Source organism: Streptomyces sp. NPDC038135, from assembly GCF_055601245.1.
Genome location: NZ_JBVJXS010000008.1, coordinates 110762 through 164134, shown reverse-complemented (window position 1 = coordinate 164134; position 53373 = coordinate 110762). Strand labels below are relative to the sequence as shown.

55 protein-coding genes and 3 pseudogenes (2 of these 58 only partly in view) are annotated in these 53373 nt (G+C 74.4%); 21 read left to right on the top strand and 37 right to left on the bottom strand.

Translation table 11 applies throughout. From position 1 onward, the window contains the following. The 5 genes and pseudogenes from ACZ7JA_RS23565 to ACZ7JA_RS23545 all read right to left on the bottom strand — a co-directional run. A protein-coding gene (locus ACZ7JA_RS23565) for a carbohydrate ABC transporter permease (RefSeq protein ID WP_470810217.1) crosses the window boundary here: on the bottom strand, nt 1-559 show its 5' portion. It extends 407 nt beyond the left edge of the window; 559 of the gene's 966 nt are visible here — the first part of the coding sequence; the start codon lies at nt 557-559; its stop codon lies beyond the left edge, outside the window. Then, on the bottom strand, nt 553-1902 hold the full coding sequence (locus ACZ7JA_RS23560; RefSeq protein WP_470810215.1) for an ABC transporter substrate-binding protein: 1350 nt from the start codon (nt 1900-1902) through the stop codon (nt 553-555). Before ACZ7JA_RS23560 ends, ACZ7JA_RS23565 begins: the two co-directional genes overlap by 7 nt. Then, complete coding sequence (locus ACZ7JA_RS23555; RefSeq protein WP_404027423.1) at nt 1899-2879, bottom strand: GNAT family N-acetyltransferase; 981 nt, start codon at nt 2877-2879, stop codon at nt 1899-1901. The genes ACZ7JA_RS23560 and ACZ7JA_RS23555 overlap by 4 nt, the downstream gene beginning before the upstream one ends. A gap of 41 nt (nt 2880-2920) precedes the next feature. Then, nucleotides 2921-4117: an exo-beta-N-acetylmuramidase NamZ family protein gene (locus ACZ7JA_RS23550; protein ID WP_470810212.1), complete on the bottom strand. Its 1197-nt coding sequence runs from the start codon at nt 4115-4117 to the stop codon at nt 2921-2923. A gap of 131 nt (nt 4118-4248) precedes the next feature. Further along, a pseudogene (locus ACZ7JA_RS23545) lies at nt 4249-4476 on the bottom strand (pyridoxamine 5'-phosphate oxidase family protein); the annotation flags it as partial. Nucleotides 4477-4516: 40 nt separating this feature from the next. Between ACZ7JA_RS23545 and ACZ7JA_RS23540 the strand changes: the two are divergent. Further along, nucleotides 4517-4882 (top strand): CBS domain-containing protein, encoded by a 366-nt coding sequence (locus ACZ7JA_RS23540; RefSeq protein WP_351673624.1) that lies wholly within the window; start codon nt 4517-4519, stop codon nt 4880-4882. 222 nt (nt 4883-5104) lie between these two features. Here the strand turns inward: ACZ7JA_RS23540 and ACZ7JA_RS23535 are convergent, their stop codons facing one another. From ACZ7JA_RS23535 to ACZ7JA_RS23520, 4 genes are all read right to left on the bottom strand, one after another. After that, nucleotides 5105-6142: a C40 family peptidase gene (locus ACZ7JA_RS23535; protein WP_389301629.1), complete on the bottom strand. Its 1038-nt coding sequence runs from the start codon at nt 6140-6142 to the stop codon at nt 5105-5107. A 267-nt stretch (nt 6143-6409) separates the two neighbouring features. Further along, on the bottom strand, nt 6410-7774 hold the full coding sequence (locus tag ACZ7JA_RS23530; RefSeq protein WP_470810208.1) for an alkaline phosphatase: 1365 nt from the start codon (nt 7772-7774) through the stop codon (nt 6410-6412). Between the two features lie 108 nt (nt 7775-7882). Then, on the bottom strand, nt 7883-8689 hold the full coding sequence (locus ACZ7JA_RS23525; RefSeq protein WP_470810206.1) for a hypothetical protein: 807 nt from the start codon (nt 8687-8689) through the stop codon (nt 7883-7885). Between the two features lie 283 nt (nt 8690-8972). Next, nucleotides 8973-9419 carry a CBS domain-containing protein gene (locus tag ACZ7JA_RS23520; RefSeq protein ID WP_351671188.1) on the bottom strand — a complete coding sequence of 149 codons (447 nt, stop codon included), beginning with the start codon at nt 9417-9419 and terminating at the stop codon, nt 8973-8975. Nucleotides 9420-9675: 256 nt separating this feature from the next. Here ACZ7JA_RS23520 and ACZ7JA_RS23515 point away from each other — a divergent pair, with 256 nt between their 5' ends. Beyond that, nucleotides 9676-10581, top strand: coding sequence for a universal stress protein (locus ACZ7JA_RS23515; RefSeq protein WP_351671191.1), 906 nt, complete (start codon nt 9676-9678; stop codon nt 10579-10581). A gap of 105 nt (nt 10582-10686) precedes the next feature. Here ACZ7JA_RS23515 and ACZ7JA_RS23510 read toward each other — a convergent pair whose 3' ends face one another. Further along, complete coding sequence (locus ACZ7JA_RS23510) at nt 10687-11475, bottom strand: SpoIIAA family protein (protein WP_470810203.1); 789 nt, start codon at nt 11473-11475, stop codon at nt 10687-10689. Nucleotides 11476-11579: 104 nt separating this feature from the next. Next, entirely contained in the window at nt 11580-11981 is a 402-nt protein-coding gene (locus tag ACZ7JA_RS23505) for an ArsR/SmtB family transcription factor (protein ID WP_470810201.1), read from the bottom strand. A gap of 104 nt (nt 11982-12085) precedes the next feature. On the opposite strand from ACZ7JA_RS23505, the gene ACZ7JA_RS23500 reads away from it, so the two are divergent. Continuing rightward, a complete protein-coding gene (locus ACZ7JA_RS23500) occupies nt 12086-14062 on the top strand; it encodes a heavy metal translocating P-type ATPase (RefSeq protein WP_470810199.1) in 1977 nt (658 codons plus the stop codon). Nucleotides 14063-14205: 143 nt separating this feature from the next. Here the strand turns inward: ACZ7JA_RS23500 and ACZ7JA_RS23495 are convergent, their stop codons facing one another. The 5 genes from ACZ7JA_RS23495 to ACZ7JA_RS23475 all read right to left on the bottom strand — a co-directional run bounded on the left by ACZ7JA_RS23495 (nt 14206) and on the right by ACZ7JA_RS23475 (nt 17720). Next, the gene (locus ACZ7JA_RS23495; protein ID WP_470810197.1) at nt 14206-14667 is read right to left on the bottom strand and encodes an ATP-binding protein; all 462 of its coding nucleotides are present in this window, start codon (nt 14665-14667) and stop codon (nt 14206-14208) included. A 437-nt stretch (nt 14668-15104) separates the two neighbouring features. Beyond that, nucleotides 15105-16070, bottom strand: a complete 966-nt coding sequence (locus tag ACZ7JA_RS23490; RefSeq protein ID WP_470810195.1) for a pirin family protein — start codon at nt 16068-16070, stop codon at nt 15105-15107. A gap of 75 nt (nt 16071-16145) precedes the next feature. Beyond that, on the bottom strand, nt 16146-16499 hold the full coding sequence (locus ACZ7JA_RS23485) for a hypothetical protein (RefSeq protein WP_389452441.1): 354 nt from the start codon (nt 16497-16499) through the stop codon (nt 16146-16148). Further along, the gene (locus ACZ7JA_RS23480; protein WP_389452444.1) at nt 16496-17185 is read right to left on the bottom strand and encodes an RNA polymerase sigma factor; all 690 of its coding nucleotides are present in this window, start codon (nt 17183-17185) and stop codon (nt 16496-16498) included. Before ACZ7JA_RS23480 ends, ACZ7JA_RS23485 begins: the two co-directional genes overlap by 4 nt. Before the next feature lie 61 nt (nt 17186-17246). Beyond that, nucleotides 17247-17720 carry a hypothetical protein gene (locus ACZ7JA_RS23475; RefSeq protein WP_470810192.1) on the bottom strand — a complete coding sequence of 158 codons (474 nt, stop codon included), beginning with the start codon at nt 17718-17720 and terminating at the stop codon, nt 17247-17249. 319 nt (nt 17721-18039) lie between these two features. Between ACZ7JA_RS23475 and ACZ7JA_RS23470 the strand changes: the two genes are divergently transcribed. Beyond that, nucleotides 18040-18396, top strand: coding sequence for a cupin domain-containing protein (locus ACZ7JA_RS23470; RefSeq protein ID WP_351671219.1), 357 nt, complete (start codon nt 18040-18042; stop codon nt 18394-18396). A gap of 58 nt (nt 18397-18454) precedes the next feature. Here ACZ7JA_RS23470 and ACZ7JA_RS23465 read toward each other — a convergent pair whose 3' ends face one another. From ACZ7JA_RS23465 to ACZ7JA_RS23420, 10 genes and pseudogenes are all read right to left on the bottom strand, one after another. Further along, nucleotides 18455-19804 (bottom strand): VWA domain-containing protein, encoded by a 1350-nt coding sequence (locus ACZ7JA_RS23465; protein ID WP_470810189.1) that lies wholly within the window; start codon nt 19802-19804, stop codon nt 18455-18457. Next, nucleotides 19801-20658 carry an AAA family ATPase gene (locus ACZ7JA_RS23460; RefSeq protein WP_351671225.1) on the bottom strand — a complete coding sequence of 286 codons (858 nt, stop codon included), beginning with the start codon at nt 20656-20658 and terminating at the stop codon, nt 19801-19803. Before ACZ7JA_RS23460 ends, ACZ7JA_RS23465 begins: the two co-directional genes overlap by 4 nt. Before the next feature lie 98 nt (nt 20659-20756). Further along, nucleotides 20757-21374, bottom strand: a complete 618-nt coding sequence (locus ACZ7JA_RS23455) for an SUKH-4 family immunity protein (RefSeq protein WP_351671228.1) — start codon at nt 21372-21374, stop codon at nt 20757-20759. Nucleotides 21375-21434: 60 nt separating this feature from the next. Further along, nucleotides 21435-23120 (bottom strand): WXG100-like domain-containing protein, encoded by a 1686-nt coding sequence (locus tag ACZ7JA_RS23450; RefSeq protein WP_351671231.1) that lies wholly within the window; start codon nt 23118-23120, stop codon nt 21435-21437. Between the two features lie 203 nt (nt 23121-23323). Continuing rightward, entirely contained in the window at nt 23324-25012 is a 1689-nt protein-coding gene (locus tag ACZ7JA_RS23445) for a hypothetical protein (RefSeq protein ID WP_470810186.1), read from the bottom strand. Between the two features lie 37 nt (nt 25013-25049). After that, nucleotides 25050-25919: a nucleic acid/nucleotide deaminase domain-containing protein gene (locus ACZ7JA_RS23440; protein ID WP_351671237.1), complete on the bottom strand. Its 870-nt coding sequence runs from the start codon at nt 25917-25919 to the stop codon at nt 25050-25052. A 136-nt stretch (nt 25920-26055) separates the two neighbouring features. Beyond that, nucleotides 26056-26703, bottom strand: coding sequence for a LutC/YkgG family protein (locus ACZ7JA_RS23435; protein ID WP_470810184.1), 648 nt, complete (start codon nt 26701-26703; stop codon nt 26056-26058). Continuing rightward, nucleotides 26700-28178: a LutB/LldF family L-lactate oxidation iron-sulfur protein gene (locus ACZ7JA_RS23430; RefSeq protein ID WP_470810182.1), complete on the bottom strand. Its 1479-nt coding sequence runs from the start codon at nt 28176-28178 to the stop codon at nt 26700-26702. The genes ACZ7JA_RS23435 and ACZ7JA_RS23430 overlap by 4 nt, the downstream gene beginning before the upstream one ends. Continuing rightward, nucleotides 28175-28930 carry a (Fe-S)-binding protein gene (locus tag ACZ7JA_RS23425; protein ID WP_351671246.1) on the bottom strand — a complete coding sequence of 252 codons (756 nt, stop codon included), beginning with the start codon at nt 28928-28930 and terminating at the stop codon, nt 28175-28177. The genes ACZ7JA_RS23430 and ACZ7JA_RS23425 overlap by 4 nt, the downstream gene beginning before the upstream one ends. A gap of 265 nt (nt 28931-29195) precedes the next feature. Continuing rightward, nucleotides 29196-29357 (bottom strand): annotated as a pseudogene (locus ACZ7JA_RS23420) (FGGY-family carbohydrate kinase); the annotation flags it as partial. 51 nt (nt 29358-29408) lie between these two features. Between ACZ7JA_RS23420 and ACZ7JA_RS23415 the strand changes: the two are divergent. From ACZ7JA_RS23415 to ACZ7JA_RS23395, 5 genes and pseudogenes are all read left to right on the top strand, one after another. Continuing rightward, a pseudogene (locus ACZ7JA_RS23415) lies at nt 29409-29513 on the top strand (L-rhamnose mutarotase); the annotation flags it as partial. Nucleotides 29514-29742: 229 nt separating this feature from the next. Further along, entirely contained in the window at nt 29743-30774 is a 1032-nt protein-coding gene (locus ACZ7JA_RS23410; protein WP_470810180.1) for a LacI family DNA-binding transcriptional regulator, read from the top strand. Between the two features lie 98 nt (nt 30775-30872). Then, a complete protein-coding gene (locus tag ACZ7JA_RS23405) occupies nt 30873-32174 on the top strand; it encodes an alpha/beta fold hydrolase (protein WP_351671252.1) in 1302 nt (433 codons plus the stop codon). Nucleotides 32175-32324: 150 nt separating this feature from the next. Further along, on the top strand, nt 32325-33221 hold the full coding sequence (sigJ, locus tag ACZ7JA_RS23400) for an RNA polymerase sigma factor SigJ (RefSeq protein WP_351671255.1): 897 nt from the start codon (nt 32325-32327) through the stop codon (nt 33219-33221). A gap of 74 nt (nt 33222-33295) precedes the next feature. Beyond that, nucleotides 33296-34186 (top strand): pentapeptide repeat-containing protein, encoded by an 891-nt coding sequence (locus ACZ7JA_RS23395; protein ID WP_470810177.1) that lies wholly within the window; start codon nt 33296-33298, stop codon nt 34184-34186. A gap of 217 nt (nt 34187-34403) precedes the next feature. On the opposite strand, the gene ACZ7JA_RS23390 is transcribed toward ACZ7JA_RS23395, so the two are convergent. Continuing rightward, nucleotides 34404-35933: a cytochrome P450 gene (locus tag ACZ7JA_RS23390; RefSeq protein ID WP_470810175.1), complete on the bottom strand. Its 1530-nt coding sequence runs from the start codon at nt 35931-35933 to the stop codon at nt 34404-34406. Nucleotides 35934-36054: 121 nt separating this feature from the next. Between ACZ7JA_RS23390 and ACZ7JA_RS23385 the strand changes: the two genes are divergently transcribed. Both ACZ7JA_RS23385 and ACZ7JA_RS23380 read left to right on the top strand, forming a co-directional pair. After that, nucleotides 36055-36660, top strand: a complete 606-nt coding sequence (locus tag ACZ7JA_RS23385; RefSeq protein WP_351671264.1) for a TetR/AcrR family transcriptional regulator — start codon at nt 36055-36057, stop codon at nt 36658-36660. Between the two features lie 79 nt (nt 36661-36739). Then, complete coding sequence (locus ACZ7JA_RS23380) at nt 36740-37465, top strand: DUF2470 domain-containing protein (protein WP_351671267.1); 726 nt, start codon at nt 36740-36742, stop codon at nt 37463-37465. Here the strand turns inward: ACZ7JA_RS23380 and ACZ7JA_RS23375 are convergent. The 4 genes from ACZ7JA_RS23375 to ACZ7JA_RS23360 all read right to left on the bottom strand — a co-directional run bounded on the left by ACZ7JA_RS23375 (nt 37433) and on the right by ACZ7JA_RS23360 (nt 41765). Beyond that, nucleotides 37433-38590 (bottom strand): lactonase family protein, encoded by a 1158-nt coding sequence (locus ACZ7JA_RS23375; protein ID WP_470810544.1) that lies wholly within the window; start codon nt 38588-38590, stop codon nt 37433-37435. The genes ACZ7JA_RS23380 and ACZ7JA_RS23375 overlap by 33 nt on opposite strands. A gap of 210 nt (nt 38591-38800) precedes the next feature. Continuing rightward, nucleotides 38801-39877, bottom strand: a complete 1077-nt coding sequence (locus ACZ7JA_RS23370; RefSeq protein WP_351671270.1) for a hypothetical protein — start codon at nt 39875-39877, stop codon at nt 38801-38803. A 45-nt stretch (nt 39878-39922) separates the two neighbouring features. Beyond that, the gene (locus tag ACZ7JA_RS23365; RefSeq protein ID WP_351671273.1) at nt 39923-41176 is read right to left on the bottom strand and encodes an aromatic acid exporter family protein; all 1254 of its coding nucleotides are present in this window, start codon (nt 41174-41176) and stop codon (nt 39923-39925) included. A gap of 94 nt (nt 41177-41270) precedes the next feature. Further along, nucleotides 41271-41765: an FBP domain-containing protein gene (locus tag ACZ7JA_RS23360; protein WP_389301689.1), complete on the bottom strand. Its 495-nt coding sequence runs from the start codon at nt 41763-41765 to the stop codon at nt 41271-41273. A 251-nt stretch (nt 41766-42016) separates the two neighbouring features. Here ACZ7JA_RS23360 and ACZ7JA_RS23355 point away from each other — a divergent pair, with 251 nt between their 5' ends. Beyond that, nucleotides 42017-43306 (top strand): ROK family transcriptional regulator, encoded by a 1290-nt coding sequence (locus ACZ7JA_RS23355; RefSeq protein WP_470810171.1) that lies wholly within the window; start codon nt 42017-42019, stop codon nt 43304-43306. Nucleotides 43307-43484: 178 nt separating this feature from the next. Here the strand turns inward: ACZ7JA_RS23355 and ACZ7JA_RS23350 are convergent, their stop codons facing one another. The 4 genes from ACZ7JA_RS23350 to ACZ7JA_RS23335 form a co-directional block, all read right to left on the bottom strand. Then, the gene (locus tag ACZ7JA_RS23350; RefSeq protein ID WP_393433241.1) at nt 43485-43703 is read right to left on the bottom strand and encodes a hypothetical protein; all 219 of its coding nucleotides are present in this window, start codon (nt 43701-43703) and stop codon (nt 43485-43487) included. 31 nt (nt 43704-43734) lie between these two features. After that, the gene (locus ACZ7JA_RS23345) at nt 43735-44766 is read right to left on the bottom strand and encodes an SDR family oxidoreductase (RefSeq protein ID WP_389301697.1); all 1032 of its coding nucleotides are present in this window, start codon (nt 44764-44766) and stop codon (nt 43735-43737) included. Between the two features lie 291 nt (nt 44767-45057). Next, nucleotides 45058-45729 carry an HAD family hydrolase gene (locus tag ACZ7JA_RS23340; RefSeq protein ID WP_470810168.1) on the bottom strand — a complete coding sequence of 224 codons (672 nt, stop codon included), beginning with the start codon at nt 45727-45729 and terminating at the stop codon, nt 45058-45060. A 39-nt stretch (nt 45730-45768) separates the two neighbouring features. Beyond that, nucleotides 45769-46809: a PHP domain-containing protein gene (locus ACZ7JA_RS23335; protein WP_470810165.1), complete on the bottom strand. Its 1041-nt coding sequence runs from the start codon at nt 46807-46809 to the stop codon at nt 45769-45771. Between the two features lie 162 nt (nt 46810-46971). Here ACZ7JA_RS23335 and ACZ7JA_RS23330 point away from each other — a divergent pair, with 162 nt between their 5' ends. Genes ACZ7JA_RS23330 through ACZ7JA_RS23320 form a run of 3 tightly spaced genes read left to right on the top strand, consistent with a single transcriptional unit; the run spans nt 46972 to nt 49095 of the window. Further along, nucleotides 46972-47778, top strand: a complete 807-nt coding sequence (locus tag ACZ7JA_RS23330) for an SDR family oxidoreductase (protein WP_351671294.1) — start codon at nt 46972-46974, stop codon at nt 47776-47778. A 7-nt stretch (nt 47779-47785) separates the two neighbouring features. Beyond that, complete coding sequence (locus tag ACZ7JA_RS23325; protein ID WP_470810162.1) at nt 47786-48811, top strand: DNA topoisomerase IB; 1026 nt, start codon at nt 47786-47788, stop codon at nt 48809-48811. A 35-nt stretch (nt 48812-48846) separates the two neighbouring features. Beyond that, the gene (locus ACZ7JA_RS23320) at nt 48847-49095 is read left to right on the top strand and encodes a hypothetical protein (RefSeq protein ID WP_351671300.1); all 249 of its coding nucleotides are present in this window, start codon (nt 48847-48849) and stop codon (nt 49093-49095) included. Nucleotides 49096-49170: 75 nt separating this feature from the next. Here ACZ7JA_RS23320 and ACZ7JA_RS23315 read toward each other — a convergent pair whose 3' ends face one another. Together ACZ7JA_RS23315 and ACZ7JA_RS23310 are read right to left on the bottom strand one after the other, a co-directional pair. Further along, nucleotides 49171-50412: a ricin-type beta-trefoil lectin domain protein gene (locus ACZ7JA_RS23315; RefSeq protein ID WP_389301711.1), complete on the bottom strand. Its 1242-nt coding sequence runs from the start codon at nt 50410-50412 to the stop codon at nt 49171-49173. 95 nt (nt 50413-50507) lie between these two features. After that, the gene (locus tag ACZ7JA_RS23310; protein WP_351671306.1) at nt 50508-51065 is read right to left on the bottom strand and encodes a VanZ family protein; all 558 of its coding nucleotides are present in this window, start codon (nt 51063-51065) and stop codon (nt 50508-50510) included. 251 nt (nt 51066-51316) lie between these two features. Here ACZ7JA_RS23310 and ACZ7JA_RS23305 point away from each other — a divergent pair, with 251 nt between their 5' ends. The 6 genes in view from ACZ7JA_RS23305 to ACZ7JA_RS23280 are tightly spaced (at most 33 nt apart) and all read left to right on the top strand, a layout consistent with a single transcriptional unit that may run on beyond the window. Continuing rightward, the gene (locus ACZ7JA_RS23305) at nt 51317-51523 is read left to right on the top strand and encodes a hypothetical protein (protein ID WP_351671309.1); all 207 of its coding nucleotides are present in this window, start codon (nt 51317-51319) and stop codon (nt 51521-51523) included. Continuing rightward, on the top strand, nt 51520-51972 hold the full coding sequence (locus tag ACZ7JA_RS23300) for an MrpF/PhaF family protein (RefSeq protein WP_470810158.1): 453 nt from the start codon (nt 51520-51522) through the stop codon (nt 51970-51972). The genes ACZ7JA_RS23305 and ACZ7JA_RS23300 overlap by 4 nt, the downstream gene beginning before the upstream one ends. A 33-nt stretch (nt 51973-52005) precedes the next feature. Then, a complete protein-coding gene (locus ACZ7JA_RS23295) occupies nt 52006-52266 on the top strand; it encodes a Na(+)/H(+) antiporter subunit B (RefSeq protein WP_351671315.1) in 261 nt (86 codons plus the stop codon). Beyond that, complete coding sequence (locus ACZ7JA_RS23290; RefSeq protein WP_470810155.1) at nt 52263-53003, top strand: MnhB domain-containing protein; 741 nt, start codon at nt 52263-52265, stop codon at nt 53001-53003. The genes ACZ7JA_RS23295 and ACZ7JA_RS23290 overlap by 4 nt, the downstream gene beginning before the upstream one ends. Before the next feature lie 10 nt (nt 53004-53013). Next, nucleotides 53014-53361 (top strand): sodium:proton antiporter, encoded by a 348-nt coding sequence (locus tag ACZ7JA_RS23285; protein WP_351671417.1) that lies wholly within the window; start codon nt 53014-53016, stop codon nt 53359-53361. Further along, nucleotides 53361-53373 carry the start of a complex I subunit 5 family protein gene (locus tag ACZ7JA_RS23280; protein ID WP_470810153.1) on the top strand. It continues 1745 nt past the right edge of the window, so only the first 13 of its 1758 coding nucleotides appear in the window; it begins with the start codon at nt 53361-53363; its stop codon lies off the right edge, out of view. The genes ACZ7JA_RS23285 and ACZ7JA_RS23280 overlap by 1 nt, the downstream gene beginning before the upstream one ends.

Here is a 53373-nt window from a genome sequence, read left to right as displayed (position 1 = left end):
ACGGCAGCGCGGTGCCGGGGTCCTGCAGGAACGCCACCGAGCCGATCCCGAGGGCGTTGAGCACGCCGTTGACCAGGCCGCCCGGCTCGTACATGTACTTCCACACGTTGCCGACGGCGACGACCGTCGTGACGATCGGCAGGAAGTACAGGGTGCGCCACAGCCCCTGGAAGCGCAGCTTGTCGATGCAGGTGGCGACCAGCACCGAACCCGTGAGGGAGAGCGCCACCGTGCCCAGCGCGTACAGCAGCGTGTTGGTGAGGACCGGCGTCAGGAACGTCGATCCGTCCGCGAGGAGGCCGGCGAAGTTGTCGAGCCCGGCCGGGTCGATGTCGCCGAGGTCGAACCCGGTCCAGTGGGACATCGACAGCAGCAGCGCGAAACCGAGCGGCAGGAACAGGAAGACCGCGAAGAACAGCAGCGTCGGCGCCAGGAAGAGGTAGGCGACGGCGGTCTGCCGGCGCCGGGCCCGGTCGGGGCGGCCGGCGGCGGCAGGCGCGGCGGACCGGGTGCCCCGATCCGCCCGCCCGGCCGTCTCCGGCGCCAGTGTGTTCACCATGCGCGCGACACCTCCTGGTCGACCTGACGCCGGGTGACGCGCAGCGCCTCGTCCACCGACCGCTGACCGGTCCACAGCGCCTCGACGTTCTTGCGCAGCAGTGACTTGGCCTGCTGCGCGCCCGGCACGTTCGGCTCGGGCACGGCGTACGCCAGCGCGTCCAGGAACGGGCGCAGATTGGGATCGCCGCCCCCGCCCAGCAGGGTCCGCATGTCGTCGGCGCGGCCGGTCAGGGAGCCCACCGACGTCTGGAGGACGCTCATCCGGGTTGCCGTCGCACCCCGCCCGGCGCCCTTCACGGCCACCTTCTCGGTGTTGAGCCAGCGCAGGAACTCCCAGGCCTCGCGCGGGTGTGCGCTGGCCGCGTTGACGCCCAGCATGAAGCCGGTGGAGAGGGTGGCGCGCCTGCCGCCGGCCTCGGGCACCGGCACCGGCGCCACACCGACGTCCCGGTAACCGGCGCCCATCAGCTCCTTCAGGTTCGCCGTCCACCAGCCGGCGCTGATCACCATGGCCACCTGCCCGGACGGGAACGCCTTGTAGACGTTGACGCCCGGCGCGCTGGCGCCCGTCGCGACGAGCCGGTGCTCCAGGTCGAAGACGGCCCGGCCGGCCGCCGAGTCGATGGCGGTGCGCCGGCCGTCCGCGGAGACGAACCTGCCCCCGGCGGCGTTGAGCAGGGCGAGGGTCTGGCCGACGGTGGTGGAGTCGTCGTAGGTCGACAGGCCGAACCCCTGGACCAGCGTGTTGCCGTAGGCGTCCCGTCGGGCGGTGCGGCGGGCCGCCTCCTCCAGCTCCCGCCAGGTGCGCGGCGGTCCGTCGAGGCCGGCCGCGCGCAGCAGCCGCTTGTTGTAGTAGAGCGCGTAGGTCTGCGCCTCGGTGGGGTAGCCGTAGACCCGGCCCTCCACCGAGGCGGCGCGCACCGCCGCCTCGCCGTAGCCGCGACCGATCTCCTCGGCGTGCCCGGGCGGCGCGGGCCGCAGGACGCCGGCCCGTACGAGCTGGCCGTTCCACAGGCAGTACGGGTGGAGGATGTCGGCGCCCTGGCCCGCGGCCTGCCGGACCATGAACGTGGTCAGCAGGTCCGTGAACTCCACTGCTTTCGTAAGCACCTTGACCCGGTCGTGTGTGGCGTTCCACTCGTCGACCGGGCCCTGGAGGGCCTGCTTCAGCTCCCCGCTCGCGTAGTGGGAGAGCAGGGTCAGCTCGACCGGGTCCCCGGGCCGGCCGGTCCCCCGGTGCGGTGCGGCGCACCCGGAGGCGAGCAGCGCCGAGGGCAGCGCGAGGGCGAAGTGACGGCGGCTCAGCCCGCCCGCTGCCCCGGGGCGGCGGGCGGTCGTCATCGGGCGGCCTCCCGGCGCAGCACCTGGAACACCCGGGTGCTGTCGAAGCCGGCCTTGCGGTACATGTGGCCGGCGGGGGACCGGGCGCCGGTCCACAGGAACCACGCGGAGTGCGCGCGGCGCGCCCGCATCCGCTCCAGCACCAGGTGCAGCAGCACCTCGCCGAGCCCGGTGCCGCGCATCTCCTCCCGGACCCCGATCGGGCCGAACCGCTCGTCGACCCCGTCGAACGCCCCGTGCATCGCCCAGCCGGACATGCGCCCGGCGGGATCCCGGGCGACGACGATCCGGTCGAGCGGTGTGCCGGCGGTCAGACACGCCCGGATCGTGCACGCCCAGTCCGGGCCGAAGTGGCCGCCGGCGAGCGCGAGGAGGTCCACCAGGTCGTCGTCGGACGGAGTGGCGAAGCGGTGGCCGAGGGCGGTCAGTTCGCCCAGCCGGCGCGCGACCTCGTCGGGGACGCGGTAGCCGACCAGGCCGCGGTGCATGGCCGTCGCCTCGTACAGCGTGCGGAAGCCCAGCGAGCCGAGCAGCGCGGCGGCCCGCGGATAGGCCTCGGCGTCCAGGCCGGGCAGGACGTAGTCGGGGGTGTACGAGGAGAAGTCCACCCGGGTGCGGCCGTGGCCGTGCAGCCAGTCCAGGGCCTCGGTCAGCAGCCGGCGGCCCAGGCCGCGCCCGCGGGCCTCCGGGTCGACGAAGAAGAACGGGATCCAGCCCTGCTCCGGCTCCAGATCGGTGCCGGCCAGCGGCGTCAGCCGGCGCACCGCGTAGGCGGCGCCCACGACCCGGCGGCCGTCGACGGCGACCCGGAGCCCCTCCGGGTCGAAGTTGGGGTCCAGCAGCACCAGGGAGCGGAAGCGGTCCGCGGTGACGGCGTCGGCGGGGGCGCTGCGGCGCCAGGCCTCTACCAGCGGCGGTCCGTCGCCGGCGCGGAAGCCCCGGGTGGCGGTCCGTGGGGTCGTCGCGAGATCGGTCATCGACGGGGTCGTCCTTCCCGGTGTCGGGGTGGTTGCCGGTGTCAGGGGTAGAGCAGCACGTCGTCGCCGGCCCACCGGCCCGGCTCCGCCGGCGGATCGCACAGCGGCAGCGGGTCCTCGCCCGCGTCGACGGTGCGCCGCAACCGGTCGGACCCCCACAGCAGGTCGATGAAGGGACGGCGGCCGGTCCCCGGCGCGCCGCCGTCCGGATCGCGCCAGGCGAAGTCGTCCGGGTACAGCCGGCGCAGCGTGGCGAGCATCGCGACGGCGGTGCGCACCGGGGCGAACGCCACGGGGTCGGTCAGGTGCAGCTGCACGCCGCGCACGGTCCTTCCGGCGTGCTTGTGGAAGGCCGGCACGAACCGCAGATCCCGGAAGCGCACGCCGGGCAGGGTGAGTTCGGCTAGCGCGGGCGCGAACCGCGCGTCGATGTAGGGGGCCCCGACGATCTCGAACGGCTGCGTGGTGCCCCGGCCCTCCGACAGGTTCGTGCCCTCGAACAGGCAGGTGCCGGGATAGCAGACGGCGGTGCGGGGCGCCGGGATGTTCGGCGACGGCGCGACCCACGGCAGCCCGGTGCCCTCCGCGCCCATGGCACGCCGCCAGCCCGCCGCCTCGATCACCGTCAGGGCGGCCGCCTCGCCCGCCGCCCGGGGCACGGCCGAGGCGTTGAGGAACCGGGCCAGTTCACCGCAGGTCAGGCCGTGCCGTACGGGCACCGCCGCGCGCCCGACGAAACTGGCCCACGCCGGGTCGAGCAGCGGCCCCTCGCTGATGGTTCCGCCCAGCGGGTTGGGCCGGTCGGCGACCACGAACCGCACGCCCGTACGGGCCGCCGAGACCATGAGGTCGAACATGGTCCACACATAGGTGTAGAACCTGGCCCCGATGTCCTGCAGGTCGTACACCAGGACGTCCACGCGGCTGTCGCGCAGCAGTTCGTCGAGACGCTCCCCGGAGCACCGGTAGGTGTCGTGGACCGGCAGCCCGGTGTCGGGGTCCTTGCCCGCGGCCTCGCCCTCGCCGGCCTGACCGGTGCCGTGCAGCCCGTGCTCGGGACCGAACAGGGCGGTCAGCCGCACGCCCGACTCCAGCAGGGCGGGCGCGGCGGGACGCAGATCCGGCAGGACGCCGGTGTGGTTGGTCACCAGTCCGAGCCGGCCCGGCCCGGCGAGCGCGGGCGCCGCGTGCAGCCGTGCGATCCCGGTGGTCACCGCGACGCGGTCGTCCGTGCTCATCCCTGGGCCCCGTCTGCCGGTGACATCTCGAAGCGAGTGCCCGAAATCTACTGGTATGACATGGAAATTAGCAATGATCCGCCCCCGGCCGCGCCGCCCCGTCCACCCCTCCCGCGCATCGGGCCGCGCTGTAGGGCGGCGCCGTCGTGGGTGCGGATGACGATGTCGCCGCCGCCCAGGACGCGGTTCACCGGGCGTACCGTCGGCAGCGCGTGCCGGGCGAAGACGATCCGGCCGAAGGGGACGCCGCCCAGCAGCCGCAGGGCCTCGTCGCGGTCCGGTTCGATGGTCCGGCGCGGCCCGTGCGGAGGTGGGGTGGCCTCGCCGGTGGTCGGGGCGGTGACCGTGCCGCCCGTCACCGTGCGTGCCCGGGCCACCGCCGCCGAGGCCGCCCGGACCATGACCGAGAGGGGTGTGGAACGGCTGCCCGTCGTGGACGAGGAGGGCCGGCTGGTCGGCATCGTCGGCCGGCGCGACCTGCTCCAGGTCTTCCTCAGGCCCGACCACGGCATCCGTGACGAGGTGATCGAGGAGATCCTGCGGCGCGCGCCGTGGCTGCCGCCGCGGGGCGTCGACGTCCTCGTGGTGGAGGGCGTGGTGACCCTCGCCGGCCGGATGGAGCGCAGGAGCGACACGGAGACCGCCGTGTCGACGGCCCGCCGGATCGAGGGCGTGGTGGCCGTGGTCGACCGGCTCGCCTACCGGCTGGACGACTCCCGCCTGCGCGCCCGGCAGGGGCCGTCGGCGTCACCGGCCACCGGCTGAGGAGCGGCGCAGGGCCACGGCAGGCCGCTTACCGCCCCGCGCGGGCGCGCAGGGTCGTGTTGGCGTCGTGGGCCGCCACCTCACCGGCCGTCCGGCGCTGGTGCGTACGGGCCCCGTCACCCATGCCGCGATACGCCACGCAGGATGCCCCGTGGCCGTCGTGCCGCACCGCTGAGCCGGCGGCCGGCCGTCAGGCTGCCGCCGGTCGACGGATGGGACGGGTCAGACCCGGACGCCGAACATGAACGGCCCGCCGATGGTGTCCATCGACTCGTACCGCACCACCGTGCCCGTGCGCGGGGCGTGCAGCACCTGGCCGTTGCCGGCGTAGAGGCCGACGTGGTGCAGGTCGTTGAAGAAGAACACCAGGTCGCCGACCTGGAGCTGGCTGCGGGTGAGACGGGTGCCGATGTTCGCCTGGGCTTCGGAGGTGCGCGGTATGGAGACGCCGGCCTGGGCGTAGGCCCAGGAGGTCAGGCCCGAGCAGTCGTAGGACGAGGGGCCGGTGGCGCCGTAGACGTACGGCGAGCCGATCTTGCTCTGCGCGGCGGAGAAGGCCGCGGCGGCCCGGCCGGAGGCGGAGGAGTCGTTGCCGAGGTCCACGCGGGAGCTGGAGGAGCGGTCGGCGCGCTGCTGCTCGGCGGCGAGGGCCGCCTTCTCCTTGGCCGTCAGGGTGTTGAGCAGCTTCTGCGCCTCGGCGAGCTTGCCCTGGACTTCCTGCTTCTTGTTGCCCAGCTCGGTACGGGTGGAGGCCAGGTCCTTGAGCTTCTCGGTGGCCTCGGCGCGCTGCTGGGCGAGTTCGCGCTGCTTGTCCTGGATCTTCCCCAGTGCCTCGACCTGCTGGGCGCTCAACTGGTCGAGCGTGGAGGCCTTGTCGAGGTAGTCGTCCGGGTCGGCGGACAGGAAGAGCTGGACCGAGGGGTCGATGCCGCCGGAGCGGTACTGCGCGGTGGCCAGCGAACCCAGGCCGTCGCGGAGCTTGTTGAGCTCCTCCTGGCCGCGGGCCACGTTGTCCTGGATGGTGGAGATTTCCTTCTGCAGCTTCTGCTGCTTCTCCTTGGCCCCGTTGTACTTCTCGGTGGCCTGCTCCGCCTGCTCGTAGAGCTTGTCGACCTTCGCCTTGACCTCGTCCTTGCCGAGCTTCTCGCTCGGAGCGGCGTTGGCGGCGTTCGCGCTCAGCGCGACGGCGGCGGCGGCCGCGGTGGTCAGCACGGTGACACGCGTGCGGCTGGGCTGCTTGGGTCGACGGTGGGACGCCACGAGTGACGGTCTCCTTGCTCCTCAGCCGCCTGCCGGGCACGTCGGTGGGCGGGCCCCTCCGCCGTCACTCCGCTTGAGTGATCGCCTGAGCGGGGGCTGGATCATGACCTTAATGACTTTCCTATGGATAGATCAAATGTTTGCATGGCGGTCCGCGTTCGCCGCACGCGGCCCCGGGCGCCGGAAGGGCGTGCCGCCCCGCCGGACGGCACGCCCTCATGTCGGTTGCCCGGCGGGGGAGTTGACGCGCTCTGTCGCCGTGCGGGGTCAGCGCAGGCGCAGCGCCTCGCGGACCGTGGTGAACAGGTCGGTCTGGTCGGTGACGCCGAGGACCCGGTAGGCCATCGGGCCCTGGGCGGCGATCCGGACCTCGGTGCCGGTGTGCTCCTGGGACTGGCCCGGGGTGTTGGTGGAGTAGTTGACCTTGAGCTGCTGGCCCTCGTCGGTGACCAGGGTGGAGGACAGGCCGGGCGGGGTGGCCTCCAGCGGCACGATCTGGCTGGTGTGGCCGTGGTCGGCGGTGGTGACGACCAGGGTGTCGGGGTGCTTGGCCGCGTAGGCGCGGGCGACCTTCACGGCCTTGTCGAAGGCGGCGGTCTCACCGATCTGGCCGCACGGGTCGGCGGCGTGGTCCTGCTTGTCGATCGAGGCGCCCTCGATCTGCAGGAAGAACCCCTGCTTGGAGTGGTTCGCCTTCTGCTTGGCCTCCAGCAGCTGGATCGCCTTCGTGGCGGAGTCGGCGAGGCTGGGGGTGGCGGCCGGGCGGTTCGGGTTGGACGTGACGCACCGCTGCGGGTCCGTGCCGCCGACCGCCGCCGCCTTTCCGGTCCACTCGGTGGGCACGTTGCCCGGGGCGAACAGGCCGAGCACCGGCTTGCCCGACTTGGCCGCCTTCATGGACGCGTGGTCCGTGACGACCTGGTAGCCCAGCTTCTTCGCCTGCTCGGTGACCGTCAGGCCCTTGTACCTGCCGTTGGTGACGGTCTGGTCGAAGCGCTGCTTGCCGCCGCCGAAGAGGACGTCGACCCTGTGGTTGACCTCCTGCTCGGCGATCGAGCCCGGACCGCCGGCGGCGACCGTGTCGCCGGGGCACTTGGCCATGTCGGCCGGCCCCTGGCAGGAGCGGTCGGTGGCGTGGGCGGCGAGCACGGCCGGGGTGGCGTCGGTGAGTTCGGCGGTGGTGACGTCGCCGGTGGCGTAGCCGTTCTTTCGCGCCAGCTCCAGCAGCGTCTTCACCGGCCTGTCCGTGCCGGGGGTCTTGGAGATCCGGCCGTTCACCGTCTTCACACCGGTCGCCCAGCCGGTGCCGCTGGCGGCGGAGTCGGTGACGTAGTCCGGGGTGCCGTCGGCGTGCACGGCGTAGGTGGTGTAGGCGCCGGTGAGCGGGAACCTGTCCATGTTCAGGCGCCCGTCGGCGCCCACGGTGTAGTCACGGGCGAGGGTGATCTCCGAGTCGCCCATACCGTCGCCGATCAGCAGGATGACGTTCTTCGCCTTCCCGTCCTGGATCGCGTTCCGCGCCTGCTCCTTGCCGCCGGACGCGCCGGCGGCGCTGGTGACGGCCACGGCGGCGGTGGTGGCGGTGACCAGCGCGGTCGCGACCGTGAGGCGACGGCGGGTGGCTCTGTGCATGGAATGGCTCCTTGGGGCGTCAGGTGATCGGAAGCGGTCCGACGGGGACCAGATCACCAGGCGCCGGCGAAGCACAGGTGAACCACCGGCCGAGTGCGCGTATCCAGGTCATGACACGCCGTAGGTCATGAACCAGTGGGTGTCGAAGTAGCGGGCCAGCGAGTAGGGATGGAGCGGGTCCACGAGGGCGTGGCAGACGAACCGCGCGGTCCCCGGGCCGAAGGCGAGGTCCCTTGTGTTGTCGAAGGACCGCACCACGACCGGCCACCGGCCGGGGTCGTCGCAGTCGGTCCGCCAGCAGTACACGTCCTCGGCCTCGGTGCCCGCCCAGATGAGCAGACCGTCCTCCCGCAGCTCCGTCCACGGCTCCTGGTTCAGGTCCAGGTATCCGTCGAAGGCGCCCACGCCGAACGTCTCGACCATGCGCTTGTAGTCGGCGGGCAACGCGGTGCCCAGACGCGACTCCAGTGCCGCCCAGTCCACGTCCGGCCGCTGGTCGGACCGGGTCCAGCCGGTGATGCCCTTCAGACGCTCCAGCCAGTCGACGTCCTCGTCGTCCTCGCCGGGGAAGACCGCGAGAGGCCGCGGCACCTCCCGGTGCGCGACCGCGAGCACCGGCCGCTCGGCCCCCTCGGCGTCCCGGGCCGTACCGGTGGCGATCCACTGGTCGGCGTACGCCCACGCCCGTATGGTCACCGCCCGGTCCAGGAAGGGGACGAGCAGGTCGGCGCCCCTGGACTCGTCGACCGTCGGATCGGTGAAGCCGTCGAGGACGAGGGTGCGCGGGGCGCCGTACCTGCTGCCGAGCAGGTCGGTCAGTTCGTGCACGTCCAGGTCGCCGGGCAGGTACATGTGGCCGCCGTACGGCCCGAGTCGGGCCAGCAGTTCGTCGACGGCCGTCTGGGTGAGCTCCATGACGGACAGTGAAACGCACCGCACTGACAACGGACCCGCCCGGCCCGCGCCGCGCCCCCCGCGCGCGTCCGGCCCGCCCGGGGACGCTGCACACCTTCACGGCGGCGGAGGCGGCCGGCCGCACGTGAGCCGCCGGTGGCGGCGAAGACCTCGGGGACGGCAAGCGTGGCGACGGGTGGGCCGGAGGCGTCCGGCGGGTCCGGCCCCCGCGCCGTCGCCGGGACGTCCGTCCCCGGTCCGCCCGTGCGGACGAGGGTCGTCCCCTGCCGGGCGGGACGTGTGCTCACGCCCCGGTCTCCGAGGGAGGCCCCGGCGGCTCCCGCAGCACGCTCCACGCGACCGGGCCCAGCAGATCGGCGAGCCGCCGGAACACGTCGAGGAACAGGTCGTCGATCGTCAGCACGCCCACCGCCCGGCCCCCGTCCAGCACCGGAAGCCGGCGGACCCCGGTGCGGCGGAACGCGCGGTAGGCCGACTGCAGGTCGTCACCGGCCTCGACCGTGACGACGTCCCGCGACATCACCTGGTCCGCCCGGGCGTCCACGCCCAGGCCACCGCCCATGCCGCGCAGGGCGAGGTCGCGGTCGGTGACGATCCCCCGCAGTGCCCCGTCCTCGGTCACGAGGACGGAACCGACGGCCGACCCCGTCATCCGCCGGACCACCTCCGCCAGGCATACGTGCGGGGCGACGCACACCGGGGGAGCGGTCATGATCTCGGCGACCTTCATACGGCGGCTCCTCGCTCTCCGGCGGATCCGGTCAGGGCGGCTGCCCGGTGCCTGGCCGGCGGTCCACCCGAACGGGACGCCCGAGCGCCGTTTCCATGCAATCCCCGGCGCGACGCGCCTGCCAGGGCCATTGGTCCCGAGCGCGGGCGGGCCACGGGCCGGCCGGCGCCCGATGGGGCCGTGTGGCCCCTGATCCGTCCCGGCGCCACGGCGGCACCCTGGTAACGGAACTCTCCGACAACGGGAGGTGGAGCCGATGTCCCGGACCGTCACCGCAGGACTCGACGATGCGCCCGAGAGCCGGGCCGCGGCCGAGTGGGCGGCGCGCGAGGCGGTGCTGCGCGGCCTGCCCCTGAAGATCGTGCACGTCCAGGAGGAGGCCCCCGGACACGTGGCCCGGATCCCGCTGCCGGAGTTCGAGAGCCGGCAGCGGTGGGCCGAGCGGTGGGCGCGGGAGACCGCGGACGGCATCCGGTTGCGCCACCCGGGCCTCGAGGTGGTCACCGAGCAGCTCACGGGGACCGTGGCCGACGTCCTGTGCGAGGCCGCGGGGTTCGCCGAGCTGCTGGTCCTGGGCTCGCGGGGCCTCGGCGCGCTGGGCGGCTTCCTGGTCGGCTCGGCGAGCCTCGGTGTCGTGGCCCGCGCCGAGCGTCCCGTGGTGCTGGTGCGAGCCGGGGAGCAGGCCGCCGACGAGCACCGGCCGGACGCGGCCGGCGTGCCGTCCGGCGCGGCGCCCTTCCGGCCTGTTGTGCTGGGCCTCGACATCGAGCGTCCGGACGACGCGCCGCTGGAGTTCGCCTTCGACGCCGCCGCCCGCCGCGGCGCCGCGCTGCGCGCCGTGCACGCCTGGCCCGAACCGCCGCCCGCCTTCCCCCGCTTCGCGGGTGACGCCGAACTCCACGACTCGTCCGAGCGCGCGCAGGCCGCCCTGCTGCACAAGGTGCTCCGCCCCTGGCGGCACAAGTTCCCGGACGTCGAGGTGATCGAGGCGAGCCGGTGCGCAAGCGCCGCGCAGGCCCTCGTGGCCGATTCCCGTGACGCCTCCCTGGTGGTCGTGGGCCGGCGCATCCGCACCGGCTCGCTCGGCCCTCACATCGGCCATGTCACGCACTCCGCCCTGCACCACGTCGCCGCGCCCGTCGCGGTCGTCGCGCACGGCTGAGCCGCCGTCCGTGAGGCCGTGGGGCGCCTTCGGCCGGCGAAGCCGCCGGGCCGTCCTCCGGAACCCGCCGCCCGCACCCGGAACCGGACCGGGCGGCCCCCGCGGTCAGCCCGCGGCGGAGACGTCCGGGGCCGGGGCGGCGGGGCCGCGGCCGGCGGGGCCCGAGGCCCAGGCGACGGCCTCCTCGAGTTCGGTGTACTCGAAGCGCCGCACCTCGGCCCGGACGAAGTGGTTCGCGAGGTGGGGTACGAACTCGGCGAACCTGCTGTCGGCCGCCAGCGCGATCCGCCTGACCCTGCGGTGGTGGTCCCGGACGAAACGAACGTGCCGCAGCAGGCTCCTGACGTTCTCCCAGCCGGGGAAGGCGCGCGCGTGCACCACGACGCCTTCCAGCGCGTCATGGGTGTCGAGCCAGTTGTCGACGGTCTTCGCCAGCGCGTCGAAGTCCTGGACGCGCAGCGGCTGATCGACCTCGATCACGACCACCCTGTCCTCCGACCGGAGCTGGTGGGACACACCGGGGCCTTCGGGCAGGGAGGTGAGCCAGCGCAGCGCCTCCTCGCGGTCCGCGCAGCCGTAGACGCGTACCGGACAGGGCATCAGGAAGCTCGTGAGGCGGGTCGACTCCCTGATCCAGCGGACGTCGCTGACGACCGCGCAGCCCTCGAACAGGCGCATGGAGCCGAAGCCCACCTTGAGGTCGTCCCAGGCGGCGGCCGGCTTGTACGACCGGAACTCCGGGCCGCACTCCCACAGCAGCCGGATACGCCGGCCCTCGCGGCGCGCCTCGTCGAGGAGCGGCTTGATCACGGCTTCGTAGTCGTCCTTCGTCACCGTGCCGATCGCCTTGACCGCGTCGACTCCGGGAGGCGCGTCCTGGGCTCTTTCCAGCATGGCGTTCCCTCTCTCAGGCCGGCCCGGCCCCACCGCTCAGCACCAGTGTGGAGCGCCCGCCCGCCGCGCGCACACCGGCGGCGGGGGTCCGGCCGTGCCGCCGGTCAGCCGCCCGTCAGGCCCGCGCCCTCCGGTTCCGGCTCGGTGCGTGCGGTGGCGTCGGCCAGGCCGAGGCGGAGGTGCTCCACGTGGTGGATGGCCTGGTCGATGAGTTCCGCGACGTGGTTGTCGTACAGCGAGTACACGATCGAGCGGCCCTTGCGGTTGCCGACGACGAGGCCGAGGTTGCGCAGCAGGCGCAGCTGGTGGGAGCAGGCGGACTGCTCCATGCCGACCTCGGCGGCCAGCTCGGTCGCGGGCAGCGGGCCTTCGCGCAGGCGGGAGAGGATCAGCAGCCGCGAGGGGGTCGCCAGCGCCTGGAGGGTGGTGGCCACCTTGGCGGCGCCGGCCGCGTCCAGGCTCCTGCGCGGGACGTGTCCCGATGACTGTGCGGCTCCGTGACCCATGCGCTCATGGTAACGGCACCACGAATGAACACATGAATGAGTCTTCATTTATTCCTGTTACGGTGGTGACGTCGGACCCCGCCCACCGTGAAGGACCCGCGCCGATGTCATCCACCCTCACCCGCCCGGCGCCGCCCGGTACCGCCCGCGACGCCGGCGCGCCCCGGCGCCGCACCCGGATCCTCGCCCTGCCCGAGGCCCGCTGGGCGGCCGTCGCGCTGGTGCTCTTCCTGGTCGCGCTCCCGCTGTACCTCTCCGGGGCGCCGGCCTGGACCTGGGGCGCGCTCTTCGCGGCCGTGTACGCGGCCGGCGGCTGGGAACCGGGCTGGGCCGGGCTCCGGGCGCTGCGGGAGAAGACCCTGGACGTGGACCTGCTGATGGTGGTCGCCGCGCTCGGCGCGGCGGCGATCGGGCAGGTGCTGGACGGCGCGCTGCTCATCGTCATCTTCGCCACCTCGGGAGCGCTGGAGGCGGTCGCCACGGCCCGCACCGCCGACTCGGTGCGCGGCCTGCTCGACCTCGCGCCCGCCACGGCCACCCGGATCGCCGACGACGGCGCCGAGGAGGCGGTCCCCACCGGGCGGCTCGCGGTGGGCGAGATCATCCTGGTGCGGCCCGGTGAGCGCGTCGGCGCCGACGGCCGCGTGCTGGACGGGGCCAGCGAGGTCGACCAGGCCACCATCACCGGCGAGCCGCTTCCGGTGGCGAAGGAAGCGGGCGACGAGGTGTTCGCCGGCACCCTCAACGGCACCGGCGCCCTGCGGGTGAAGGTCGAGCGGGACCCGTCCGACTCGGTGATCGCCCGGATCGTGGCCATGGTCGAGGAGGCCTCGGAGACCAAGGCCCCGACCCAGCTCTTCATCGAGAAGGTGGAACAGCGCTATTCCATCGGCATGGTGGCCGCCACCCTGGCGCTCTTCGTGCTCCCGCTCGTCTTCGGAGCCGCGCTCCAGCCCACGTTGCTGCGGGCCATGACCTTCATGATCGTCGCATCGCCCTGCGCGGTGGTGCTGGCCACCATGCCGCCGCTGCTGTCCGCCATCGCCAACGCCGGCCGGCACGGCGTGCTGGTCAAGTCGGCCGTGGTCATGGAACGCCTCGGCCAGGTCGACGCGGTCGCGCTCGACAAGACGGGCACCCTGACCGAGGGCGCCCCGCAGGTGACCGGCGTACGTCCCCTGGCCGCCGCCGGCCTGACGGAGGACGAGGTGCTGCGGTTCGCCGCGGCGGCCGAACACCCCAGCGAGCACCCGCTGGCCCGGGCGGTCGTCGACGCCGCCCGCGACCGCGGTCTGGACATCCCCCCGGCGGAGGACTTCGGCTCGGCGCCCGGCACCGGCGTGAGCGCCACCGTCGAAGGCAGGACCGTCGCGGTCGGCAGCCCGGCCCGCCTGCCGGGCGGCCGCACGGACCAGCCCGCCATGGCCGTGGCGGCCGAGTGGGAGCGGGAGGGCCGTACGGCCGTGCTCGTCACCCTCGACGGCGAGCCGGCGGGGGTCCTGGGCGTCGCCGACCGGCTGCGCGCCGAAGCCGCCGCCACCGTCACGGCCCTGGGCGGGCTGACGGGGACCTCCCCGGTCCTCGTCACCGGCGACAACCCGCGCGCGGCGGCCCGGCTCGCCGCCGAGGTCGGCATCACCGACGTCCGCGCCGGGCTGCTGCCGCAGGACAAGGTGACGGCGGTACGGGAGCTGGAACGGGCCGGGCGGAAGGTGCTGGTGGTCGGCGACGGCGTCAACGACGCCCCCGCGCTGGCCGCCGCCCACACCGGCATCGCCATGGGCCGCGCCGGTTCCGACCTCGCCCTGGAGACCGCCGACGCGGTCGTGGTCCGTGACGAACTGGCCACCGTCCCCGCGGTCGTCCGCCTGTCCCGCCGGGCGCGCCGCCTCGTGGTGCAGAACCTGGTCATCGCCTCGGTGTTCATCACCGGCCTGGTCGTCTGGGACCTGGCCGGGACCCTTCCGCTGCCGCTGGGCGTAGCGGGTCACGAGGGCTCCACCGTCATCGTGGGCCTCAACGGCCTGCGACTGCTCGCCGACGGCGCCTGGCGCCGTGCCCGGACCGGGATGGAGCGGTAAGCGGGGCGGCGAGCGCGCCGGAGTAGGGGCGGCCGCCCCGCCCAGAGGCGGGCGGACGCGGCCCACCCGAGACGTGGGGAGCCGAGCCCGCGGATGCCCGCCGGCCGGTGGAGACCCTCACCCGACCGGTATCGGCCGCCTGATCACCTCGCCCGTCGGGGTTCCGCGTCGTCGAGGGCGACGGCGGCCCTGACCAGCTTGCCCTGGGGCTCCCGGCGCATCTCGAAGCTCCGGCACGCCGCCATGACGATCTCCAGCCCGTGCTGACCGACCCGGCCCGGATCCGGTTCCCGCACCGTCGGAAGTGAAGAGTCGCTGTCCCGCACGATCACCTCGACGGCACCCGCACGGGCCTGGATCGTCAGCAGACACGGTCCCGGAGCGTACTTGCGGGCGTTGGTCACCAGCTCACTCACCACCAGCTGCACCACGTGCAGCACGCGTTCGGACACCGCGACGCCGTGCACGGCGGTGAGGTCGGCCAGGAAGGAACGGGCCAGAGCGCGAGCCTCCGCGATCTGCGCATCGCTGCCGAAGGCGGCGGCGACCGCCATCGGCCGGCTGCCCGGCGACCGCCGGCTCTGTTCCCCCGGCGTCCTATCCATGCCAACGGCCCCCGCTCCCGCGCGTCTTCACCACGTGCACACCGACGGCCCTCGAAACCCGCCGTTCCCCCGGCTTCGGCGAGGGGGCACGCACGCGCCGCCATGACACCGGGGCACCGCCACGGCCGAGCGGGCCGGCGGAACGGCGCGGGGACCTGAGAGACATGGAAACCTTCAAGGCGCGACGAAGACGTCGCCGACCAGGCTTCCCGGCACACCACCCACCCCAACAGCATGGCGAGCCAACGGCATTGTAACGGCGCACCGCTGATCGGCACAGGCAGGGTCGGGTGGAGGGGGCAAGGGGGTCGGTGGCCGCGCGGTGCGGGGACGCGGATGTCCCGCGCGCCCGACGCGCACGGGACGGCTCACGCCTGCTGCGCGACCGGCGCGGCGCCCGTCGACTCGCGCGGCGGGCTCATGAGCCACCGCCCCGGTCAGCGCACCCGTCCGCGCGGCTTCAGCGGCACCGGGGGCAGCTCCGGCGCGGACAGCGGGCGCCCGTCGTAACCCGTCACCTCGCCGAAGCGGGTGCCGTTCGTCCAGTCCTCGCGGGCCTGCTCGATCTCCGCCTGGGTGCGCGCGACGAAGTTCCACCACATGATCAGCTCCTCGGCGAACGGCTCGCCGCCCAGCAGCATGATCCCGGCGTCCGACTCGGCGCGCAGGGGGAGTTCGGCGCGGCCGCAGCCGAGGTAGAGCATCGAGCCCGGCAGGACCGGCACGCCGTCCACGTTCACCTCGCCGGACATGGCCAGCACGCCGTACTCGAAGTCGGGGTTCAGGGGCAGGCGTACGTCGGCGCCCCGGGTGAGGCTCAGGTCGGCGCCGACGATCGGGGTGAACGCCGTGCCGGGGGAGGACGCTCCGTCGAGCTCGCCGAGGATCACGGTGGCGGTGAGACCGGGCGCGGTGACCTGGGGCAGCTCGGCGTGGTACTCGAACCTCGGCTCCGTGTGGCGGTGTTCGTCGGGGAGCGCGACCCAGAGCTGCGCTCCGTGCAGGAAGCGGGCGTGCGACCGGGGGCTCTCCTCGGAGTGGCTGATCGCCCGGCCCGAGGTCATCAGGCCGAGCTGCCGGGGACCGATGGTCTGCAGGCTGCCGGTGGAGTCGCGGTGCAGCACCTCGCCCTCGTGCAGCCAGCTCACCGTCTGCAGCCCGATGTGCGGGTGCGGCGGCACCTGCATACCGGGCTCGTCGGCGATGTCGTCGGGGCCGTAGTGGTCGACGAAGGCCCAGGCGCCGATCATGCGCCGGCCCAGGTTGGGCAGCAGCCGGCGCACCTCGGTGGACTCGCCCAGCTTCACTCGGCGAGGGCTCAGCAGTTCGCGGACGGGCTCGGCGACGACGAATCCGCGGCCGCCGCACACACTCGGTACCGGCGCACGGTCAAGATTGCTCATGCGGCACAACCTAGTCGCCCCGGAGCCGGGACGCAGACAGACCCGTGCCCCGGCACCCGGTGGGGCTGCCGGGCGCTACGGCGTGGCGCTGCCCGGGCTGCTCGGGGACGGCCGGGCCGGTGACGGGGGGACGGTGGTGGGCACGGGTGCCGGGGTGCCGGTCGCGGGCCTCGGGGAGCGGGCCGGCTCGGCCGGGCGGGGCCGGTCGTCCCGGACGGTGAGGAACACCAGGGCGGCCACCGCGGCCAGCGCGAGCAGGCCCGCGACGACACGGCGTACCGGCAGCCGCCGGGCGTGCGTCGCGGACGGCGGGCGCGGTGCCCGCAGGTCGGCCGGGCCGACGGACTCGGCGCGCGCGGCGAGGGCGGCCCGCAGCCGTTCCTCGACGCGCGCCGGCGCGGTTCCCGTCCCGGCGGGGGAGTCGTTCATCGCAGACCCTCCAGGCGTCGGCCGAGGGCGTCCAGGGCCCTGCTGGCCGTGGACTTCACGGCGCCCCGCGACAGACCCAGCGTCGCCGCGATCTGGGCCTCGGTCAGGTACGACCAGTAGCGCAGCACCAGCACCTCGCGCTGCCGCGGGGTCAGCGTTCGCAGGGCCGCCAGCACCTCCCGGTGGTCCTCGTGCAGCAGGACGTCCTCCTCCGGCGGCGGCGCGTGCCCCTCGGGTTCGGGGACGTGCGCCCGTACGGTCCTGCGCCGCCGCAGCACCGAGCGGGCGCCGTTGACGACGCTCGTGCGCAGGTACGCCTCTGGGTCGTCGAGGGAGCCGAGGCGGTGGCCGTGGCGGCGGAACAGCGCGGTGAACGCGTCCTGGACGACGTCCTCGGCCGTGGGCAGGTCGTCGACCAGCAGCACCGCCAGGCGCACCAGGGAGAGCCGGCGGTGGTGGTACAACTCCTCGATGCCCGGCGGGATCTCGGCGGCGGCCCGCCCCGGTGCGCCGATGCCGGCGCCGCGGCCGGGCGGCGCCGGGGCTGCCGGGCCCCCGGCGCGGACGCGGGCCAGCAGACGGGCGCGCAGCGGCGCGAGCCGGGACGCCGGGCGGCTCCGCCCGCGCGCCGGAATGCGGAACGGGCCCCGGACGAGGGGTCCCGCCGGCGGTGTGGCTGTGGTCATGGATCTCCCGGCCGGTGTGCGGGGAGCCGCGTAGGCGGGCTCCCCGCACACCGGCGCTGCCTCAGTGGTGCGGTGGAACCGGCGCGGGCGTGGCGAGCCGGCTCGCCGGAACCGGACTCGGCGACGCCGTCCGGTGGCCGTGGTGCGGCGCCGGGACCGGCTTCGGGGTGCCCGGACGCGTGGGGGAGGGCACGGGGGTCGGGGCCTTCGTACCCGGCGCCGACGGCACGGGGGCCGGCGTGTGCGGGCTGGACGGCACCGGGGTCGGGGCGGACGTGGGCGGGTGCGACGGCGTCGGGACGGGCTTCGGCGTCGGCGGCCGGGTCGGGGACGGCACGGGCGTGGGCGTCGCGTGGCCGCCCGCCGACGCCGGCGCGGTGGTGGCGCCGGAGCGGGCGGCGGGCCGGGCGTCGCCCTGCACCGCCTGGGCGGTGACGGCGCCGCCCACGGCGAGGGCCGCGCCGACGGCGGAGACCCCCAGGACGGTGCGCAGCCCGCGCTTGCGGCCGGGGCGGGGGGATTGCTCTGTGGACATGGGTTCCTTCGGTCGCTCGGGTCGGACGTGGGTCGAAGTGGAGGCCTCCACCCGGACAGACGTCCGACCCCGGACGAGGTTGCACCCTGCGGCCGGGCAATTCTCCGCTCGCCCCCCGGGTGCGCCGGCACAGCCGGTCCGGCGGCTCGGCGCGGGCCCGCCGCGGAGTGGGACCGTCGATTGACGGCCCCCGCGGGGCGGGCCGACGATGGGGGCGAGGGGTGCGGCCGCCGCCAATGTGCTGCCGGTGCCGTCCGTGGCCGCCGGGGACGGGGGCCGGCCCCGGCCGTGGTGAGCGGCCGGAAGGGAGGACACCGTCATGCTGGAAGTGAAGACGGTCGACAAACCCGACGAGCGGCGTGACTTCCCCCGCGGCCACCTCGAAGCCCTGCATCTGACCGGGCTCGACTTCGCGGTGGGCACCTTCGAACCGGGCTGGCGGTGGTCGGAGTCCGTGGGACCGATCGCGGGCACCGCGAGCTGCATGGTCCACCACAACGGCTATGTGGTCCAGGGACGGATGCACCTGCGGATGGACGACGGCGGCGAGAGCGAGGTCGGCCCCGGGGACGTCTTCGTCTGCCCGCCCGGCCACGACGCCTGGGTGGTGGGTGACGAGCAGGTCGTGGTGTTCGACTTCGCCGGGACGATGGCGAACGAGTACGCCAGGGGCTGAGCGGAGCACGCCGAGGGCCACGGGGCACACCCCGTGGCCCTCGGCGTGCGGCCCCGCGTCACACCGGAAGCAGCCTGGCGATCAGCGCGCCGAGCTGCCGGGCCGTACGGCACTCGTGCATCTCCACGAGAGCGGCGTAGGCGGGCGCCGCCGAGTCGCCGGTGCCCCACTGGGCGCGCGGCTCGGGGTTCAGCCAGTGCACGCCGCGGGCGCGGCGGGCGAGTTCCCGGACGGCGGGCAGGTTCGGGTCGCTCATGTTCGTCCGGGCGTCCCCGAGCACGAACACCGTCGTCCGGGGGCCGACCGCCGCGCCGTACCGCTCGGTGAACTCGCCGAGCGCGACGCCGTAGTCGCTGCTGTCGTGCCAGCCGGTCAGCGTGGCCTCCGCGCGGATCCGGGCGCCGAGCCCGTCCGGGTCCGCCCGGCCGTGGGCGAGCAGCCCGGTCACCTCGTCGAGCCGGTTGACGAAGGCGAACACGCGGATCTTGCTGAACTGGTCGTGCAGCGCCTGCACCAGCAGCATCGTGAAGTCCGAGAACCCCGACACCGAGCCCGACACGTCGCACAGCAGGACCAGTTCGGGCCGTACCGGACGGCGCCGGCGCAGCACCGGCCGCATCGGCACCCCGCCCGTGGACAGCGAGGAGCGCAGCGTGCGCCGCAGATCGACCGTGCCGCGCGCGGCACGGCGGCGGCGCGCGGCCAGCCGGGTCGCCAGCTTCCGCGCCAGCGGCCACACCACCCTGCGCAGCTCGGCGAGCTGGTCGCGGTGGGCGTACAGGAAGTCCACCCGGTCCGCGGTCGGCGCCACGGCCCGCCGGGCGATCTCGTCCCGGCCGCGCCGCTCGGCGACCCGGCGCCGGGCCTCCGCCCCGACCAGCCGGCGGAACTCCTCGATGCGGCGCCTGATCTCGTCGTCCAGCAGCCGGTCCGCGAAGCCCGTGCCGCCGTCCCGCGCCCGTACGTCGGCCCGTACCCGGGCCAGCAGGGTCTGCGGCCGGAGCCGGTCGAGCGTCTGGTGCGCCGACCAGCCGTCCGATCCCGCTGAGCCGCCGTATCCGCCGAAGCCGTCGACCGCCTCCGCCGCCAGCCGTGCCAGCAGCGCCGGATCGCCCGCCGCCAGCGCCCGTGCGAGGCGGTCGCGCAGCTCCTCCCGGTCCGCCGGCGCCCGCTCCGGGCCGCCCACACCGCGCGGGAAGTACAGGTCGAAGACCGGGTCGAACACGGCCCGCTGGGCCGGGCCGTGCAGCAGGGTCGCGGCCAGTCCCTCCCGCAGCAGCTCCCGGTCGCCGAAACCGAGGGCCTCGACGGCGAGGGCCGCGTCGACCGTCTCCCCGGTGCCGATCCGCACGCCGTGCGCGCGCAGCGCGCCGACCAGCCCGGTGATCCGGTCCCCGGCACCGGTCACAGTGCTTCCAGGTCCAGCTTGGCGGCCGCCTTCAGCACGTCGTCCTGGTGCTTGAGGAGCACGCCCAGGGTGTCCCGTACGACCGTCTCGTCCAGCGTGTCCGCGCCCAGGGCCAGCAGGGTCCGCGCCCAGTCGACGGTCTCCGCGACGGACGGCGCCTTGCGCAGGTCCATCGCCCGCAGCGCCCCGGCCACCCGGACCACCGACCCGGCCAGCGCCGCGTCCAGCCCCGGCACCTTCAGGGCCACGATCCGCCGCTCCAGTTCCTCCTCCGGGAACCCGATGTGCAGGAAGAGGCAGCGGCGGCGCAGCGCCTCGGACAGCTCGCGGCCCGCGTTGGAGGTGAGCACGACGAAGGGACGGCGGGTCGCGGTGACCGTGCCCAGTTCGGGGACCGTCACCTGGAAGTCGCTGAGCACCTCCAGCAGCAGGCCCTCCATCTCGACGTCGGCCTTGTCGATCTCGTCGATCAGCAGGACCGTCGGCTCCTCGCCGCGGATCGCGGTGAGGAGCGGGCGGGGCAGCAGGAACTCCTCGCTGAAGATGTCGGTACGGGCCTCGTCCCAGCTCTCGCCGCGGCCCGCGCTGATCCGCAGCAGCTGCTTGGCGTGGTTCCACTCGTACAGGGCCCGGGACTCGTCGACGCCCTCGTAGCACTGCAGCCGGACCAGCCGGGCGGCGGCGACCTCGGCGACGGCCTTGGCCAGCTCGGTCTTGCCGACCCCGGCGGGCCCCTCCACCAGCAGCGGCTTGCCCAGCCGGGCGGCGAGGAAGGCGGTCGTGGCGACGGCGGGCGAGGCGAGGTACCCGGTCTCGGCGAGGCGGGCGGAGACGTCGTCGACGGACGTGAACAACGGGGCCTCCGGCGGGTTCGGGGAACGGCGTCCGTCACTATCTAAGCGCTTGTTCAGCGCTCCTGTCACGTGCTCCCGCCCCGCTCACCCGCCGGCGGTCACCGGTGGCGCGAGCGGGCCGCCGCGCTGTCGCCCCTGAAGCGCTGGCCCATGGCGATCTCGTCGCCCACCACCGACCAGACGGTCTCGTCGTCCTGGAAGGGGAGCGGGTCGACGTCGCTCGTCTCCTCACGGACGCGGTCGACCTCGCCGTCGAGGCGCTCGAAGTCGGCCTCCTCCTCGTCCTCGTCGCCGCTGAAGGTGAACTCGTCGAGCAGGCGCTGGAAGCGGAGGGTGACCTGGACGAGGGACGAGACGTCCGTGTGGAGTTCCCGCACCGTCTCCTCGTCCGGGTCGAAGGCGTACACCTTGCCCGAGACGGGGTCGAGGGCGAGGTGCGCGTTGAGCAGCCAGCCGATGACGGGCCAGTCGCCCGCGTTCTCCTCGGCGTCCTCGAAGTCCTCGACGTGGACGACGTCCCGGACGAGGGGCAGCAGCCCGTCCTCCTCGTCGGGCTGACGCAGCAGGAGCGTCCGGGTGGGGACGCCGACGGTCTGCAGGAGGCGGGCGCCCTCGGTGTCCGCGGCGGCGGGTGGGAAGGCGGCGGCGGGCACGGTCGCGATGCGGTCCTCGCCGAAGATCTCGACGAGTTCGCCGCGGGTGACGTCGAAAAGCACTTCCGGTACTCCGAACTCGGTGGCGCCGGGCGCCGTGGATTTCCTGGCCGTCCCGCCCTGCTAGGGAAGGAACTTGCGGTCCGAGGGCGAGAGGTTCATCACCGTATCAGTGCGCCCTCCGGCGGCACCGTGCTGGTCCCACTGGTCCTCCAGCCACGCGACGTAGGCGCGGTGCTCCCGGTCCTTCTTGTACTTGCTCAGCTCCTTGCCGTCCGGCCCCTTCTCGGACTGGTCGTACTTCGCGCTGTGGCTGACCTCGAGATGGTCGGGGAACTCCCTCGCCAGATACTTGTCGCACTTGGGATTCTTCTGGCAGGGCTCGCGTTCCGTGTAGAGGTGACTGACGTTGCCCTCGTGGCCCTTCTTTATCAGCGGGTGCCCGATGGACCGTTCGGAGTGCGCCTTGCCGCTGGCGCCGACCAGGATGAACCGGTTCCCCTTGCCGTCGTCGTACAGCGCCGAGGCGTAGTTGCCGCCCGAGACGTAGGAGTCGGGGCGTTCGGAGCGGTTGGCGTAGCGGCCGAGCTGGGTGGCGCGGGCCAGCTCGGTGGAGCCGGGCGCGACCTTCTTGGAGTCGACCCGCTCGCCGTTGCTGGGCTTGTCCTTGCGCTGCTTCTCGTCCTTGTGGTTCCACGGGTACCAGGCCTTGTCGCCGAGTACCTGGTTCACGCCGGAGGAGTCGCTGTGGTGGACGGGGCTGGTGGTGCCGTCATGGTGCAGTTGGCGTACCGAACCGTCGTCGCTGAGCAGGTACATGGGCGTGTCGCCGTCCCGCTTGACCTTCTTGACGTCGACCTTGTCGGCCTCGTCGCCGACGTCGTGGTCCTTGCGCTTCTGGTGCCGGGAGGCGGCCTTCACACGTTCCGGGATGGTGTCGGAGACGTGGGTGGTCACCTTCTTGGCGGCCTTCTCCATGCCGTCGATGGCGCCCTCGAGAATGCCGTCGAAGGCCTTGGTGAAGACGTCCTTGCCCTTGGTCTTGTGGAAGGAGTGCTTCGACTTGCCCAGGTGGATCCCGGACTGGCTGCCCATGTCGCTGCCGTGGCGGGAGACCTTGCCGGCGCCGTCCTCGAACTCGACGTGGTCGATGACCGTCTTCTTGCCCCCGCTGCCCGAGCCGCCGGTGTCGCCCGCGGAGGCGAGCTGCATACCGCCCGGCTTGTCACCGGGGTTGAAGGCTCCCTCGGCGAGGTCGAGGACCATGTCGGAGACGAGCTCCTGGAGTTTGCCCGTGACGGGCTCGGTGACCTTGGCGACGAGCGCGTCCACGATCTGGTCGACCGCCTCGTCGATGAGCCGCTTCACGATGGTGCGCATCAGCGCGATCTCACCGGCGGCGGCCGCGGCGGAGATGCCCAGGGTCACCGGGGCGGCGGCGAGTTCGGCGACGATGGTGCCGGCGAGCACACCGAGTTCGACGCCCGCCTTGACCTTCATGCCGCGGATGATCTGGCCGACGCCGTCACAGGCGTCCGCGAACAGCCGCGCCACCTCGGGAATCTTCTCCAGGTGCCGGGTCTTCACATGCGACCAGTGCTTCTGCATGGAGTCGACGGCCCAGCCCTCGGAGGAGGACAGGATGCGGCTCACGGCCTTGTGCGCCTCACCGCCGTGGCCCTCGAACTCCTCGGCGAACTCCCGCATGGACGTCGCCATCTCGAAGTAGTCGTCCTCGTCGACATTGGGCCAGTTGACCCCGATGAGGTCGAGTGCCTCGTCGATGATGCTCGGCAGTACCAGACCCATGGCCGCGTGCTCCGTCCCCCGTCAAGTACCGGCTGTCCCGTCCCAGCCAACGGGACAGGTTGTCAGGTACACAAGAGTAAACCGGCCGCGTCACGGTTATGTGACAGGACGTCCATCTGACGATGACGGCAAGGGAGTTGACGGCGTTCGCTCGGGGAACGCAAGGCGGCGCATAGCAACCGGCCGCGGACCGCCGGCCGTCGTCACCGCCCCCGCATCCGCACGAGCGCCTCGTCCGTCCCCACCATCAGGTCCCCGTCCGCCGTGAAGGCGAGGGCGTTGGCCTGGCTGCCTGGGTGGAAGGTGCGCAACCGGTCGTCGTCCAGGAGCCGGTGCTCGACGAGGCCGTCGGCCCAGGCGATCGCGAGGGCGAGCCCGGCGCCGGTCGTCGCCACCGCCACCGCGTTGACGGCGCAGCCGCGGGCGGCCACCGGTTCGGGCATGGGGTCGGTGTGCGGAGCCCACGCGCGCACGGTGCCGTCGGCGCCGCCCGTGTACAGCAGGGCGACGGTGTCACCGGCCGCGGAGACCGGCAGGGCGGTTCCGGCGACCGCGGTGACGGGCCCCCGGTGCAGCGCGCGGGTACGCGGCTCGGCGCCGGCGGCCACCACGTGCACCGTCCCGGCGGCGTCACCGAGGACGACGCGGTCCCCGGCGCCGGTCAGCGCGGTGAACGTCTCCTGCTGACGCCGTGTGTACTCCCGCACGGCGTCGAGCAGCCGGCTCTGCTCGGAGGGGCCGTCGTCGAGGAGGGCGGCGAGTCCCCTGGGCCGCGACGACTCGGTGGCGCGCTGCGTGTGCAGCAGGCCGTGCTCGTCGAGGACGCTGACGGTGCCGTCGCCGTGCTCCGCGGTGGCGCGGACGCCGGGCGCGGAGTGCGGGAGGCGTCCGGTGGAGCGGGCGCTCTCCGCGTCGAGGACGCGCACGGTGCCCTGGTGGTCCGCGGCGACGAGCTGCCCCGCCAGGGGGCCGGTACCGGCCGCCAGCGAGCGGACCGGTCCGGGCCAGGGCGGGTTGACGTCGCCGCGCACCCGGTGCCAGACGAGGGTCCAGGAGGCGTCCCGGGCGAGGGCGCCGAGGACGGCGGGCAGCCGCGGATCACCGGCGTCGCCGAGGGCGGCGAGCAGGACGAGGGCGCGTTCGGCGGCGGGCTGCTCGCGTGTCAAGGAGGCGCCGGCCCGCAGCCAGGCGGCGCGCAGCCCGCCGTGGCTCTCCTCGGAGCGTTCGTACGCGGTGGTCACGCTCCAGGGGTCGGCGGCGCAGACCGAGGCGGGATCGTCCAGATCGAACGGTTCCTCCGGTTCCGGGTCCCGGCCCGCGACCGGCTCCGGGCCGGCCGGGTGGGCCGCCGCCCAGGACGCGCGTCGGGCCTCGTCGGTCCACCGGGGCTCGTCCAGGTCCATCCGGGCGCAGGGTCCGGCGGTCAGCGCCCGCTCCCACTCCGTACCCGAGCGGACCTCCACGAGTACCCGGAGGTGCTCCAACGAGGCCAGCGACAGGACCAGTTCGACGAGCGGGCCGGGCTGTTCGGCGGAGTGCAGTTCGGGCAGCGCGATGACGGTGCGGCGCGGGTCGGCGGCGAGCGCCGCCAGCAGGTCCCCCGGGGAACGCGCGGCGATCGACAGCTGTTCGCCGAGCATCCAGGCGGCCGTGGTCGCCGTCTGGCCGGGCAGCGGTACGAAGCCGTGGACCCGGCGTTCACCGACGGTGCCGGGCCGGGTGCCGTGGCCGATCAACCAGGCGAGGAGCCGCGACTTGCCGCTGCCCTCGGCGCCGGTGATCACGGCGAGGCCGGGGGCGTGGGGGTCGCCGAGCCAGGAGAGCAGGGCGGCCGCGGCGGGCTCCCGCCCGTCGGCGGGCCGGGACCAGGGCGGAGAGGCGTCGGCCGTCATGAACTCGCCTTCCCGCACGCGACGTTGGGGCGGCGCGTCACTGCCGGGCCTGCCGCGCGGCGTGGGTGATGAGCTCCTTGAGACCCTCCTCGCGGGACTCCGCTGTGTCGCCGTAGTCGAAGCTGTGCGTGAACTCGGCGTGCGGCAAGACGGCTTGGAGCCAGGCGGCGCAGTAGTGGCCCGGCATCATGCACGGCTCGAGTTCGCAGTAGACGCGGCGGACCTGCTCGGGCTCCACCCCGGACGAGGAGAGCCGCTGCCAGAGCTGCTCCTCGGGGTGCGGGCGGCCGGGACCGGCCTGGGCGGTGACGATCTGCTTGGCGCCGTCCTCGCCGACGTACTCGAAGGCCGACGAGAACGGGAAGTTGAGGGTGTGACGGATGTCGTCGAGCACCCGCGACCACCAGTTCTCCCGGTCGGCGACGGCCTCCGGGTCGATCTGCCGGATCTCCCGGACCAGCGCGGCGAACGCCTCGGCCGCGGACTGCAGTCCGTCGGAGGCGGCGATCACCGGGAGGGCGCGGTCCAGAGCGGCCGCGCAGTGCGTGAAGGCGGCGACGTCCGAGCTGACGAACAGGGCGGGTTCGCCACGGCCGAGGAAGACCGCCTGCACGGAGCCGTCGGTGCGCACGCACAGGTTCGCCAGCCGGTCGGTGCCGATGCGCACCCACTCCGCCCAGTCGCCCTGCAGCGCCACGCCGCGGTGGCCGGTGAACATCCCGAGGGTCGGCCCGTCGGTGTCGTCCGCCGCGATGAAGTACGGGCCGACGTGCAGCGGCACCCCGACCTGCGCCAGGTGCGTCCGGGCCGAGGCCGGCACGGTGCCGTACGAGGCGGGCACGCTGATGCGGCGCAGCCCCTGAGGGCCGAACTGCGCGACGGCGGGGTCCGAGGGGAGCTCGGGCATCACAGACCTCTCACGGTGGCGGACGTACCGGCCCCACCCTATGCGCAGCGGGGTGTCTCCATGGCGCAGACCCCGACGCCGGCTCCGCGCCCGCGATGCGCGCCCGGAGCCGGCCGCACCGCGTCCGGCACGCCGGTCACGCCCCGCTCACCAGCACCACCTCCAGCGCGCGCGGCCCGTGCACCCCCTCCACCCGGTCGAGTTCGATGTCGCTGGTCGCGGAGGGGCCGGAGATCCAGGTCAGCGGGCGGGCGGGATCCAGGCGGCCGAGGGCCTGCGGGACCGAGGCGACCACCTGGTCCGGGACGCGCACCACGCAGACGTGGTGGTCGGGGATCAGCGTGATGCGGCGCCGGCCCTGGTCGGGGGAGCCGTCCAGGACGAGTGTGCCGGTCTCGGCGATCGCGACCGCGCAGCCGGTGACCACGCTGTCCACCCGGTCCAGTTCACGCGCCGTACTCCCGGCGCGGTCCTCCATCAGGGCGGGACCGGTGGCCGGCAGCCACCCGGGCGGGAGGCCGGGCGGCACGAGCACCCGCTCCGAGCCGCGGGCGGCGAGCAGCCGCGTGATCAGGCCCGGCAGGCCCGCCGCGTCCGTGCGGTGCACGACCGCCCGGTAGTCCGCCAGGTTCTCGGCCAGCAGCTCCACGGTCCGCCCGGCCGTACGGTCGCCGTGCTCGCGCAGGTAGTCGCGCGCCACCGCCTCCTCGTACGGCCGCTCGTCCGCGGGCAGGTCGGCGAGCGCGCGCCGCACCCGGCCCAGGATCCTTTCCCTGCTGCTCACTTCGCCGCGTCCTTCCCGCCGTTCGTGCGCTGCCACCAGTCCCGGAACGGTTCGGCCGGCACCGCCGGCAGGTCCCGGGCGCCGCTCCACGCCCGGCCCGGACCCGGCAGCGTGCGCGGATGCAGCCGGCGGGTACGGGAGGCGAGCCGCTGCCCGGCGCGCAGCGCGCCCGGGTGCGCGAACGCCCAGCGCGCCGCCCGCATCGCCGCCCGCTCGGCGGCGTGGCCCCGGGCCGGCCTCAGCACCACCTTGTTGCCCGCCCGGACCGCCTGCCCGCCCTGCGCGACCCGCTCCCGCAGGTGCACCAGCACCTCCGGGATGTCGATGGCGACCGGGCACACCTCGTAGCAGGCCCCGCACAGCGAGGACGCGTACGGCAGGGAGGCGTCGATCTCGCTTCCGGTGCCGCGCAGCTGGGGGCTGAGGATGGCGCCGATCGGACCCGGGTACACCGAACCGTAGGCGTGGCCGCCGGCCCGCTCGTACACCGGGCACACGTTCAGGCAGGCCGAGCAGCGGATGCAGCGCAGCGCCTGCCGGCCCACCTCGTCGGCGAGGGTGTCCGTGCGTCCGTTGTCGAGCAGGACGAGGTGGAAGGCGTCCGGGCCGTCCCCGTCCGTGGTGCCGGTCCACATCGACGTGTACGGGTTCATCCGCTCGGCCGTCGAGGAGCGGGGCAGCGTCTGCAGGAAGACCTCCAGGTCCCGCCAGGTGGGCACGATCTTCTCGATGCCGACGACCGAGATCAGCGTCTCGGGCAGGGTCAGGCACATCCGCCCGTTGCCCTCGGACTCCACGACCACCAGCGTGCCGGTCTCGGCGACCATGAAGTTGGCGCCGGAGACGCCGACCCTGGCCCGCAGGAACTTCTCCCGCAGGTGCAGCCGGGCGGCCTCGGCGAGTTCGGCGGGGGAGTCGCTCAGGCCCTCGGGCGCCGGCCGGCCCCACTCGGCCATCTCGGCGCGGAAGATGTCCCGGATCTCGCGCCGGTTGCGGTGGATGGCCGGGACCAGGATGTGCGAGGGCCGGTCCTTGCCCAACTGCACGATCAGCTCGGCGAGATCGGTCTCGTAGGCGCGGATGCCCGCGGCCTCGAGCGCCTCGTTCAGGCCGGTCTCCTGCGTGGCCATCGACTTGACCTTGACGACCTCCGACTCGCCGGTGGCCCGGACCAGTTCGGTGACGATCCGGTTGGCCTCCTCGGCGTCGGCGGCCCAGTGGACCGTGCCGCCCGCCGCCGTCACCGCCTCCTCCAACTGGACCAGGTAGCGGTCGAGATGGCGCAGCGTGTGGTCCTTGATCCGCCTGCCCGCCTCCCGCAGCTCCGCCCAGTCGGACACCTCGGCGACCGCCCTGGCCCGCTTGGCGCGGATGGTGTGGGTGGCGTGGCGCAGGTTGCCGCGCAGGGTGGCGTCGCCGACGGCCTGGCGCGCGGCCTCGGGGAAGGCCGGCATACCCAGGTACGTTCCGCTCATGCGGCCGGTTCCTCCTCCGTGCTCGCCAGGATCTCCGCGATGTGCACTGGCCGCATGTCCGTCCGCAGCCTGCTCATCGTGCCGCCGATGTGCATCAGGCAGGAGTTGTCGGCCGCGCACAGCACCTCCGCGCCGGTCGACTCGGCGTTGCGCACCTTGTCCGCGCCCATCGCCGCCGACACCTCGGCGTTCTTCACCGCGAACGTGCCGCCGAACCCGCAGCACTCCTCGGCCCCCGGCAGCTCCACCAGTTCCAGCCCGCGCACGGCGTTCAGCAGCCGCCGGGGCCGGTCGCCGAGACCGAGGGCGCGCAGTCCGTGGCAGGTCGGGTGGTACGTCACCCGGTGCGGGTAGTGGGCGCCGACGTCCGTCACCCCGAGCACGTCGACCAGGAACTCCGTCAGTTCGTACGTCTTCGGCACGACCGGCGCGAGCACCGCGGCGAGCGTCCCGCCCCGCCCCTCGGCCCGCGCCCGCTCGCCCATGCGCGGGTAGAGCTCGCGGACCATCGCCCCGCAGGACCCGGACGGGGTGACGATCGCCTCGTACTCACCGAAGACCTCGGCGAAGCGCCGGGCCAGCGGCTCCGCCTCGTGCCGGTAGCCGGTGTTGTAGTGCGCCTGCCCGCAGCACGTCTGGCCCATCGGGAAGTCGACCTCGACCCCCAGCCGGGTCAGCAGTCTCACCACCGCCCGGCCGGTGTCCGGATAGAGCGTGTCGTTGACACAGGTCAGGAACAGGGCGACACGCATCGCGGCTCCTCGGTGTCGGTCGTCGGACGTCTGCAGGGTAATCGGCGCGATCTGCCGGGCGGCGGGCCCGGCTCACCGCGTGGCGAGCCGCGCCGCCGCCTCCCGTCGGCGGGCGGCGCCGCCGCGGGGTAGGCAGCGGGTCAGCGGCTGGGTGCGGGCGAGCAGCCGGCGCATGCCGGCGAGGTCGCCGGCCAGCCCCGTGCCTGTGGGCCAGCACCAGCACATTGCCGAGGGCCGCCGCCGCCGTCGCGCCCGCCACCACCGGCAGCCCGCAAGCGTCGGCGGTGAGCTGGGGGCACAGCAGCGCGTTGCGGGTGCCGCCGCCGACGACGTACACGACGTCGACCGCACGGCCGGCCATCCGCTGCGCGTCCTCGACGGCCCCGCGGTGGGCGAGGGCCGGCGAGTCCAGGATGCAGCGCGTCACCTCGGCCCGGGTCCCGGGCGCCGGCTGCCCCGAGGGCCGGCAGGCCTCCGCGACGCCCGCCGGCAGGCGGAGACGGCGCCGTTCTTCGAATCGCCGGACGGCGCCCGGCCCGACGAGGCGATGACACCGCTCACGGAGGTGTTCCACCTGCCGTGACCGCCGCCGCGAGCGGGCCCGTGACCGCCGTCGCCAGGCCGGCCCCGGACCCGGCCGGGCGACCGGGCCGCACCGGGGCGGGGACCGGGCCGCGATGCCGGTCATGACGGTAATGTGAGGGCTCTTCCGCCCTCCTGCGCGCGCGAGTGCGCCCTCGAGCGCACGAGTGTCCGGGCGCCCGTGAGCGCCTTCCCCCGCCGCCCCTGGTCCCCTGGAGGTCCGAAGCCCGATGGTCCAGTCGGTGGGTATCAAGGACGTCGCCCGCGCCGCCGGTGTCTCGGTGGGCACAGTCTCGAACGTCATCAACCGCCCCGAGACCGTCGCCGGCGAGACCCGGGCCCGGGTCCTGTCCGCCATCGACCGGCTCGGCTACGTCCGCAGCGAGTCCGCACGGCAGTTGCGCGCCGGCCGCAGCCGCATCATGGGCCTGCTGGTGCTGGACATGGGCAGCCCCTTCTTCGTGGACGTGGCGCGCGGCGCCGAGCGGGCGGCCCGGGACGCGGGGCTCGGCGTGATGGTCTGCAACAGCGCGCGGAACGCCGCCGAGGAGGCGGAGTACCTGTCCCTCTTCGCCGAGCAGCGGGTGCGCGGAGTGCTGCTCACCCCGGCCGACGCCACCGGCCGCAACATCGCGGCCTTCCGCCGGCACGGCATCCCCTTCGTGCTGGTCGACCGCGTCGCCGAGGGCACCACCGAGTGCTCGGTCTCCGTGGACGACGTCGCGGGCGGCGCCCTCGCCGTCCGCCACCTGGTGGACGCCGGCCACCGCTCCATCGCCTACGTCAGCGGTCCGCCCGGACTGAACCAGGTGCGCGACCGCCGCACCGGCGCCCTGAACGCGCTCGCCGAGGCCGGGCTCGGCCCCGACGCCCTGCGCGAACTGCCCACCGAGCGGCCGGACGTCGCGGCCGGCCGGGACGCGGGCGCCCGGCTGCTGGGCCTCGCCGACCGGCCCACCGCGGTCTTCTGCGCCAACGACCTGCTCGCCCTCGGTGTGCTCCAGGCCCTGTACGCGGCCGGTGTGGTCGTCCCCGACGACCTGGCCATCGTCGGCTACGACGACATCGAGTTCGCCGCGGCCGCGGCCGTACCCCTGACCTCCGTACGGCAGCCCGCCGTCACCATGGGCGCCCTCGCCGCGGAACTGCTGCTGGAGGAGACCGAGGCCCGCACCGAGGGCGGCGCCGGCCGGCACGAGCACCGCCGGGTGGTGCTCCAGCCGGAGCTGGTGGTGCGCCGCTCCAGTCTCGCCGCCCGCTGACCGGAGGTTCAGTAGGAATCCGTGATCCCGGGTGGGTCGGCCCGGCCGCCGGTGTGCTGAACTGGGACGCGTCCGTGCCGTCCGTCCCGGGAGATCCGTTGACTTCCAGCTACCGCCAGCCCGGTGTCGTCCTCACCGACCACCGCTTCACCGTGCCTCTCGACCACGCCCGGCCCGGCGGCGAGACCATCGAGCTGTACGCCCGTGAGGCCGTCGCCGGCGACAAGGCGGGGCAGGACCTGCCGTGGCTGCTGTATCTGCAGGGTGGCCCGGGCTTCGGGGCGAATCGTTTCGCCGGACGTCAGGCCTGGCTCGACCGCGCCCTGAAGGACTACCGCGTCCTGCTTTTGGACCAGCGCGGCACCGGCAGCTCCACGCCCGCCACCCGGCAGACCCTCCCGCTGCGCGGCGGCCCCGCCGAGCAGGCCGACTACCTCACCCACTTCCGCGCCGACTCCATCGTCCGCGACTGCGAGGCCATCCGCCCCCGGCTGACGGGCGGCGCCCCGTGGACCGTGCTGGGACAGAGCTTCGGCGGCTTCTGCACGGTGTCGTACCTCTCCCTCGCCCCCGAGGGCATGGACACCGCCGTCGTCACCGGCGGCCTGCCCTCGCTCGACGCCCACGCCGACGACGTCTACCGGGCCGCCTACCCGCGCATCGAGCGCAAGGTCGCCGCGCACTACGCGCGTTACCCGCAGGACGTCGAGCGGGCCCGGCGCATCGCCGACCACCTCCTCACCCACGACGTCGTCCTGCCCGGCGGCCACCGGCTCACCGTGGAGGCGTTCCAGTCCCTCGGCCTGATGCTCGGCACGAGCGACGGCAGCCACCGGCTGCACTTCCTCCTGGAGGACGCGTTCGTCCGCACCCCGGGCGGCCCGGAGCTGTCCGACGCCTTCCAGGAGCAGGTGCGCGGCCTGCTGTCGTACGCGGGGCACCCGCTGTACGCGCTCGTCCACGAGTCCATCTACGGCCAGGACGCCCGCCCCACCGCCTGGGCCGCCGAGCGGGTCCGCGCCGAGTTCCCGCAGTTCGACGCGGCCAAGGCACTCGCCGGCGACGCCCCGGTGCTGTTCACCGGCGAGACGGTGCACCCCTGGACGTTCGAGACCGACCCGGCGCTGCGCCCGCTGCGGGAGACCGCCGAGCTGCTCGCCGCCCGCACCGACTGGCAGCCCCTGTACGACCCCGCCCGGCTGGCCGCCAACGAGGTCCCGGTCGCCGCGGCCGTCTACCACGACGACATGTACGTGGACACGGCCCACTCCCTGCGCACCGCCCGCGCCGTGCGGGGGCTGCGGACCTGGGTGACCGACGAGTACGAGCACGACGGCCTGCGCGTCGGGGCGCCGCGGGTGCTGGACCGGCTGCTCGCCCTGGCCCGCGACGAGGTGTGAGCCAACCGGGCGCGGCGTAAAAGGAGTCGCGGCGGCGGGCGGGCGGCATAGTCTGCGGCCAGGGCTTGCCGGCGATCACCGGGACCGCTGCCGCCGCCCGCGGCGGAGCAGGTGCGGGCGCCCCGCCGGCACCGGACGAACGGGGACCCCATGAACGGCACCACCGACCTGCTCGCCGAGCGCTTCGAGGAGCACCGGGGGCACCTGCGCGCGGTGGCCTACCGGATGCTCGGCTCGCTCACCGAGGCGGAGGACGCGGTCCAGGAGGCCTGGCTGCGGCTCGGCCGCGGCGACGCGGAGGAGATCCGCAACCTCGGCGGCTGGCTCACCACCGTGGTGGGCCGGGTCTGCCTGGACATGCTGCGCTCGCGCACCGCGCGCCGCGAGGAGCCGATGGACGACACGTTCGTCCCCGATCCGGTGGTCCGGCCCCTCGGCGCGACGGACCCCGAGAAGGAGGTGCTGGAGGCCGACTCGGTCGGGCTGGCGCTCCTCGTGGTGCTCCAGACGCTGGAACCGGCCGAACGGCTGGCGTTCGTCCTGCACGACATGTTCGCCGTGCCGTTCGACGACATCGCCGCGATCGTCGAGCGCAGCCCGGCCGCCACCCGGCAGCTCGCCAGCCGGGCCCGCCGCCGGGTGCAGGGCGCCGGCCCTTCCGCCGACCCCGACCTCGGCCGCCAGCGGCAGGTGGTCGACGCCTGGCTGGCCGCCACCCGCGGCGGCGACTTCGAGGCGCTGCTCGCCCTGCTCCACCCCGACGCGGCGCTGCGCGCCGACGCGGGAGTCCTGGTACGGGGCGTGGGCGGGTCCAAGGCGGTCAGCGGGGCCCGCACGGTCGCCGAGCAGGCCTCGATGTTCTCCCACCTCGCCGCGCACGCCCGTCCGGTGCTGGTCAACGGAGCGGTGGGCCTGGTCACCGCGCCCGGGGGGCGGCCGGTCTCGGTCACGGCGTTCACGGTCGCCGACGGCCTGATCACCGGCCTGTACATCCTCGCCGACCCGGAGCGCCTGGCCCGGCTGGACCTGCCGGCGCCGGCGGACTGAGCCGTGGACCCTGCGCGGGCCGCCGGGCCGGGCCGAACGTCCCGCGGACCGCGCAGGTCAGTAGGCTGGACGCCATGCCGGATCAGATACCCGACCTCACCGAGCTGCGCGGCGACTGCGCCCAGTGCTTCGGGCTGTGCTGTGTCGCCCTGCCCTTCACCGCCGGCGCGGACTTCGCGACCGACAAGCCCGCGGGGAAGCCGTGCTCGAACCTCCGGGAGGACCATCGCTGCGGCATCCACGCGGGCCTGCGCGAGAAGGGCTTCGCCGGCTGCACGGTCTACGACTGCTTCGGTGCGGGGCAGAAGGTCTCGCGGCTGACCTTCGGCGGGCAGGACTGGCGTACCGGCTCGGGGGAGCGGGCCCGTCTGATGTTCGAGGTGTTCCCCGTCGTACGCCAACTGCACGAACTGCTCCGGTACCTGACGGAGGCGCTCGGCATGGAGGCCGCCCGTCCGGTCCACGCCGGACTGCGCGAGGCCCTGGAGCGGACCGAACTGCTCACCCGGGGGACCCCGGAGGAACTGGCCGGGCTGGACGTGGCCGCCCACCGGCAGGAGGTCAACGTGCTGCTGCTGCGCGCCGGCGAGCTGGCCCGGGCGGGCGCCACCGGCGGGGCGGCGCAGACCGGGAAGGGCGGGAAGGCCGGAAAGAACGGCAAGGGCGGCAAGCGCGGGGCCAAGGACCGCCGGGGCGCCGACCTGATCGGGGCCCGGCTGCGCGGTGCCGACCTGCGCGGGGCCAGCCTGCGCGGCGCCTATCTGATCGCGGCCGACCTCACCGGCGCCGACCTGCGGGAGGCCGACATGATCGGCGCCGACCTCCGCGACGCGGACCTGACCGACGCCGACCTCACCGGCGCCTTCTTCCTGACCCAGCCCCAGGTGAACGCGGCCCGCGGCAACGCGGGCACCAGACTTCCGGAGACGGTCACCCGACCCGGGCACTGGGCGGCGGACGACTGAGCGGGGCGGCGCCGGTGGCGGCCGGCGGCGGCGCTCGCGGCGCGGCCGCACCGGCGCCGGCGGGCCGGACCCCGGCCCGCGCGGATCAGGGTCTCGGCTCGTCCTGCCGGCCGGGCAGCGGGCGCTCGCCGGGCCCGTCACCGAGGCGCGGGCGACCGTGCCGGGCGTGCGGCGGCGCCGCTCGTGACCCGGCCGCGCCGGTTTCGGCCGGCGGGGTTCAGGCGCCCGCGCCGCTCACCGGGCAGCGGGTGGCCGCGCCGGGGCCGTCGTCGGGGACGGTGACCGGGGCCGGGGTCGCCGCGGCCGGCGCGGGCCGGCGTTCCAGGCGCAGGCGCAGTCCCTCCGGCATCACCGTCAGGCGCTCGGTGACCCGGAGCCGGTAGGCGGGGTCGGCGCGCAGGTCGTAGCGGCGCAGCAGCAGGCCGAGGACGAGGGTCGCCTCGTGCAGCGCGAACTGGCGGCCGATGCAGGCCCGCGCGCCGGTGCCGAACGGCTTGAAGGTGTGCGGGGCACGGCCCCGTACGGCGCCCGCCTCGAAGCGGTCCGGATCGAACCGCTCGGCGTCCTCGCCCCACACCTCCGGGTCGCGGTGCAGCAGGGGCAGCAGGACCAGCGCCCACGCCCCGCGCCGCATCGGGTGCTCCCCGGCCAGCACCGTGTCCTGCCGGGCCTCGCGGGCGTAGGCGGGCGCGGTCGGCCACAGCCGCAGCGACTCGTCCAGCACCCGGCGCACGTAGCGCAGCTTGGCGACCTGCTCGTAGCCCGGTTCCGGGGTGTCGCCCCAGACGCGGTCCACCTCGGCGCGGGCCCGGGCGGCGACCTCCGGGTGCCGGGCGAGGTAGTACAGGGCGAAGGACAGCGCGCCCGAGGTGGTCTCGTGGCCGGCGACCAGGAACGTGATCACCTGCTTGCGCACGTTCTCGGCGGACAGCCGCTCCCCGGTCTCCGGGTGCGCGGTGTCCAGCATGCGGTCCAGCAGGTCCCCGTCGCCGCCGCCCGAGCGCCGCCGGGCCGCCACGACCTCGTCGACCGTGCGGTCCAGGTGGGCGATGTCGGCGGCGTTGCGCCGGGAGGCGCCCCGCAGCAGCAGCGGCGCCAGCGGCACGGGCACGCTGTTCAGGCGCTGCGCGTAGCTGAGCGTGCCGACCATCGCGGTCACGAACGGATGCGGCCGGTCCCGTTCGAAGGAGCCGAAGTCGTGCCCGAACCCGGTGCGCGCGATCGTCTCCAGGGTCAGCTTGGTCATGTCGCCGGGCACGTCCACTGTGCGGCCGGCCGCCAGTTCGCGGTCCCAGTGGCCGGTCAGCCGCTCCGCCACCGCCAGCATCATCGAGTGGTAGCCCGCCATGGCCTCGCGGCTGAAGCCGGGCGCCAGCACGTCGTGCGCCAGCTGCCAGTTCGGCTCGTGGTTGTACGCCGTGAACAGCCCGTCCCCGGCGACCGGGCGCAGGTTGGCCACCCCGAGGCCGACGTGCTTGGCGAACCGGGACTCGTCGGCGAGGTCCGCGACGAGCCGTGATCCCCACAGGAACACGAACTCGTTGCCGAACACCCGGCGGCGGAAGACCGGGCCCAGCTCACGGCCGAAGCGCATGGAGTCCTGTAGCGGCCGGTGCCGGTCGACGCCGAGCACGTCGCCGAGCAGGGGCAGCCGGCGCGGCGGGTGGGGGATGCGGTGCAGCTCGGGCCAGCCCTGCTCGGCGCCCCGGAAGCCCTTGGGCAGCCCGGCGTCCGTCGTCTCCGCCATGACGCGATCTCCCTTGACCCAGCGGATGGTTGAACCTGCGCCGCGCGCGTGTTGTACGTGGGTTCAATAACGGGTTCCAGTGTGGGCCGCTTGTTGAACCGGCGTCAAGTAAAGTGACGGCATGCCCGCGAACCAGGGGGAACGCGCCCGGCGCAGACTCAGCACCGAGGAGCGCCGCGAGCAGTTGCTCTCGGTCGGCGCGAGACTGTTCTCGGAGAGCCCGTACGACGAGGTCCGGATCGAGCGGGTCGCCGAGATCGCGGGGGTCTCCCGCGGGCTGCTCTACCACTACTTCCCGAACAAGCGGGACTTCTTCGCCGCGGTCGTGGAGCGCGAGAGCGAGCGGATGCTGCGCATGACGGCGGCCGTGCCCGGGGTGCCGGTGCGCGACCAGCTCCTCGCCGGCCTCGACACCTATCTCGCCTACGTCCAGGCGCACGCGCACGGTTTCCGCGCCTTCCACCGCGCCGACGCGGCCGGCGACCAGGCCGTGCGCCGCGTCTACCGGCGGGCCCTCGCCGCCCAGGAGCGGCAGATCCTGGCCGCCCTGGCCGTGGACCCCGAGTTCGGGCCGGCCTTCGAGGGCGCCCCCGGGGTGCGGCTCGCCGTGCGCGGCTGGCTGGCCTTCACCACCGCCGTCTGCCTGGAGTGGCTGCGGGACGGCGAACCGGCCCGGGACCAGGTCCGCGACCTGTGCGCCCGGGCGCTCCTGGGAGTCATCGCCTGACGCACCCTCTGCCGAGGCGTGGTTGGCGCGCGCTCGGATCTTCGATAGGTTAGGCAAGGCTTACCTAAGGAGGCAGGGAATGGGTGACATCCAGGACCGGTCGGCCGGACCCGGCGCGGCGCAGCGGGCGCGGTCGGTCGCGGCGGCCGCGTGGTCGTGCGCGGTGACGGCGGACGGCGCCCGCGAGGAGTACGTCGGCGCGCACCGCGTGACCGCCGACGGGGGAGTGCTGCTGGACGTGCCCGAGGACAGCGCCCTGGCCGCGGCCGCGCTGTGCGCCCCGCGCGGCGAGCCGACCGCCGTCGTCGAGTTCGCCGACGCGGCCCCGGTGCCGGTGCGCCGGCGGATCCGGTCCCGCCTCCGGCTGGCCGGTTGGTTCACCCCCGTCGGCGACTCGCTGCTCCTGCGGCCCACCCGTGCGGTGCTGTGGCAGCCGTCCGGTTCGGTGTCCGTCGACCCGGACGAGTTCGCCGCCGCCCGCCCCGACCCGCTCGCCGGCGCGGAGGCCCGGCTGCTCACCCACCTCGCCGGCGCCCACCCGGACGCCGTCGAACGGCTCACCCGGCTCGTGCGCCCCGAGAGCCTGCACGCCGCGATCCGCGTGGTGCCGCTCGCCGTCGACCGGCACGGCCTCACCCTGCGCGTCGAACGGGCCCGCACCCAGGCCGACGTACGGCTGCCGTTCCACACCCCCGCCGACGACGTCGCCCAGCTCGCCGAGCGGATGCACGCACTGCTGGCCCGGGCGAGCGCCGCCGTCCGCCCCCGCGCCCTACAGCGGCAGCGCGCAGACGGCGACGGGTGACGCGAACGGCTCACCCGCCAGGCGCAGTCCGCCGCTCGACGCGTCCACGTGGAACACGCTGACCGTGCCGGAGCGCTGGTTCGCCGCGAACAGCAGCCGGCCGTCCGGCGAGAACGCGATCTGCCGCGGGAAGTCACCGGCCACCGGCACCGTGCCGAGCAGCCGCAGCCGGGCCCCGGAGTCCTCGACGGCGTACCGCGCGAGGCTGTTGTGGCCGCGGTTGGCGAGGAACGCGTAGGAGCCGTCCGCGGTCACCAGGAACTGCGCCGGGTAGTTGGTGCCCCCGGACGAGCCCGTCGGCTGCGGGTCGCCGATCGTCAGGCGGCCGGTAGGCGGATCGTAGGCGCAGACGGCGACCGTGTCGTCCACCTCGTTGGCCAGGTAGGCGTGGCGGCCGCCGGGGTGGAAGGTCAGATGGCGCGGGCCCGCGCCCGGCCTGGTCCGCGCCCGGGCCACCTCGGTGAGCGTGCCCCGCTTCTCGTCGAGGCGGTAGCTGTAGACGGTGTCCGTGCCAAGGTCGACGGCGAGCACATGGCCGCCGTCCGGCGCGGTGACGAACTGGTGCGCGTGCGGCCCCTGCTGGCCGGGGCCGGGCGGCGGGGCGGTGTGCGTGACCAGGTCGGTGCGCTCGCCGAGCGCGCCCGAGGCGCCGACGGGGTGCACGGCGACGCTGCCCGACCCGTAGTCGGCGCTCAGCAGCCAGCGGCCGCCGGGGTGGACCGAGAGATGGCAGGGGCCGGCCCCGCCGGTGGCGCGTGCGCCCAGGACCTTGTGGTCGGCCAGGCGGACGGCGGTGACCGCGCCGTCCTGGCGCTCGTCGACCGCGTACAGCGTGCGGCCGTCCGGGTGGACCGCGAGGTACGACGGGTCGGGAACGCCGGTGAGCGTCCCGGTGCCGGTGATCCGGCCGGTCCCCGGGTCGTACTCGGCCAGTGCGACGCCGGCCCCGCCGCCCTCGACGGAGGTGTAGGTGCCCACGTACAGCGGGCGGGGGCGGTCCGCCCCGTGCGACGGCCGGACCGCCGTGCGCTCACCGGTCCGCGGAGGCGGAGCGGCCGGCGGGGCGGGCGCGGGCGGGTCGGCCGCGGTGGCGGGCACCGCCACCACGGCGGCGGCGCCCGCCACGGCCCCGACGAACCGGCGCCTGCTCCAGCCCGTCACCGGTTCCCGGCCCCGGCCGGGCGCGGGAGAGCCGCCGCGCACCGTCCGTTCCTCCTCGTCCATGCCGCACCTCAGGTCGTCGGTCGTCCCGCTGGCGCAGCCACCTTGGCGCGGACCGGCCGCCGAAGGCAAGAACGGCAACGGTCGTCGCGCGTCTCGCAACCGGGTGGGGGCCTACCACTCACCGTCCTCGACCGGCTTGCCCGGCGTGTCCTTCAGCGGGGTCACCTGCCCCGGGGACGGCTGCTGCCAGGGGTCCAGGTCGTCGCCCAGCCAGTCGCCGACCGGCTTCACGCCCGTCAGGGTGCCGGTGGGGTCCAGATCCTCGGCGTCCTCGTCGTAGTAGTCGAACCACGGCAGTCCGGCCCGCGTGTACGCCGCCCGGTCCACCGGCGACGGCGGCGGCGCCTCGCCGGTGATGCGGCGCCACTCGGGAGGCGTGACCAGATGGACGAAGACCCGCCCGGCCGGTGCGTCGGACCAGTCCCTCAGCGGCCGGTCGTCCTGGTAGACCTCCTGGCGCATCGAGCCGCCGACCCCCAGCCCCATCGCCGCCGCGCGGCGCGGGGGAGCGGCGCCGGCCGGGGCGGCGGGCGGCGGCAGGGCGGCGCCGGGAGCGGCCGCCGCCATGGGGACGGGCCCGCCGCCCGGCGGGGGCGCGCCGTAGCCCCCGAACGGCCCGGCGGACCGCAGCCGCTGCTGCCGCTCCCGCTCCTCGCGCCGCCACTCGGCCAGCGCGTGCTCCTTCAGCCCGAACGCCTGGAGCTGTACGCCGCCCCACACCTCCTCGCCGGTGACCTGGCCCTCCACCGTCGCCCCGAGCCCGAGCGGCACCGCGACGAACTGCCGGACCGTGCCCTTGCCGGAGTTGATGCCGTCCAGCCAGGGCTGGCGGGGGAGCACGACGTAGTTCTGCGGCCTGCGGACCAGGTGGTCGCGCCACGGCTTCCCGGACACGGCGCACACCTTGCCCACGCCCACCTGGAGGGCGGCCGGCTCCGTCGTACCGGTGAAACTCAGCCACATGGCCTCCCGCAGGTACACCGGCAGCATCACGCCACCGCGCCGGCGCCACTCCTCGGGAACCCGGTCGCCGAAGTCGGAGACCCGCCGCACCGGGAACTCGCCGAGCCCCGGCGGCAGCGGATGCGTGCCCTTCTCGGGCAGCCGCAGCGTGCGGACGAACCGCACCGCCACGCCGCCCGGCAGCCTCAGTGTGTTCCCGTCGATCCGCACCTCGGTGCCGGCCATCGGCGACCCCCTCTCCTCGTGGTGCCGGCCCCGCCGCGGCACCTCTCACGGAGAACGCTCGCCGAACCCCGTACGGTTCCGCCACAGGTCCTCCTGCACGCCGAGGCGCTCACGCAGCCGGCTCATCCGCGGCAGCCTCGCCCGCTGCTCCCGCGACACCCGGTCCAGCTCCTCCAGCAGGCGGCGGGTGCGGTGCTCGGTGTCGAGCTCGGCGATGATCCGGTTCACCTCGGTCAGCACGGCCCCCATGAGCTGCCAGTTCTCCCAGTCCTTGCCGACCTCGTCCCGGAGCAGTTCGGCCAGCCGGTCACGGGTGCCGGCCGCGGTGTGCAGCTCGGCGGCGAGCCGTGCCTCCGCCGACTCGGCGTTCTCGCTCAGATCGGTGGTCACGAGGACCGCGAAGCTGACGATCGCGTCGGCGATCTCGGAGAGCAGTTGCTCCACGGTCGCGCCGGCGTCCGCCGGGAACAGGTCCTCCGAGCCGCGGGCCTTGGCCAGGTCCGTGAAGGAACGGGCCAGCACCCGCAGCACCACCGTGCAGATCTCCAGCGTGTCCAGGCCGGTGCGCAGCACCACCCGGTGCAGCAGGCCCTCCTTGACGCGCGGATTGAGCCGCAGGCTGTCCTCGGCCTGCCGCAGCGAGGCGTCCACCTGGGCGATGTGCTGGTCGAGTCGGCGGGCCTCGTGCAGCCGCTCGGCGGCCATTTCCCAGGAGACGCGGCCCGCGGCCTCCTCGCCCATGCGCAGCATCAGCTGCCGCACCCGGCGGGCCAGGTCCTCGATCGACTCGCCCGCCTTGTCCACCCAGACCGGTGGCGGCAGCAGCAGGTTGCAGGCCATGCCCACGACCGCGCCGATCAGCGTCTCCACGATCCGGGCCCAGGCGGTGAAGCCGACGGTGGTGACCCCGAGCACCAGCATGGCGCTGATCGCCACCTCGGCCACGTACTCGTCGACCCGCACCAGGTGTCCCACGCCGAGCGAGGCCACGATCAGCAGTGCCAGGCTCCACCAGGTCAGGCCCACCAGCAGGCTGAACGCGATGGCGACCAGCACCCCGGCGACCACCGAGTTCACCCGGCGGATGCCGTTGGTGAGGGTGGCGTAGAAGGTGACCTGGACGACCAGCAGGGCGGTCAGGGGGGAGGTCAGCGGAGCCGGTTCGGGACTCAGGCGCAGCGCGATCACGTAGGCGATCGTCGCCGCGGCGGCGGACCGCAGCGTCTGGACGACCACCGGCTCCCGGTAGCGCATCACCAGACGCTTCAGTGCCGTGGTCCACTCTCGTACGTCGTACATCCCTTGGCCTGTTCCCGCTCCTCGGCCGGGCCGAACGTCCCTGATCGGGGAGGCGTCCATCCGTGACGCCTGCCGGTCGCCCGCACGGGGCGCGTCAGTCGCGGATCCTGTCGAGGAAGGCGTGCAGATTGCCCGTCGCACGGGCGATCTGCTCCTCCAGGGTCAGGCTCTCCTCGAACCGGCCCCCCGACTCCGGCACCTTCTTCCCGCGGACGTACAGCGAGCAGGCCAGGTCCGTGCACATGTACACCCCGACCGAGTTCCCCTCCCGGCCCGCCGGACCGGCCTTCCGCGCCGTCATCAGGGACACCCCGCCGCCGGGGTGCGTCGTCAGGCACACCGAGCACAGGCTGCGGTGCAGCAGCCCGCGTCGCGCGGCCGGGTAGCGCAACGCCACCCCGACGAGCCCGTCCTCCCGCTCGGCGACCAGATAGCTCCGGTCGGGCGCCCCCGGATCCCGCCAGCCGAGGAAGTCCAGGTCGTCCCAGGGGCGTTCGCCCAGATCCCGGGGCACCGCCAGCCGCTTGGCCTCGCCCTTGGAGCAGTTGACGAAGGAGGCGCGGATGTCCTGCTCGGTGAGCGGTCGCATGAGAGGGGTCCTTCCGGATTCCGTGTGCCGAGGAGCGAACCTAGACCCTCTAGGTTCATGGCTAGCGTAGATAGCCAACGGCGGAGCGGGCCAACGGATTTCCGTACGCTGTACCGCGAGGGGAGGGCGAGGGGCGTCCAGGGGCGCCGCGATGGTTAGCTCAATACATGAAATAAGGGTTGTCGGAAAGTCGCGTCCCGGCTGGCGCGAGAGGTATGTTGCAGGTCGGGACAGGGTTCGGAGGGAGCCACATGGCGGGGCGGAACGGGCGGACGGTACGGGACCTCAGGCGGGGGAACCGCACGGCCCTGCTGCAACGGCTGTACTTCGACGGCCCGCTGAGCCGCTTCGAACTGGGCCCGGCGACCGGGCTGAGCTCCGGCTCCGTCAGCAACGTGGTCGCGGACCTGGTCGCCGACGGCCTGATCGAGGAGGCCGGCAGCGTCGACTCCGACGGCGGCCGCCCCCGTACGCTGCTGCGCGTCGCTCCGCACAGCGGCCAGATGATCGGCGTCGACGTCGGCGAGACCCGGGTTCGGGTCGAACTGTTCGATCTGGCGCTCACCGAACTCGCCCGCGCCGAACGGCCCCTGACCCAGGACGGCTACGACGTCGACGGGATCGTCGGCCACATCCGCGACGGCATCGCCGAGGTGCTCGCGGCCCCGGAGGCCGTGCCCGAGCGGCTGCTCGGCGTGGGCGTGGGCGTGCCCGGCATCGTCGAACACACCGCAGACCGGGGCACCGTCGTCCACGGGCAGACCATCGGCTGGGACGGGGTGCCCCTGGAGGAGCTGCTGCGTTCCACCTCGCAGCTCCCGCAGGCGGTCCGCTACTTCATAGACAACGGGGCCAAGACCCTCGGCCAGGCCGAGATGTGGTTCGGCGCCGGGCGGGGCGCCCGCAACGCGGTGGTCGTGCTCTTCGGCTCCGGCGTCGGCGCCTGCCTGGTCACACCGGAGGTGGAGCACGGACGGGCCGTCGAGTGGGGCCATCTGACGGTACGGGTGCGCGGACGCCGCTGCCGGTGCGGGGCGCCGGGCTGCCTGGAGGCCTACGCCGGTGCCGAGTCGCTGCTCGCCCGCTGGCGCGAGGAGGGCGGACGGCCGCCCGAGGACGCCGACGAGGAGACCGCGCTCACCGCGATGCTGGCCGCCGCCTATCCGCTGGACGGCGGCGACCCGGACCCGATCGCGCTCGCGGTCCTGGAGGAGACCGCCGAGTACCTGGGCGCCGGGCTCTCCGACCTGATCAACCTCTTCCAGCCGGAGCGGATCCTCATCGGCGGCTGGGCCGGTCTGCAGCTCGGCACCCGCTTCCTGCCCGCCGTGCGCCGCCACGCCTCGACGTACGCCCTGCGGCACCCGGCCGACAAGGTCACCATCGAACTCGGCCGGCTCGGCCCCGACGCGGTCACCGTGGGCGCCGCGATCCTGCCGCTCGCCGACTTCTTCGCCCGTGGCGGCCGCCGTGCCGAACCGGTCGCGGAGGACCGCCATCCGGCCTGGCGGGCCGCCCTGGAGGAGCGGGCGCCGCGCTAGGCCGTGTCCGCGACGCGCCCGCGGCGCGACGCCCGGCACGCGTTCTCGCCGCACCGGCCGAGGGCCCGAGTGCACCCGGTACGGGGGCATCCGGCCGGCGAACCGGGAGCACGCACCGGACGCCGCGACGCCCGCCCTGCGGGCGAACGACGCGACGTCGCGGACGCGGCCCAGGCCGTCAGTCCGCGGGCTCGTCCGGTTCGGGCCGCTCGTCGGTCCCGATGCCGTCGTCCGTCCGGGTCCCCTCGTCCGGGGCCGTGCCCTCCTCGCCGGGCCGGGCTTCCGGCCCGGCGTCCAGCCGGTCGGCGCCGGCGCCGGCCTGCTGGTCGGGCGGGTCCCTGGGAACGGGATGCTCATCGCGCCCGGGCTCCGGCTCGGGCTCCGACTGTACGGTCATGGGTTGCCTCCCCTCTCACGCCGGCCGCGGTTCAGCCGACCTTCCGTCCGCGCAGCGGCTCGGTCTCCATGCCGCCGCCCTGCTGCAGTCCGTCCAGGAACTCCCGCAGCACCTCCTCGGCCGTGTGCCGGGGGCGCCAGCCCAGCTCGGTGCGGGCCCGGGAGCAGTCCATCAGCGGCAGCCGCAGGACCGCGTCGAACAGGTGCGGGGAGGCCGGGACCAGCCGCAGCCCCCAGGCCGCGGCGAGCGCCGACCGGGCGGCGGTGCGGGGCAGCCGGACCGGACGGGTGCCGAGCATCTCGCCCAGCAGGGCCGCGTCCACCGGCGGGTCGGCGGCCAGGTTGAACGCGCCCCGCGCGGCCTCCGAGTGCACCGCGAGCCGGTAGGCCTCGGCGGCGTCGTCCGTGTGCAGCACCTGCATCCGCAGCCCCGGCACGTCCGGCAGGAACGGCAGCATCTCGGGCCGGGCCAGCGGGCCCGGCAGGAAGCGTCCGCCGAAGATCCGCCGCTGCTCGCTCGCCGACTCGCGCTTGAACAGGAAGCCCGGCCGCATCCGGACCACCCGCACCTCGGGGTGATCGCGCTCGAAGATGTCGAGGGTGCGCTCCAGGTACGCCTTCTCCCGGCAGTACGCGGCGTCCGGCCACCCGTGCGTCGGCCAGGACTCGTCCACCGCGTGGTCCTTCGGGCCCGGCGAGTACGCCCCCACGGAGGAGGCGTGCACCAGCACCGGCACCCGGGCCGCGGCGACCGCCTCGAACACCCGGTTGCCGCCCAGCACGTTGGTCCGCCAGGTGGTCGCCGGATCGTGCGTCGGCTGGAACGCCCAGGCCAGGTGGATCACGGCGTCGGCGCCCTCGAACCGTTCGGCCAGGTTGGCGGTCTCGGAGGCGAGATCGACCGCCGACCACTCCGTCTTCGGCGGGGACCACGCCGGCGTCCGGCGCGCGATGCCCCGGACCGACTTGACCCCCGGATCGTCGGACAGGACGCGCACCACGCTCGTACCGACGTTGCCGGTGGCGCCCGTCACCACGACCCTGCTGCCCACTGCGCTGGTCACCTTCGGCTCCTTCCGCGGAGACTTCGGCGGACCCGCCGGGTACCCGGCGGCCCGGCGCGCACACGGCGGGGCACGAGAAAGCCCCGGCCGTGACGGGGGAGACACGGCCGGGGCGGCTTGTGGTGGGCGCGGACGGCGGTCGCCTCTCGGCGAGACGCTCCACAGGGCTTCAGCCGGACGATCGTCCCTGTGGGCAAAAGGTGAGGCCCGGGGACACTGTCCCGTCCGCACCCACGGCTGGTTCAACGGGCAACCACCCCGTGGTGTTCCGGCGGTCCACCATGACCTGCGTCACTCCGCCGCGATCCGGTCCAGCGGGCTGTCGGCCAGCCGGGCGAGCAGGTCCGCGGGATCGTCGTACACCGCCTCGGCCCCCGCCTCCTCCAGATCGGCCCGCGGGATCCCGCCGCACAGCAGGCCCACACAGCGCACCCCGGCCTTCGCGCCGGCCCGCATGTCCCACACGGTGTCCCCGACGAACACCGCCCGGGACGCGGGCACCCCGGCCAGCTTCAGCGCGCGCTCCACCGGCTCCGGAGCCGGTTTGCCTTCCGCCACGTCGTCGGCGCTCGCCGTGCCCACGATGGCCTCGTCCGCGTCGATCGCCCGGCGCAGCGCACCCAGCTCGGCGCCGCTCGCGGAGGTGGCCAGCACCACCCGCCAGCCGTCCGCGTGCAGCCGCCGCAGCAGCTCGCCGGCCTTCGGCAGGGCCTGCAGCCGCTCGAAGTACTGGCCGTAGAGGGCCTTGTGCGCGTCGCTCAGCGCGGCGTCCTGCTCCTCGTCCCGGCCGTCGCCGAGCAGATGCGCGACCAGGTCGTCGGAACCGAGGCCCACGGCCCGGTGCACGGCGTGCATGGGCACGTCGTGGCCCGCCTGCCGGAAAGCCTCCCACCAGGTCACGACATGCAGATGGTTGGTGTCGGCGAGCGTTCCGTCGACGTCGAACACGGCGGCGCGGTCCATCCGGGGGTTCCTTTCTCTCGGCCCCTTCCGGGTACCACCTCAGGGACCCGCCACGCGCGCCGGTACGCGGCCCTCACGCGTCCAGGCCAGCAGCTCGTCGGCGGCCCAGGTGTTCACCACCCGTCCGGCGGGCACCCCGCACTCCTCGGCGCGGGCGCAGCCGAGGATCTGCCAGTCGAGCTGTCCGGGGGCGTGCGCGTCGGTGTCGATCGCGAACAGCGTCCCCGCGGCCACCGCGCGGCGCAGCAGCCGCCGGGGCGGGTCCAGCCGCTCGGGCCGGCTGTTGATCTCCACGGCCGTACCGGACTCGGCGCAGGCCGCGAAGACCTCGTCCGCGTCGAACTCCGACTCGGGCCGGCCGCGCCCGGTGACCAGCCGCCCGGTGCAGTGACCGAGCACGTCCGCGTGCGGGTCGCGGACCGCGGCCACCATCCGGCGGGTCATCGAGCGGGCGTCCATCCGCAGTTTGGAGTGCACCGACACCACCACGACGTCCAGTCGCTCCAGCAGCCCGGGCTCCTGGTCGAGCGAGCCGTCCTCGAGGATGTCGCACTCGATCCCGGTGAGCAGCCGGAACGGCGCCCACCGCGCGTTGAGCTCCGCCACCACCGCGAGCTGCTCGCGCAGCCGTTCGGGCGACAGGCCCCGGGCCACGGTCAGCCGGGGGGAGTGGTCGGTCAGCACCGTCCACTCGTGGCCCAGCCGGGCCGCCGTCAGCCCCATCTCCTCGATCGGGCTGCCGCCGTCCGACCAGTCCGAGTGGGTGTGGCAGTCCCCGCGCAGCAGCGCCCGCAGCTCCGCCCCGGGGCCGCCCGCGTCCGGCGCGGCGGCCTCGTCCTCCAGCTTGCGCAGATAGCCGGGCTGCTCCCCGGCCAGCGCCTCCCGGACCACCTGCGCGGTCTTCGGGCCGACCCCCTTCAGCGCCTCCAGCGTCCCGGCCGCCGCCCGCTCCGCGACCTCCTCGTCGGGCAGCGCGGACAGCACCCGGGCGGCGGTCCGGAAGGCCTTGACCCGGTACGTGGGAGCCAGCGACCGCTCCAGCAGGAAGGCGATCCGGTCCAGCGCCGCCACGGGGTCCATGCGTGCACCTCCAGGTCGGTGAAGCCCCTCCAGGGTTCCCCGGACCGGCCCCGCCCGCACGTCACCGGGCGGCGCGGACGCCGGGACCTACGGCGGTTTGCCGGTGCGGCCGCCGGGTACTGCGGAGTCCCGTCGACGTGCCCGCCTGCGAGGAGACCTGCGATGTCCGCTTCCGCCGACACCCCCCGAGTGGCCGTGATCACGGGCTCCGACTCCGGCATCGGCCGCGCCACCGCCGTACGCCTGGCCGAGGCGGGGCTGGACGTCGGCATCACCTGGCACAGCGACGAGAAGGGCGCCGAGGAGACGGCGCGGGAGGTCCGGGAGCGGGGCCGCCGGGCGGCCGTGGCCCGGCTCGACCTCACCGAACTGCCCGGCGCCGCGGACACCGTGGACGAGCTGTGCGCCGAACTCGGCCGCGTCGACGTCCTGGTCAACAACGCCGGCACGGGCACCATGACGCCCTTCCTCGACCTCGGCCTCGAGGACGTGCGCCGGGTGCTCGACGTGGACCTCGTCGGGCCCTTCCTGTGCGGGCAGAAGGCGGCCCGGCACATGATCGCGCAGGGCGGCGGCGGCCGGATCGTCAACGTCACCTCCGTCCACGAGCACCAGCCCCGGGTGGGCGCGGCCCCGTACTGCGCGGCCAAGGGCGGGCTGGGGCTCCTCACCCAGGTGATGGCCCTGGAACTGGCCGAGCACGGCATCACGGTGAACGCGGTGGCGCCCGGCGAGATCGCCACCCCGATGACCGGACAGGAGGACACCGACGTGCACACCGAGCGCCGTCCCGGCGTACCCCTCGGACGCCCCGGCGACGCCCGCGAGGTCGCCGCCGTGATCGCGTTCCTCGCGAGCCCGGACGCCTCCTACGTCACCGGCGCCTCCTGGAGCGTCGACGGCGGCATGCTGCGCATGGGCCCGCAGGCCGGCTCGCATCTGACCGGCGACGACTGGCGACGGCCCTGACGGCACCATGAGACTGCGCACCAGCTCCTGGGACTGGCCGGGCTTCACCCGCATCCGCGCCGGCCGGGGCTTCCGCTACCGGGACGAGTCCGGCGCGCCCCTGACCGACCCCGCCCAGCGGGCCCGGATCCGGGCCCTCGCCATCCCGCCGGCCTGGCGGGACGTGTGGATCTGCCCCTGGCCCAACGGCCACCTCCAGGCGGTGGGCACCGACGCCGCCGGACGCCGACAGTACCTGTACCACGAGCAGTTCCGGGCCCAGCAGGACAAGGCCAAGCACGAGCACGTACGCGGTGTCGCGCGCGCCCTGCCGGAGCTGCGCGCCCGGGTCTCCGCCGACCTCACCGGACGCGGACTGAGCCGGCCCCGGGTCACCGCCTGCGCCGTCCGCCTGCTGGACCTCGGCTTCTTCCGCACCGGCAGCGACCGGCACACCCGTACCAGCGAGACCTACGGCCTGACGACCATGCTGCGCGAGCACGTGAGCTGCGGCCGCGGCGAGATCGCCTTCAGCTTCCCCGCCAAGGGCGGCACCGAGACGGTCCGCGCCCTGGTCGACGACGAGGCGCACGCCGTCGCCCGCGCGCTGCTGCGCCGGCCGGGCGGCGGGGACCGCTTCCTCGCCTTCCGCGACCACGGTGTCTGGCACGACCTGCACGGCGACGACCTGAACGAGGCGCTGCGCCGGCTCTCCGGCATCGACGTGACCGCGAAGGACTTCCGCACCTGGCACGCCACCGTGCTCGCCGCCGTCGCGGTCGCCGTCACAGCCGGCGGCGCCCGCGGGAGCGAGGCCGCCCGGCGCCGGCAGACGGCCCGCGCCGTCCGCGAGGTCAGCCACTACCTCGGCAACACGCCCGCGGTATGCCGGGCCTCCTACATCGACCCGAGAGTCTTCGAGCTGTTCGAGCGGGGCGTGACGATCGCCCCGGCGCTGGGCCGACTGGGGGAGCACGGGGACTTCGGGCGCCCCGCCACCCAGGGAGCCGTCGAGGCGGCGGTCCTCGGACTCCTGGACGGCGCACACGGATGAGCCGTCGGCCCGCGAGCCGTTCTACGCTCTATTGCATGACCGAACAAGGAGTTCCGCACATCTCCCACCCACGGATCCTGGTGCTCGGTGTGTGCCCGGGCAAGCACGGCGGGCCGCCGTTCCGGATCATGGAGATCGACGGTGAGGTCATCGGTGAGGCCAGGACCATCACCGACGTACTGGAGGCCGCCGCGTCCCACGGCCTGCCCATCCATGATCTGGACGACCCGGACTCCATCCGCTGGGTGGGCGGCGACAAGTACACCTGGACCCTGCACCACTGAAGGCGACCGCCCGCGGCGGCCCGGACGGGCCGCCGCGGGGCTTGCGTGCCCGCGACGGCCCCGGTACCGCGGTGCTCAGCCCACGGTCCACTTCTGGTTGGCGCCGCCCGTGCAGGTCCAGATCTGCAGCCGGGTGCCGTTGGCCGAGTTGTTCCCGCTCACGTCCAGGCACTTGTTCGCCTGCGGGTTGACGATGTCGCGGGCCGCCGGGAGGGCCCACTTCTGGGCGGCGGTGCCGTTGCAGTCCCAGAGCTGGACGGGCGTGCCGTCGGCGGTGCCGCCGCTGGTGACGTCGAGGCACTTGCCGAGCGCCCGGATCGTGCCGTCCGCGCCCACCGTCCACTGCTGGGCCGCCGTGCCGTTGCAGTCGTAGAGCTGGACCGGTGTGCCGTTGGCGGAGTTCGCGGCGGCCACGTCCACGCACTTGCCCGCCAGGCCGCGGATCGCCACCCCGGCGGCGCTGTCGCTCGTGGTCACCGAGACCGAGTCGACCACCAGTTGCGCCGGGAACTGGGTGGAGCCGTCCGGGTCGCCCGGCCAGTAGCCGCCGACCGCCAGGTTCAGGATCAGGAAGAACGGCTTGTTGAACACCCAGGTCTTGCCGCCGAGGTCGGCGGGCGTGCGGCGCTGGTAGACGTTGCCGTCCACGGACCAGGTGATCGAGTCGGGCGCCCAGTCGACGGCGAAGGTGTGGAAGGCGTCCGCGAAGGCCTGGCCGCCCGGCAGGGTGTAGCCGGCGCCGATGCCGCCCGAGCCGGAGTAGCCGGGGCCGTGGATGGTGCCGTGCACGGTGGAGGGCTCGAAGCCGACGTTCTCCATCACGTCGATCTCACCCGAGTCCGGCCAGTTCACCGGGGTGCCGAGCATCCAGAACGCGGGCCACATGCCCTGCCCCCGCGGGATCTTCATCCGGGCCTCGACATGACCGTACTGCGCGTTGAACTTCCCCGAGGTGTTGAGCCGGGCCGAGGTGTACTGGCAACTGCCGTACCAGCACTGGTAGCCCGCCGGATTCTCCTTCCGGGCCGTGATGACCAGGTGCCCCTGGCCGTCCAGGGCCGCGTTCCTGGTACCGGAGGTGTAGTACTGCCGCTCGTGGTTGTTGACGTTGTCACCCGTCTCCAGGGTCCACTTCGAGGAGTCGACGCCCGAGCCGGCGGCCCCGTCGAAGGAGTCGGAGAAGGTGGAGACGGCCGCGGCGGCCGCCCCGGCCGGGGCGTCGCCCTGCGCGCGGGCCGGGCCGACGGCGGCCGAGCCGACCAGCGCGGCGGACAGGACGGCGAACAGACATCTGCGGAGCAGGCGTGGGGAGGGCATGTCTCTCCGTTCGGAGTGGGGGGTGAGATGCCCTCTTGATTCAAGGCGTGAGATAAGAACCGGTCAATACTCTGGTCCGGACCAGTTTCTGACGCTCACTCAGTTTCCGCGGGCTTCACCCGGCGGTGCACCGACCGCCCGAGCCGCCGGCCCAGCAGCAGCCAACCGAGCAGCGCGCCCGTGGTGTTGAGGATGACGTCGTCGATGTCGAAGGCCCGCCCGGTGACCAGCGCGCCCTGGATCAGTTCCACCACCAGCATCACCAGGGCCGTGAGCACCAGCACCTGGAGCATGCCCCGGGCGCGCGGCGCCAGGACCGGGACCAACACCCCGAAAGGCACGCCGAGGAGCACGTTCCCGCCGATCTGCTTGACCGTGTCCCGCCACGGCGCGTACTCGAAGTAGGCCGACAGCGACCGCCCGGGGTGCAGATTGCTGTGCGTCAGCGACACCGACGCCGGGGACGGCTGCAGCGTGAGCCGGGCCAGTACGACCGCGAACGCAACCATGAACGCGAACGCGACCAGCATCGCCAGCAGCCGCAGCGGAAGCGCGAGCGCGTGCGGTGCGGCCGCCGGGCGGGTCCGGGCGGGCGTCTCCCGCTTCTTGGGCGTGCGCAGCGCGGTGGGCAGGCGTAGCGCGGTCCGGGCCATTCGGTCACTCTCCTGGAATAGACAACGTCCCCGTTTCCCAGCGCGGTTACCCCTGAACCGGCGCGGAATGCCGTCGCCCGGACGGCGGCCGTAGCGCGTCGGCGGTTTCCGTTCACGCCTCCGGGGCACTCCGGCCCCCGGACCCGCGTGCCGCCCGCCCTTCGCGGGCCGGGCGGTGCTTGGATGCCCCGAGCGGCGTATCGGAACGAACCGCCGCACAACGCCCAGCCGAGCGGACCGAGGAGACGGCGATGACCGGGCGCACGTCCCCGCGCGGCACCCCGCGCACCGTCCTGCTCGCCCTGGCCGAGCTGCTGGCCTGGTGGACCGCCCTCGCCCTGCTGTGGCTGGTTCTCATCACCTCCGTCGACACCCTGGAGCGGATCGTCGGCGCGAGCGCCGCCGCGGTGGGGGCGCTGCTCGCCCGGGCCGGACGGCGGGCGGTGACCTGGCGGTGAACGGCTGGATCCTGGCGGCGACCGTCCTGCTGGCCGGGGGAGGGGCGGCCGTGCTGTGGGGGGTGGCCTCCGGCCCGCTGCCCCGCCGGGTGGTGGCGCAGAACCTGACCACCTCCGTGGCCTGCCCGGCGCTGCTGCTGCTCGCCCAGGGCTACGACCGCCCCGCCTACGTCGACCTCGCACTGCTGATGGCCCTCCTGGGCCCGGTCGGCACCCTCGTCTTCGCCCGTCTGCTCGCCGCCGACCTGGCGGGTGAACGGCCCGCCGCCTGGGGCCTGACCTGGGCCGCGGCCACGCTCGGCGCGGTGGTCGTGGTGGCCGTGTGCGTGGCCGTCGGGCCGGGCCGGGCCATGGTGAAGCTGCTGGTGACCGGCGTCCTGCTGGTCGGCGGGAACCTCATCGCCTCCCGTGCGCTGTCGAGCGGGTTCGAGGAGGTGCGCGGTGACTGACACGGCGCGCGGCGGTCGCGGGGGAGGTGCGGCATGGCCGACGCGGTGATCGTCGTGGCGCTGCTGCTGGTGGCGGCCACCGCCACCGCCGCGGTGGCGGTGCGCGATCCGGCGCGGCAGGCCCTGGTGCTGTCCCTGCTGGGCGTCACGCTGGCCGTGCTGTTCACCGTGCTCCAGGCCCCGGACGTCGGCCTGTCGCAGCTGGCCGTGGGCTCCGCCGTCACCCCGCTGCTCGTCATGCTGTCCGTGCGCAAGGTCCGCCGGCGCGGCCGGACCGAGGACGAGTCCCGGTGAGCCGCCGGCTGCGGCTGTGGCTGCTCGCCGTGGGCGGGGCCGGGCTGGCCGCCCTGCTGGTCGCCGCCGCCCTTGACCTGCCCTCCTTCGGCGGCGCGAGCCACCCCTACGGCGACCGGGCCGTCCGGGCCTCCCTCGCCCGGCACACCGCGAACACCGTCGCCTCCGTCAACTTCGACCAGCGGGCCTACGACACGCTCGGCGAGATGAGCATCCTGTTCGCCGCCGTCCTCGGCTGCGTGGTGCTCCTGCGGCAGGCCCGCGACGAGCACCGGGCGCAGCCGGAGCCCGCCGAGCCGGCCCGGCCGGTCCGCCGCTACGCGCTGGTCGTGCTGCCCGTCGCCCTGGTCACCGGCATCTACGTCGTCGCACACGGCCAGCTCAGCCCCGGCGGCGGCTTCCAGGGCGGGGTCGTCGCCGCGACCGCGCTGCACCTGCTGTACCTCGGCGCCGACTACCGCGCCCTGGAACGGGTCCGCCCCCTCGGCCTCTTCGAGGCCTCCGACGCCCTCGCGGTCTGCGCCTACCTCGTGCTCGGCCTCGCCGGCGTCGTCGCGGGCACCGCCTTCCTGGCCAACACGCTGCTGCCGTACGGGACGTTCAACACGCTGGCGTCCGGCGGCATCGTCCCGCTGCTGAACGCGGCCATCGGAGTGGAGGTGGCCTGCGCGGTGGTCGTACTGCTCGCCGGCTTCCTGGACCAGGCCGCCGAGATCGAGGAGGAACAGGGGAGTTGAGAGCGCCGTGATGCACGTGCTGCCCTACCTGGTCGCCGCCTACATCTTCCTGGCCGGCGCCTACGGCCTGGCCACCAGCCGCAATCTGATCCACGCGGTCGGCTGCCTGGCCGTGTGCCAGTCGGCCACGTACGTCCTGCTGCTGGCGGTGGGCTACCGCGACGGCGCCACAGCGCCCGTCTTCTCCGACCTGAAGCCCGGCTCGCGGCCGGTCGTCGACCCGGTCGTGCAGGCCCTCACCCTCACCGACATCGTCGTCGGCGCCACCGTCACCGCCATGCTGCTCGCCCTCGTCCTGCAGATCGCCAAGCGGCACGGCACCGTCGACCCCGACGAACTCAGGGAGCTGCGCGGCTGATGCACCACCTGC

What these genes read in the sequence shown, in the direction of transcription:
- ACZ7JA_RS23560 (WP_470810215.1), bottom strand. Translation starts at nt 1,902, where the DNA reads ATGACGACCGCCCGCCGCCCCGGGGCAGCGGGCGGGCTGAGCCGCCGT.
- ACZ7JA_RS23555 (WP_404027423.1), bottom strand. Translation starts at nt 2,879, where the DNA reads ATGACCGATCTCGCGACGACCCCACGGACCGCCACCCGGGGCTTCCGC.
- ACZ7JA_RS23550 (WP_470810212.1), bottom strand. Translation starts at nt 4,117, where the DNA reads ATGAGCACGGACGACCGCGTCGCGGTGACCACCGGGATCGCACGGCTG.
- ACZ7JA_RS23540 (WP_351673624.1), top strand. Translation starts at nt 4,517, where the DNA reads ATGACCGAGAGGGGTGTGGAACGGCTGCCCGTCGTGGACGAGGAGGGC.
- ACZ7JA_RS23530 (WP_470810208.1), bottom strand. Translation starts at nt 7,774, where the DNA reads ATGCACAGAGCCACCCGCCGTCGCCTCACGGTCGCGACCGCGCTGGTC.
- ACZ7JA_RS23525 (WP_470810206.1), bottom strand. Translation starts at nt 8,689, where the DNA reads ATGGAGCTCACCCAGACGGCCGTCGACGAACTGCTGGCCCGACTCGGG.
- ACZ7JA_RS23520 (WP_351671188.1), bottom strand. Translation starts at nt 9,419, where the DNA reads ATGAAGGTCGCCGAGATCATGACCGCTCCCCCGGTGTGCGTCGCCCCG.
- ACZ7JA_RS23515 (WP_351671191.1), top strand. Translation starts at nt 9,676, where the DNA reads ATGTCCCGGACCGTCACCGCAGGACTCGACGATGCGCCCGAGAGCCGG.
- ACZ7JA_RS23510 (WP_470810203.1), bottom strand. Translation starts at nt 11,475, where the DNA reads ATGCTGGAAAGAGCCCAGGACGCGCCTCCCGGAGTCGACGCGGTCAAG.
- ACZ7JA_RS23505 (WP_470810201.1), bottom strand. Translation starts at nt 11,981, where the DNA reads ATGGGTCACGGAGCCGCACAGTCATCGGGACACGTCCCGCGCAGGAGC.
- ACZ7JA_RS23500 (WP_470810199.1), top strand. Translation starts at nt 12,086, where the DNA reads ATGTCATCCACCCTCACCCGCCCGGCGCCGCCCGGTACCGCCCGCGAC.
- ACZ7JA_RS23495 (WP_470810197.1), bottom strand. Translation starts at nt 14,667, where the DNA reads ATGGATAGGACGCCGGGGGAACAGAGCCGGCGGTCGCCGGGCAGCCGG.
- ACZ7JA_RS23490 (WP_470810195.1), bottom strand. Translation starts at nt 16,070, where the DNA reads ATGAGCAATCTTGACCGTGCGCCGGTACCGAGTGTGTGCGGCGGCCGC.
- ACZ7JA_RS23485 (WP_389452441.1), bottom strand. Translation starts at nt 16,499, where the DNA reads ATGAACGACTCCCCCGCCGGGACGGGAACCGCGCCGGCGCGCGTCGAG.
- ACZ7JA_RS23480 (WP_389452444.1), bottom strand. Translation starts at nt 17,185, where the DNA reads ATGACCACAGCCACACCGCCGGCGGGACCCCTCGTCCGGGGCCCGTTC.
- ACZ7JA_RS23475 (WP_470810192.1), bottom strand. Translation starts at nt 17,720, where the DNA reads ATGTCCACAGAGCAATCCCCCCGCCCCGGCCGCAAGCGCGGGCTGCGC.
- ACZ7JA_RS23470 (WP_351671219.1), top strand. Translation starts at nt 18,040, where the DNA reads ATGCTGGAAGTGAAGACGGTCGACAAACCCGACGAGCGGCGTGACTTC.
- ACZ7JA_RS23450 (WP_351671231.1), bottom strand. Translation starts at nt 23,120, where the DNA reads ATGGGTCTGGTACTGCCGAGCATCATCGACGAGGCACTCGACCTCATC.
- ACZ7JA_RS23445 (WP_470810186.1), bottom strand. Translation starts at nt 25,012, where the DNA reads ATGACGGCCGACGCCTCTCCGCCCTGGTCCCGGCCCGCCGACGGGCGG.
- ACZ7JA_RS23440 (WP_351671237.1), bottom strand. Translation starts at nt 25,919, where the DNA reads ATGCCCGAGCTCCCCTCGGACCCCGCCGTCGCGCAGTTCGGCCCTCAG.
- ACZ7JA_RS23430 (WP_470810182.1), bottom strand. Translation starts at nt 28,178, where the DNA reads ATGAGCGGAACGTACCTGGGTATGCCGGCCTTCCCCGAGGCCGCGCGC.
- ACZ7JA_RS23425 (WP_351671246.1), bottom strand. Translation starts at nt 28,930, where the DNA reads ATGCGTGTCGCCCTGTTCCTGACCTGTGTCAACGACACGCTCTATCCG.
- ACZ7JA_RS23410 (WP_470810180.1), top strand. Translation starts at nt 29,743, where the DNA reads ATGGTCCAGTCGGTGGGTATCAAGGACGTCGCCCGCGCCGCCGGTGTC.
- sigJ (WP_351671255.1), top strand. Translation starts at nt 32,325, where the DNA reads ATGAACGGCACCACCGACCTGCTCGCCGAGCGCTTCGAGGAGCACCGG.
- ACZ7JA_RS23395 (WP_470810177.1), top strand. Translation starts at nt 33,296, where the DNA reads ATGCCGGATCAGATACCCGACCTCACCGAGCTGCGCGGCGACTGCGCC.
- ACZ7JA_RS23390 (WP_470810175.1), bottom strand. Translation starts at nt 35,933, where the DNA reads ATGGCGGAGACGACGGACGCCGGGCTGCCCAAGGGCTTCCGGGGCGCC.
- ACZ7JA_RS23385 (WP_351671264.1), top strand. Translation starts at nt 36,055, where the DNA reads ATGCCCGCGAACCAGGGGGAACGCGCCCGGCGCAGACTCAGCACCGAG.
- ACZ7JA_RS23380 (WP_351671267.1), top strand. Translation starts at nt 36,740, where the DNA reads ATGGGTGACATCCAGGACCGGTCGGCCGGACCCGGCGCGGCGCAGCGG.
- ACZ7JA_RS23370 (WP_351671270.1), bottom strand. Translation starts at nt 39,877, where the DNA reads ATGGCCGGCACCGAGGTGCGGATCGACGGGAACACACTGAGGCTGCCG.
- ACZ7JA_RS23365 (WP_351671273.1), bottom strand. Translation starts at nt 41,176, where the DNA reads ATGTACGACGTACGAGAGTGGACCACGGCACTGAAGCGTCTGGTGATG.
- ACZ7JA_RS23360 (WP_389301689.1), bottom strand. Translation starts at nt 41,765, where the DNA reads ATGCGACCGCTCACCGAGCAGGACATCCGCGCCTCCTTCGTCAACTGC.
- ACZ7JA_RS23355 (WP_470810171.1), top strand. Translation starts at nt 42,017, where the DNA reads ATGGCGGGGCGGAACGGGCGGACGGTACGGGACCTCAGGCGGGGGAAC.
- ACZ7JA_RS23350 (WP_393433241.1), bottom strand. Translation starts at nt 43,703, where the DNA reads ATGACCGTACAGTCGGAGCCCGAGCCGGAGCCCGGGCGCGATGAGCAT.
- ACZ7JA_RS23340 (WP_470810168.1), bottom strand. Translation starts at nt 45,729, where the DNA reads ATGGACCGCGCCGCCGTGTTCGACGTCGACGGAACGCTCGCCGACACC.
- ACZ7JA_RS23335 (WP_470810165.1), bottom strand. Translation starts at nt 46,809, where the DNA reads ATGGACCCCGTGGCGGCGCTGGACCGGATCGCCTTCCTGCTGGAGCGG.
- ACZ7JA_RS23330 (WP_351671294.1), top strand. Translation starts at nt 46,972, where the DNA reads ATGTCCGCTTCCGCCGACACCCCCCGAGTGGCCGTGATCACGGGCTCC.
- ACZ7JA_RS23325 (WP_470810162.1), top strand. Translation starts at nt 47,786, where the DNA reads ATGAGACTGCGCACCAGCTCCTGGGACTGGCCGGGCTTCACCCGCATC.
- ACZ7JA_RS23320 (WP_351671300.1), top strand. Translation starts at nt 48,847, where the DNA reads ATGACCGAACAAGGAGTTCCGCACATCTCCCACCCACGGATCCTGGTG.
- ACZ7JA_RS23315 (WP_389301711.1), bottom strand. Translation starts at nt 50,412, where the DNA reads ATGCCCTCCCCACGCCTGCTCCGCAGATGTCTGTTCGCCGTCCTGTCC.
- ACZ7JA_RS23310 (WP_351671306.1), bottom strand. Translation starts at nt 51,065, where the DNA reads ATGGCCCGGACCGCGCTACGCCTGCCCACCGCGCTGCGCACGCCCAAG.
- ACZ7JA_RS23305 (WP_351671309.1), top strand. Translation starts at nt 51,317, where the DNA reads ATGACCGGGCGCACGTCCCCGCGCGGCACCCCGCGCACCGTCCTGCTC.
- ACZ7JA_RS23295 (WP_351671315.1), top strand. Translation starts at nt 52,006, where the DNA reads ATGGCCGACGCGGTGATCGTCGTGGCGCTGCTGCTGGTGGCGGCCACC.
- ACZ7JA_RS23285 (WP_351671417.1), top strand. Translation starts at nt 53,014, where the DNA reads ATGCACGTGCTGCCCTACCTGGTCGCCGCCTACATCTTCCTGGCCGGC.